The organism is Pseudarthrobacter sp. ATCC 49987 (assembly GCF_009928425.1).
In the GTDB taxonomy this organism is placed as follows: Bacteria; Actinomycetota; Actinomycetes; order Actinomycetales; family Micrococcaceae; genus Arthrobacter.
Window position 1 is genome coordinate 3921121 of record NZ_JAABNS010000001.1, and the last position, 55895, is coordinate 3977015.

At 67.4% G+C, this 55895-nt stretch carries 54 protein-coding genes and 1 pseudogene (1 of these 55 running past the window's edge); 36 read left to right on the top strand and 19 right to left on the bottom strand.

The annotated features are described in order from the left end of the window. Positions 1–172: 172 nt before the first annotated feature. Entirely contained in the window at positions 173–511 is a 339-nt protein-coding gene (locus tag GXK59_RS18195) for a hypothetical protein (protein WP_160668761.1), read from the bottom strand. A gap of 219 nt (positions 512–730) precedes the next feature. Here GXK59_RS18195 and GXK59_RS18200 point away from each other — a divergent pair, with 219 nt between their 5' ends. Both GXK59_RS18200 and GXK59_RS18205 read left to right on the top strand, forming a co-directional pair. Continuing rightward, positions 731–2329, top strand: a complete 1599-nt coding sequence (locus tag GXK59_RS18200) for an AMP-binding protein (protein ID WP_160668762.1) — start codon at positions 731–733, stop codon at positions 2327–2329. 233 nt (positions 2330–2562) lie between these two features. Continuing rightward, positions 2563–2820 carry a YegP family protein gene (locus tag GXK59_RS18205; protein ID WP_160668763.1) on the top strand — a complete coding sequence of 86 codons (258 nt, stop codon included), beginning with the start codon at positions 2563–2565 and terminating at the stop codon, positions 2818–2820. Positions 2821–2951: 131 nt separating this feature from the next. On the opposite strand, the gene GXK59_RS18210 is transcribed toward GXK59_RS18205, so the two are convergent. From GXK59_RS18210 to GXK59_RS18220, 3 genes are all read right to left on the bottom strand, one after another. Next, positions 2952–3383, bottom strand: coding sequence for a universal stress protein (locus tag GXK59_RS18210; protein WP_160668764.1), 432 nt, complete (start codon positions 3381–3383; stop codon positions 2952–2954). A gap of 88 nt (positions 3384–3471) precedes the next feature. Then, positions 3472–4764 carry an aminotransferase-like domain-containing protein gene (locus tag GXK59_RS18215; RefSeq protein ID WP_160668765.1) on the bottom strand — a complete coding sequence of 431 codons (1293 nt, stop codon included), beginning with the start codon at positions 4762–4764 and terminating at the stop codon, positions 3472–3474. Positions 4765–4905: 141 nt separating this feature from the next. Next, positions 4906–5469 (bottom strand): NAD(P)H-dependent oxidoreductase, encoded by a 564-nt coding sequence (locus GXK59_RS18220; RefSeq protein WP_160668766.1) that lies wholly within the window; start codon positions 5467–5469, stop codon positions 4906–4908. A 125-nt stretch (positions 5470–5594) separates the two neighbouring features. Between GXK59_RS18220 and GXK59_RS18225 the strand changes: the two genes are divergently transcribed. The 6 genes from GXK59_RS18225 to GXK59_RS18250 all read left to right on the top strand — a co-directional run bounded on the left by GXK59_RS18225 (position 5595) and on the right by GXK59_RS18250 (position 13739). After that, entirely contained in the window at positions 5595–6191 is a 597-nt protein-coding gene (locus GXK59_RS18225; RefSeq protein WP_202129162.1) for a TetR/AcrR family transcriptional regulator, read from the top strand. A 362-nt stretch (positions 6192–6553) separates the two neighbouring features. Continuing rightward, a complete protein-coding gene (locus GXK59_RS18230; protein WP_160668767.1) occupies positions 6554–7540 on the top strand; it encodes an ABC transporter permease in 987 nt (328 codons plus the stop codon). A gap of 2 nt (positions 7541–7542) precedes the next feature. Beyond that, entirely contained in the window at positions 7543–8508 is a 966-nt protein-coding gene (locus GXK59_RS18235; RefSeq protein WP_160668768.1) for an ABC transporter permease, read from the top strand. Beyond that, on the top strand, positions 8505–10778 hold the full coding sequence (locus GXK59_RS18240) for an ABC transporter ATP-binding protein (protein WP_160668769.1): 2274 nt from the start codon (positions 8505–8507) through the stop codon (positions 10776–10778). The genes GXK59_RS18235 and GXK59_RS18240 overlap by 4 nt, the downstream gene beginning before the upstream one ends. Before the next feature lie 54 nt (positions 10779–10832). After that, entirely contained in the window at positions 10833–12545 is a 1713-nt protein-coding gene (locus GXK59_RS18245; RefSeq protein WP_160668770.1) for an ABC transporter family substrate-binding protein, read from the top strand. Between the two features lie 138 nt (positions 12546–12683). Beyond that, complete coding sequence (locus GXK59_RS18250) at positions 12684–13739, top strand: Gfo/Idh/MocA family protein (protein WP_160668771.1); 1056 nt, start codon at positions 12684–12686, stop codon at positions 13737–13739. A gap of 82 nt (positions 13740–13821) precedes the next feature. Here GXK59_RS18250 and ald read toward each other — a convergent pair whose 3' ends face one another. Continuing rightward, positions 13822–14940 (bottom strand): alanine dehydrogenase, encoded by a 1119-nt coding sequence (ald, locus tag GXK59_RS18255; protein WP_160668772.1) that lies wholly within the window; start codon positions 14938–14940, stop codon positions 13822–13824. Positions 14941–15187: 247 nt separating this feature from the next. Here ald and GXK59_RS18260 point away from each other — a divergent pair, with 247 nt between their 5' ends. Further along, complete coding sequence (locus tag GXK59_RS18260; RefSeq protein ID WP_160668773.1) at positions 15188–16405, top strand: PucR family transcriptional regulator; 1218 nt, start codon at positions 15188–15190, stop codon at positions 16403–16405. A 19-nt stretch (positions 16406–16424) separates the two neighbouring features. On the opposite strand, the gene GXK59_RS18265 is transcribed toward GXK59_RS18260, so the two are convergent. From GXK59_RS18265 to ptsP, 3 genes are all read right to left on the bottom strand, one after another. Then, positions 16425–16709, bottom strand: a complete 285-nt coding sequence (locus tag GXK59_RS18265) for a hypothetical protein (RefSeq protein WP_160668774.1) — start codon at positions 16707–16709, stop codon at positions 16425–16427. A 74-nt stretch (positions 16710–16783) separates the two neighbouring features. Continuing rightward, positions 16784–17206 carry a helix-turn-helix domain-containing protein gene (locus GXK59_RS18270; RefSeq protein WP_160668775.1) on the bottom strand — a complete coding sequence of 141 codons (423 nt, stop codon included), beginning with the start codon at positions 17204–17206 and terminating at the stop codon, positions 16784–16786. Between the two features lie 57 nt (positions 17207–17263). Continuing rightward, positions 17264–18949 carry a phosphoenolpyruvate--protein phosphotransferase gene (gene ptsP, locus GXK59_RS18275; protein ID WP_160668776.1) on the bottom strand — a complete coding sequence of 562 codons (1686 nt, stop codon included), beginning with the start codon at positions 18947–18949 and terminating at the stop codon, positions 17264–17266. A gap of 149 nt (positions 18950–19098) precedes the next feature. Between ptsP and GXK59_RS18280 the strand changes: the two genes are divergently transcribed. From GXK59_RS18280 to GXK59_RS18300, 5 genes are all read left to right on the top strand, one after another. After that, positions 19099–19827: a TetR/AcrR family transcriptional regulator gene (locus GXK59_RS18280; protein WP_160668777.1), complete on the top strand. Its 729-nt coding sequence runs from the start codon at positions 19099–19101 to the stop codon at positions 19825–19827. A 59-nt stretch (positions 19828–19886) separates the two neighbouring features. Further along, positions 19887–21848, top strand: coding sequence for a PTS mannitol transporter subunit IICBA (locus tag GXK59_RS18285; protein ID WP_160668778.1), 1962 nt, complete (start codon positions 19887–19889; stop codon positions 21846–21848). After that, complete coding sequence (locus GXK59_RS18290; protein WP_160668779.1) at positions 21848–22996, top strand: mannitol-1-phosphate 5-dehydrogenase; 1149 nt, start codon at positions 21848–21850, stop codon at positions 22994–22996. Before GXK59_RS18285 ends, GXK59_RS18290 begins: the two co-directional genes overlap by 1 nt. A gap of 196 nt (positions 22997–23192) precedes the next feature. Next, positions 23193–23666, top strand: a complete 474-nt coding sequence (locus tag GXK59_RS18295; protein WP_160668780.1) for a MarR family winged helix-turn-helix transcriptional regulator — start codon at positions 23193–23195, stop codon at positions 23664–23666. Positions 23667–23717: 51 nt separating this feature from the next. Next, entirely contained in the window at positions 23718–24944 is a 1227-nt protein-coding gene (locus GXK59_RS18300; protein ID WP_160668781.1) for an MFS transporter, read from the top strand. 107 nt (positions 24945–25051) lie between these two features. Here the strand turns inward: GXK59_RS18300 and GXK59_RS18305 are convergent, their stop codons facing one another. Beyond that, positions 25052–26503, bottom strand: coding sequence for a sugar porter family MFS transporter (locus GXK59_RS18305; RefSeq protein WP_160668782.1), 1452 nt, complete (start codon positions 26501–26503; stop codon positions 25052–25054). Between the two features lie 299 nt (positions 26504–26802). Here GXK59_RS18305 and GXK59_RS20800 point away from each other — a divergent pair, with 299 nt between their 5' ends. Together GXK59_RS20800 and GXK59_RS20805 are read left to right on the top strand one after the other, a co-directional pair. Continuing rightward, complete coding sequence (locus GXK59_RS20800) at positions 26803–27267, top strand: hypothetical protein (RefSeq protein WP_237393949.1); 465 nt, start codon at positions 26803–26805, stop codon at positions 27265–27267. Continuing rightward, the gene (locus tag GXK59_RS20805) at positions 27268–27735 is read left to right on the top strand and encodes a hypothetical protein (RefSeq protein ID WP_237393950.1); all 468 of its coding nucleotides are present in this window, start codon (positions 27268–27270) and stop codon (positions 27733–27735) included. Positions 27736–27790: 55 nt separating this feature from the next. Here GXK59_RS20805 and rraA read toward each other — a convergent pair whose 3' ends face one another. Next, positions 27791–28267, bottom strand: coding sequence for a ribonuclease E activity regulator RraA (rraA, locus tag GXK59_RS18315; RefSeq protein WP_202129163.1), 477 nt, complete (start codon positions 28265–28267; stop codon positions 27791–27793). Positions 28268–28374: 107 nt separating this feature from the next. Between rraA and GXK59_RS18320 the strand changes: the two genes are divergently transcribed. The 6 genes from GXK59_RS18320 (at position 28375) to GXK59_RS18345 (ending at position 34128) form a co-directional block, all read left to right on the top strand. Then, complete coding sequence (locus GXK59_RS18320) at positions 28375–29718, top strand: MFS transporter (protein WP_160668783.1); 1344 nt, start codon at positions 28375–28377, stop codon at positions 29716–29718. Positions 29719–29880: 162 nt separating this feature from the next. Next, positions 29881–30567 (top strand): helix-turn-helix domain-containing protein, encoded by a 687-nt coding sequence (locus GXK59_RS18325; protein ID WP_160668784.1) that lies wholly within the window; start codon positions 29881–29883, stop codon positions 30565–30567. Positions 30568–30869: 302 nt separating this feature from the next. Next, positions 30870–32081 carry an NAD(P)-dependent malic enzyme gene (locus GXK59_RS18330; RefSeq protein ID WP_202129164.1) on the top strand — a complete coding sequence of 404 codons (1212 nt, stop codon included), beginning with the start codon at positions 30870–30872 and terminating at the stop codon, positions 32079–32081. 98 nt (positions 32082–32179) lie between these two features. Then, a complete protein-coding gene (locus tag GXK59_RS18335) occupies positions 32180–32680 on the top strand; it encodes a DUF456 domain-containing protein (protein WP_160668785.1) in 501 nt (166 codons plus the stop codon). A gap of 38 nt (positions 32681–32718) precedes the next feature. Further along, a complete protein-coding gene (locus GXK59_RS18340) occupies positions 32719–33699 on the top strand; it encodes a hypothetical protein (RefSeq protein WP_160668786.1) in 981 nt (326 codons plus the stop codon). A 72-nt stretch (positions 33700–33771) separates the two neighbouring features. Then, entirely contained in the window at positions 33772–34128 is a 357-nt protein-coding gene (locus tag GXK59_RS18345) for a nuclear transport factor 2 family protein (RefSeq protein WP_237393951.1), read from the top strand. Positions 34129–34175: 47 nt separating this feature from the next. On the opposite strand, the gene GXK59_RS18350 is transcribed toward GXK59_RS18345, so the two are convergent. Beyond that, positions 34176–34826, bottom strand: coding sequence for a LysE family translocator (locus GXK59_RS18350; protein WP_160668787.1), 651 nt, complete (start codon positions 34824–34826; stop codon positions 34176–34178). A 102-nt stretch (positions 34827–34928) separates the two neighbouring features. Here GXK59_RS18350 and GXK59_RS18355 point away from each other — a divergent pair, with 102 nt between their 5' ends. The 3 genes and pseudogenes from GXK59_RS18355 (at position 34929) to GXK59_RS18365 (ending at position 37736) form a co-directional block, all read left to right on the top strand. Beyond that, entirely contained in the window at positions 34929–35384 is a 456-nt protein-coding gene (locus GXK59_RS18355; protein ID WP_160668788.1) for an Lrp/AsnC family transcriptional regulator, read from the top strand. A 95-nt stretch (positions 35385–35479) separates the two neighbouring features. Further along, positions 35480–36616: an IS701 family transposase gene (locus GXK59_RS18360; RefSeq protein WP_160667767.1), complete on the top strand. Its 1137-nt coding sequence runs from the start codon at positions 35480–35482 to the stop codon at positions 36614–36616. Between the two features lie 222 nt (positions 36617–36838). Next, a pseudogene (locus GXK59_RS18365) lies at positions 36839–37736 on the top strand (IS5 family transposase). Between the two features lie 38 nt (positions 37737–37774). On the opposite strand, the gene GXK59_RS18370 reads toward GXK59_RS18365, so the two are convergent. Continuing rightward, positions 37775–38233 carry an Lrp/AsnC family transcriptional regulator gene (locus GXK59_RS18370; protein WP_202129237.1) on the bottom strand — a complete coding sequence of 153 codons (459 nt, stop codon included), beginning with the start codon at positions 38231–38233 and terminating at the stop codon, positions 37775–37777. A 378-nt stretch (positions 38234–38611) separates the two neighbouring features. On the opposite strand from GXK59_RS18370, the gene gluQRS reads away from it, so the two are divergent. Continuing rightward, positions 38612–39508, top strand: a complete 897-nt coding sequence (gene gluQRS / locus GXK59_RS18375) for a tRNA glutamyl-Q(34) synthetase GluQRS (protein ID WP_160668790.1) — start codon at positions 38612–38614, stop codon at positions 39506–39508. Between the two features lie 9 nt (positions 39509–39517). Beyond that, positions 39518–40192: an HD domain-containing protein gene (locus GXK59_RS18380; RefSeq protein WP_160668791.1), complete on the top strand. Its 675-nt coding sequence runs from the start codon at positions 39518–39520 to the stop codon at positions 40190–40192. An 8-nt stretch (positions 40193–40200) separates the two neighbouring features. Here the strand turns inward: GXK59_RS18380 and GXK59_RS18385 are convergent, their stop codons facing one another. From GXK59_RS18385 to GXK59_RS18395, 3 genes are all read right to left on the bottom strand, one after another. Next, positions 40201–41517, bottom strand: a complete 1317-nt coding sequence (locus GXK59_RS18385; RefSeq protein WP_160668792.1) for an ATP-binding protein — start codon at positions 41515–41517, stop codon at positions 40201–40203. A 199-nt stretch (positions 41518–41716) separates the two neighbouring features. Next, positions 41717–42313 carry a DUF305 domain-containing protein gene (locus tag GXK59_RS18390; RefSeq protein ID WP_160668793.1) on the bottom strand — a complete coding sequence of 199 codons (597 nt, stop codon included), beginning with the start codon at positions 42311–42313 and terminating at the stop codon, positions 41717–41719. A 129-nt stretch (positions 42314–42442) separates the two neighbouring features. After that, positions 42443–42901: a hypothetical protein gene (locus GXK59_RS18395; protein ID WP_160668794.1), complete on the bottom strand. Its 459-nt coding sequence runs from the start codon at positions 42899–42901 to the stop codon at positions 42443–42445. A gap of 142 nt (positions 42902–43043) precedes the next feature. Here GXK59_RS18395 and GXK59_RS18400 point away from each other — a divergent pair, with 142 nt between their 5' ends. Together GXK59_RS18400 and GXK59_RS18405 are read left to right on the top strand one after the other, a co-directional pair. Further along, positions 43044–43379, top strand: coding sequence for an ArsR/SmtB family transcription factor (locus GXK59_RS18400; RefSeq protein ID WP_160668795.1), 336 nt, complete (start codon positions 43044–43046; stop codon positions 43377–43379). Beyond that, on the top strand, positions 43376–44449 hold the full coding sequence (locus tag GXK59_RS18405; protein ID WP_160668796.1) for a cation diffusion facilitator family transporter: 1074 nt from the start codon (positions 43376–43378) through the stop codon (positions 44447–44449). Before GXK59_RS18400 ends, GXK59_RS18405 begins: the two co-directional genes overlap by 4 nt. On the opposite strand, the gene GXK59_RS18410 is transcribed toward GXK59_RS18405, so the two are convergent. Both GXK59_RS18410 and GXK59_RS18415 read right to left on the bottom strand, forming a co-directional pair. Beyond that, the gene (locus tag GXK59_RS18410; protein ID WP_160668797.1) at positions 44446–45402 is read right to left on the bottom strand and encodes an L-lactate dehydrogenase; all 957 of its coding nucleotides are present in this window, start codon (positions 45400–45402) and stop codon (positions 44446–44448) included. The genes GXK59_RS18405 and GXK59_RS18410 overlap by 4 nt on opposite strands. 31 nt (positions 45403–45433) lie before the next feature. Continuing rightward, positions 45434–46051, bottom strand: coding sequence for a uracil-DNA glycosylase (locus tag GXK59_RS18415; protein WP_024367265.1), 618 nt, complete (start codon positions 46049–46051; stop codon positions 45434–45436). 326 nt (positions 46052–46377) lie between these two features. Between GXK59_RS18415 and GXK59_RS18420 the strand changes: the two genes are divergently transcribed. Continuing rightward, positions 46378–48174, top strand: coding sequence for a glycoside hydrolase family 3 protein (locus tag GXK59_RS18420; protein ID WP_202129165.1), 1797 nt, complete (start codon positions 46378–46380; stop codon positions 48172–48174). A gap of 44 nt (positions 48175–48218) precedes the next feature. Here the strand turns inward: GXK59_RS18420 and GXK59_RS21065 are convergent, their stop codons facing one another. Continuing rightward, positions 48219–49715: an HNH endonuclease gene (locus tag GXK59_RS21065; protein WP_443094321.1), complete on the bottom strand. Its 1497-nt coding sequence runs from the start codon at positions 49713–49715 to the stop codon at positions 48219–48221. 146 nt (positions 49716–49861) lie between these two features. Here GXK59_RS21065 and GXK59_RS18430 point away from each other — a divergent pair, with 146 nt between their 5' ends. Then, on the top strand, positions 49862–50371 hold the full coding sequence (locus GXK59_RS18430) for a hypothetical protein (RefSeq protein ID WP_160668799.1): 510 nt from the start codon (positions 49862–49864) through the stop codon (positions 50369–50371). 9 nt (positions 50372–50380) lie between these two features. Here GXK59_RS18430 and GXK59_RS18435 read toward each other — a convergent pair whose 3' ends face one another. Then, positions 50381–51868 (bottom strand): amidohydrolase, encoded by a 1488-nt coding sequence (locus tag GXK59_RS18435; protein WP_160668800.1) that lies wholly within the window; start codon positions 51866–51868, stop codon positions 50381–50383. A 358-nt stretch (positions 51869–52226) separates the two neighbouring features. On the opposite strand from GXK59_RS18435, the gene GXK59_RS18440 reads away from it, so the two are divergent. The 5 genes from GXK59_RS18440 to GXK59_RS18460 all read left to right on the top strand — a co-directional run. Beyond that, on the top strand, positions 52227–52529 hold the full coding sequence (locus GXK59_RS18440) for a hypothetical protein (protein ID WP_160668801.1): 303 nt from the start codon (positions 52227–52229) through the stop codon (positions 52527–52529). Then, positions 52526–53581: a zinc-dependent alcohol dehydrogenase family protein gene (locus tag GXK59_RS18445; RefSeq protein WP_160668802.1), complete on the top strand. Its 1056-nt coding sequence runs from the start codon at positions 52526–52528 to the stop codon at positions 53579–53581. The genes GXK59_RS18440 and GXK59_RS18445 overlap by 4 nt, the downstream gene beginning before the upstream one ends. Further along, positions 53578–54024 (top strand): flavodoxin family protein, encoded by a 447-nt coding sequence (locus GXK59_RS18450; protein WP_160668803.1) that lies wholly within the window; start codon positions 53578–53580, stop codon positions 54022–54024. Before GXK59_RS18445 ends, GXK59_RS18450 begins: the two co-directional genes overlap by 4 nt. 36 nt (positions 54025–54060) lie before the next feature. Beyond that, entirely contained in the window at positions 54061–55728 is a 1668-nt protein-coding gene (locus GXK59_RS18455) for a DUF4389 domain-containing protein (protein ID WP_160668804.1), read from the top strand. 110 nt (positions 55729–55838) lie between these two features. Further along, positions 55839–55895, top strand: partial view of an SDR family NAD(P)-dependent oxidoreductase gene (locus GXK59_RS18460; RefSeq protein WP_160668805.1) — the 5' portion only. 723 nt of this gene lie beyond the right edge of the window; only the first 57 of its 780 coding nucleotides appear in the window; the start codon lies at positions 55839–55841; its stop codon lies beyond the right edge, outside the window.

The window sequence follows — 55895 nt, forward strand, 5'->3', positions numbered from 1 at the left end:
TCATGCCGGGCGTCACGGTCCTGGGGACGTTCCCGCCCAGTTGTTAATGCCCGGGCCGCCCTGAGCCCGCGGGATCCCCCGGTTTGCCGGGGCAGAAACGGGCTCCGGCCCCCAGCAACTGGGCTGGAGCGCCGCAACCGGAAAGCCCCGGCGGACGCAGTGCGCTGCGGGACTAGGTGCCCGGGTAAGTGGACAGTAACGCGGTCAGGCCCGGATCTCCGCTGATCCCGGCCAGGGCCACAGTGGCGGCGACCACCACGCCGGCGAAGCCAGAGGTGCACGCGGCCACCACAGCGAAGAACTTCCAGTCGTCGCGGAGGACACTCCGGACGGTCTCGGGCATGCGGAGCCCCGGGGAGATCATGTTGGGTGCGCTGTCCGTGGAGCCGTCGTCCAGGTATGCGATGACCCGGCCGGCCTGGCGGTCCACGCGCATGGTGCTGATGTGGTTGCCGTGCCGGGCCAGGAGAATGTCGTGGCCAACGAGCTGGCGGCGCTGAAGAGCAGGCATTTCATCCCTGAGGTGTGTGAAAAGTTGGATGTCCACGCCAGTGGGGGCAGTTCCAATTTTATCGGCCGCCCACTGCTGCGGCGGGCCGGAATCCGCGTGAGGCTGCCCACTGGGCCTGGTGACGCGGCTCAACCCGGGTCCTGTCCAGGACGGGCTGGCGGCACTAGAGTGGCACCAGCCGCCGCCGGCCAGGCGGACGCGGATCAAAGGAGATGTTGCGTGTTCTCGAGCCCGTTCCCCGATGTGGAAATTCCCGACGTAAGCCTGTACGAGTACCTCTTTGGTGGCCTGGAGGAGGCCGACCTGGACCGGATCGCCCTCGTCGACGGTGTGAGCGGCGCGGAGACGGACTACCGGACACTCGTGGCCCAGATCGATGCCCTGGCCGGAGCCGTCGCGGCCCAGGGCCTGGGCGTCCACGGCGTCGCGGCGATCCTGTGCCCGAACGTCCCGGCCTTCGCCGCCGTCTTCCACGGGCTGCTGCGGGCCGGCGCGACCGTCACCACCGTCAACTCCCTGTACACGGCAGACGAGATCGCCCTCCAGCTGGCCGACGCCGGCGCGCAGTGGATGTTCACCGTCTCCGCCTTGCTCCCCGCCGCCCGGGAAGCCGCCGCCCGGGCCGGAATCCCGGCCGACCGGCTGGTCGTCCTCGACGGCGCCGACGGGCACCCCTCGCTGCGGGACCTGCTGACCACCGGCGCCCCGGCGCCGGAGGTCAGCTTCGATTCCGCCACCCACGTGGCCGTGCTGCCGTACTCCTCCGGGACCACAGGCCGGCCCAAGGGCGTTATGCTCAGCCACCGGAACCTGATCGCGAACGCCGAGCAGTCCCGCGGCCTGCTCAAGGTCACTCCGGAGGACCGCCTGCTGGCGCTGCTGCCGTTCTTCCACATCTACGGGCTGACCGTCCTGCTGAACCTGGCGCTGCGGCAGCGGGCGTGCCTGGTCACGATGCCGAAGTTTGAGCTGGCCGAGTTCCTGCGGATCATCCAGGACGAGAAATGCAGCTACCTGTTCATCGCTCCGCCGGTGGCCGTCGCCCTGTCCAAGCACCCGATGGTTGCCGACTACGATCTCAGTTCCGTGCACACCACACTGTCCGGTGCTGCCCCGCTCGACGGCGAGCTCGGCACCAAGCTCGCCGAACGCCTTGGCTGCCGGGTGCTGCAGGGTTACGGCATGACCGAGATGAGCCCCGTGTCCCACCTGATCCCGGTGGATGCCACCGACGTGCCCGTCAGCTCGGTCGGCTACACCGTCCCGAACATGGACTGCCGCCTGGTGGATCCGGCCACGGGGGAGGAGATTGACGTCCCGCCGGAAGGCGTCAGCGCACCCGGGCACCTGCTGTGCCGCGGACCGAACGTCATGCTCGGCTACCTCAACCGGCCCGGGGAAACGGCGGACACCCTCGACTCCGACGGCTTCCTGCATACCGGGGACATTGCCACCGTACGGGCCGACGGCGTCGTCACGATCGTGGACCGGCTCAAGGAACTGATCAAATACAAGGGCTACCAGATCGCGCCGGCGGAACTTGAGGCGCTGCTTCTCGCCCACCCCGGCATCGCGGATGCCGCGGTGATCGGAACGACCGACGCCGACGGGCAGGAAGTGCCGATGGCCTTTGTGGTGCGCCAGCCCGGGGACGAGGGCGTGCGGCTCGACGAGGCCGCGGTCATGGACTACGTGGCGGCCAAGGTGGCGCCGTTCAAGAAGATCCGCCGGGTCGAGTTCATCGACGCCGTGCCGAAGTCCTCCTCCGGCAAGATCCTGCGCAGGATGCTCAAGACGGCAGGGGCAGCCGCCGGGTAGGCCCGGGAACACGCGGGCCCTGGACCCCGGGAGGGAGGCGTGCAGCAGCCAAATCGATGCAGCGGACGACGATTGTGACGCAGCGAATCCCGTGCGACAGCCCAAGGCGTTACAGTCAGGAGCAGGTCAGGACGCGGCCATAGGAACCTCATCGTGGAGCAACCATGCCAGAGTCTTACCCCGTCGTCTCTTCCGTCGCTAAACGCGCACACGCGATTCGGAGCGTCCCGCCTGTGGCGGCGCCGCCCGGGCCCTCCGCCGTCCAGCCCGGGGAAGTCAGCCGCCCCTCAGGGCCAGGCAAGTTTGAACTCGTCCGTGCCGACGGGGGCGGGTTCCTCATCCGCATTCTTGACGGGACCGGGGCCGTACCAGCGCTCTCCGGCTCCTACCAGGACATCGCGGCGGCGGTGAGAGGTGTCGAGGTCGTGCGGGAATGCGCCGCCACCGCCCATATCTCGGACCAGACGGCCCAGGCGCCACCGCTGCCGTAACGAAGCCGCCACGGCCGACGCCACGGGATGCCATGGCCCGTGGCTGCCGATCACCATTGGGGGTGACCGGATGCCGCCCTCGGTGCCAGGGAACTCCCGCAACTGCCAGCGCAAACGGCCGTGGCACGTGCCTAGTCGGAGGCGTCGGTCTTCGCGATGTAGACGTCGCAGGGTGCGTTGTGGGCCACGGAGTTGGCAACGCTTCCGAGCACGCGGCCCAGCCCCTGCATCCGCCGGTTGCCGACCACGATCAGCTGGGCCCCGGTGCGGGCGGCTTCGTCGATCAGGGCCTCGGCCGGCTTCCCGCGGGCAGCGGCATAGGTAACGTTGACGGCGGGCGTGCGGAGGCTATCGGCGACGCCGCGGGCGACCTTTTCGGCGTCGCCCGCGTCGGAGACGATCCACTTGTCGCTGCCGCTGACGTAGACCTCGGTCCTGTCGCTGTCGAACGCGCTGACCACATGCAGCGTGGCCCCGAGCGAGGCGGCCAGGTCAAGCGCGGTGTGCGCGGCTTTCAGGGCAGTCTCGCTGCCATCGACGCCGACAACAATAATTCCGGTCATGAATGCTCCTTGAGGTCAATGAACGTCTGCGGCCATGCGCCATTGGTTCAGGCTACCGCGCCGGTTCAGGCTACCGCGCCGGTTCAGGCTACCGCGCCGCGATGGCTTCCCGCAGGACCGGGGCCAGCCTGCGGACTCCTTCGCGGATGGACTCCGGCGGAACAGCGCTGAAAGCCAGCCGGATCTTGTTCGACGGTTCATCGGAATGTGTAAATGCCGCGCCCGGAATGAAGACCACCCCTGCATCGATTGCCTTCTTCAACAGCGGGTAGGTGTCCACGCCCTCGGGCAGTGTGACCCAGACGAAGAAGCCACCCTCGGGACGGGTCCAACTCAGGCCCGGCGGCATGTACTCGTCGAGGGCGGCCAGCATCGCATTGCAGCGCTCCTGGTACAGGCCCCGGTAGGTCTCGATTTGGCCGCGCCAGTCGTAGTCCCGGAGGTAGGCGGAGATCAGCATCTGGTTGAGGGTCGGCGGGCAGAGGGTGACAGCCTCCGACGCCAGGTAATAGCGGCGCTGGAGGTGCGCCGGGACGAGGGCCCAGCCGATCCGCAGTCCCGGGGCGAAGATTTTCGAGAAGGACCCCATGTAGATCACGTCGTCCGCGTTGGCGGCCCGCAGCGGGGTGAGCGGCTTGCCGTCAAACCGGAGCAGTCCGTATGGGTTGTCCTCCAGGACCAAAATATTCGCATTGCGACATATATCGACGACCTGCTGCCGCCGTTCCGTCGACAGCGTAATGCCGGAAGGGTTGTTGAAGCTGGGGATTGTGTACAGGAACTTGATGTTCTTCCCTGCTGTCTGCAGGGCCGCAATCTTGGCCGCGAGGAGGTCCGGGATGATGCCGTCCGCGTCCATCGGCACCGTGGCGACCTCGACCTGGTAGGCCTCAAAGGTGTTGAGGGCGCCCACATAGGTGGGGTCCTCGACGAGCACGACGTCGCCGGGGTTGCAGAAAACCTTGGTCGCAACGTCCTGGGCTGACTGGGAACCCGCGGTGATGACGACGTTCTCGGGTCTGGCGTCCAGGATTCCTTCCGCGGCCATGACCTCGCAGATCTGCGTGCGGAGCTCCTCGGTGCCCTGTCCGCCACCGTACTGCAGCGCGGCCATTCCCTGTTCGGCGATGATCTTCGCGGCGGTCTGGCCGAGCCGTTCCAGCGGCAGCGACTGAAGGTACGGGCTTCCGCCGGCCAGCGAGACGAGGCCGGGGCGCATCGAGATGTCGAAGACATCGCGGACGGCCGATTGCTTGATATTTGCTGCGCGCTCCGAGAACAGTTCCTCGTGGCGGTGGGCGGACGTAGCCGCACGTTCGATTGCGTCAATTGCCTCGGCCGGAAGTACCTCTGCGGCGGCATCAAGTGTTTCGTGGGTCACATCACCCAGAATACAACCCGTGTTGTCAGATAGAAAACCTTTGTTTCCAATTCGCCTAGTCGGCGTTCGAAATCGTCTCCGAACGCAGGACACCCCCGGGCGCAGGAGGGCGACCGGGGGTGCTCGGGGTTCAGCCGGAAACTACGCTGCGGCGACCGTGCGGGATTCTTCCAGGGTGGCGAAGACAGCCTTGATCTGCTCCACGACCTCGGCGTCGTCCTTCGGGTGGACCTCCGCGAAGCGGACCATGGAGCCCGGGACGGCCAGCTTGACGTCCTCGAGGACCTGGGCGCCGGCGATGCCGACGGCCTTGCGGGCCTCGTCCTGGGCCCAGACTCCGCCGAACTGGCCGAATGCGGTGCCGACGACGGCGGTCGGCTTGCCCGAGAGGGCGCCGGCGCCGTACGGGCGGGACAGCCAGTCGATGGCGTTCTTCAGTGATGCGGGGACCGTGCCGTTGTGCTCGGGGGTAACCAGGAGCAGGGTGTCGGCGTCGTTCGCGGCGGCACGCAGGGCGGCCGCTGCGGCGGGAACCTGGCCTTCGACGTCGATGTCCTCGTTGTAGAACGGGATGTTGCCGAGGCTCTCGTGGATGAGGACCTCAACCTGCTCCGGGGCGTTCAGCTGGATGGCTTCGGCGAGCTTCTGGTTGGTGGATTCGGCGCGCAGGCTGCCGACCAGGGTGAGAACGGTGTTCTTGGGCATGGGAACTCCTAGGTGTCGCGCCGCGGATGCTCTGCGGCTGGCTGATCATGTGAGGCTGTTGCCGGCCTTCACTGATCAAAACGGACTGCGGTCCGCTTCTATTCCACGTGACTAGAATGTGCGGTGTGAGCCTAATCCCCATCCGCCCGGGCGCGGGGCCCGAACGCCGCGACGCCGCCCGGAACCGCGAGCTGCTCCTCCGGGCTGCCCGCGAGCTCGTCGAGGAGTGCGGGGCGGACGGCCTGACCATGGGCACCCTCGCGCAGCGTGCCGGCGTGGGCAAAGGGACGGTGTTCCGGCGGTTCGGCAGCAGGGCGGGGCTCATGATGGCGCTGCTGAGCGACGCCGAGGCCGAGTTCCAGGGGCGGTTTATGTTCGGCCCGCCGCCGCTGGGCCCCGGCGCTCCGGCGCTGGAGCGGCTCATCGCCTTCGGCGCGGAGCGCATCGCCTGGGTCCTGGAATTCGGCGAGCTGGCCCGGGCCGCGGACGTGTCAGCCTACAACCGGTTCGACGTGCCGGCGGCCGTGCTCTGGCACCGGCATCTGGAGATGCTGCTCCGGGAAGCTGGTGTGACCGCGGACCCCTGGCTGATGGCGACCTCGCTGAGTGCCGTCCTGGAGCCGGAGCGGATCCTGCATGCCGTCCGGGTGCACCAGATTGCCCCAGAGCGCCTCGCGGCGTCCTGGCGGGAGCTCGTCTCGCGCGTTGTGCGCGGGGCCTAGCCCCGGCCGGGCTGCTGGCCGGGCGGCATCAAATCAATTCCCCGGAATTATTCATAACGATCTGATACCTGACTCGCGGAATGCCGGGGGAGGCGACGTCCGGCGGCAGTATCCATGTGATAGTTTCCTCTGGAATGTGACCCGCAACATAGTCCACAAGGACTCGCCGAAAGGCCTGCGGGTGGCCAGATACCCGCTGGCCCAGATCCCGGATCGGCAGCGGTAACCCCCTGCCGGATGGGGACTACGGAAGGATCAAGCTGTGAATCTTGTCAAGAATCCTGCGCGCGGCGGGGCTGTTATGGCTCCCCCGGCAGCGGAGGGCACCGCAACGGCAACGGCAATCCAGAACTAGTCGTCCCATGCTCCGATACCTCGCAAAACGTGCCATCACATATGTCTTCATGATCTTCCTGACCACCACCGCCGGGTACTTCCTGGCCGTGAACACCCTGCAGCCGGCGCTGCTGGAGCAGGAACGGATCCCGCGGCCCACCCCCGAGCAGGTGGCCAACTCCTTCCGGCTGAAGGGTCTGGACCCGGAGCTCAGCGCGTGGGATCGCTACCTTGAGTGGCTCACGGCGATCGTCACCCGCTGGGATTGGGGCCGCAGTCCCAACGGCGCGTTCATCAACGCCGAATTCGGCGACCGGGTTTGGATCTCGACCCGGCTGTTCCTGGCCTCCATCGTCCTGACCTTGATCATCGGCGTCGCCCTGGGTGTGTACACGGCTGCCCGGCAGTACAAAGCCTCGGACCGGGTCATCACGTCCTACAGCTACCTCGTGTACATCGTGCCCGCGCCGATCGCCTACTTCCTGGTGCAGCTCGGTGCCATCAACGTCAACGAGACGGTGGGCGAACGCATCTTCTTCGTCACAGGCATCTCCACCCCGGGGATGGAGGGCGGCGGCTGGGCACAATTCGTCGACATGCTGGCCCACTACGCGGTGCCGACCTTCGCGATCACGATCGTCGGGTGGGGCACGTACCAGATCGCCCAGCGGCAATATCTCCTGGACAACGTCAACGCCGACTTCGTCCGGACGGCGCGGGCCAAGGGGCTGACCCGCAACCAGGCCATCAGCCGGCACGCCCTGCGGGTGTCCTTCATCCCCGTGGCGCAAAGCATCGCGTTCACCATCCCGGCCATTTTCGCCGGCGGCTTCTTCGCCGAAAAAATCTTCGCCTGGCATGGCGTCGGCTCCTGGAGCATCGACGCCATCGCCCTGCAGGACGTCAACGCCGCGACGGCGACCCTCGCCTACGGCTCCGTGATCTTCGCCATCGGCGCGATCCTCGCGGACTTCGCCACCACGCTGGTCGACCCGAGAGTGCGGGTGCAGTAAGCATGACAAACCTCAACACCGTCGACCCGGCCGCCGTCGCCGGCGAGGCGAAGATCGAACGCAACGACGTCGTCATCGCGAAGTCCTCGATCATCCTCCGCCGCTTCCTGCGCAACAAGACGGCCGTCGTCGGCCTGGTCGTCTTCCTGGCGCTGACCCTGTTCTCCTTTGTGGGCGGCTTCTTCACCAGCTGGGACAAGGAGACGATCGACCCGTTCAACATCGGCATGCCGCCGTCGGCCGAGCACCTGCTGGGCACCTCCCAGGCCGGCATCGACCTCTACGCCCTGACCGTGGAGGGCACCCGGATCTCGATCCTGATCGGCCTCGTCGTCGGCCTCGTCTCGGTGCTGATCGCCGCCGTGTACGGCTGCACCATGGCCTACTTCGGCGGGAAGGTGGACAAGGTCATGCTGTTCATCCTCGAAGCCCTGATCATGATGCCGGCCCTCCTGGTTGTCGCCGTGGCCACGAGCGGCGGCGGCAACGGCCTGCAGAAGTCCCTGCCCAGCTGGCTCCTGCTGATCATCGTCCTGCTGGTCTTCAGCTGGATGGGCACCGCACGGCTCATCCGCTCGCTCTCGATGTCCCTCATGACGCGCGACTTCGTCAAGGCGGCCCAGTACATGGGCATCCCGCCGCGGCGCATCGTCTGGCGGCACCTGGTCCCCAACATCGGCTCGCTTCTGGTCCTGGACATCACCCGCGGCATCACCGGCGCGATCCTGGCCGAGGTTGCGTTCTCCTTTATCGGCATCGGCATCAAGGTCCCGGACGTCAGTCTGGGTGTGCTGATCGGCCAGGCCACCTCGCAGGTCTCCACGTTCCCGTGGATGTTCTGGGTCCCGCTGACCGTCATGTTCCTGCTGACCGGGTCGCTCGCCATGATGAACGACGGCCTGCGCGACGCATTCGATCCCAGCTCCAGCTCCGTCGGCAGCGCCAAGAAGAAGAAGAAGACCCCATGAGCCACGAAATGACTGCCAGCCCCGGATCCGCCGGCCTCTCCGCCGCCGAGCGCCTGCACGTCGCCGGGCTGCACGCGCCAGGTGATGCCCCGGCGGACGCCGTGCTCTCCGTGCGGGACCTGAACGTCCGCTTCAATACCGAGAACGGGGTGGTGCACGCCGTCCGCGGCATCGACTTCGACCTCCGGGCCGGCAAGACGCTGGGCATCGTGGGCGAGTCCGGCTCCGGCAAGTCCGTCACCTCCATGGCCATCATGGGCCTGCTGCCCCCGACGGCGGAGATCACCGGTTCGGTCCGGCTCCTGGGCAAGGAACTGCTGGGACTCAGCGACAAGGCCATGTGCCGGTACCGCGGCAACGACATCGCGATGGTCTTCCAGGACCCGCTGTCGTCCCTGACGCCGGTCTACACGGTCGGCAACCAGATTATCGAGGCGCTTACGGTCCACAACCCGACCATGAGCAAGCAGGCCAAGGAGGCGCGCGCCGTCGAGCTTCTCGGCATGGTGGGCATCCCCAGCCCGAAGGACCGGCTCAAGGCCTTCCCGCATGAGTTCTCCGGCGGCATGCGCCAGCGCGTGATGATCGCCATCGCGATCGCCAACAACCCGCGCGTGCTGATCGCCGATGAGCCGACGACGGCGCTCGACGTCACCATCCAGGCGCAGGTCCTCGAGGTCCTCCACACCGCGCAAGAGGAAACCGGCGCCGCCGTCGTGATGATCACCCACGACCTTGGGGTCGTCGCGGGGATGGCCGACGACATCATGGTGATGTATGCCGGCAAGCTGGTGGAGACCGGCAGCGTCGACGACATCTACTACAACCCGCGGATGCCGTACACGATGGGCCTGCTGGGTGCGGTGCCGCGCGTTGACGTCGCCGAAAAGTCCTCGCTGGTGCCGATCGAGGGCATCCCGCCGAACCTCATCCACGCCCCCGACGGGTGCTCCTTCGCGCCGCGCTGCCCGCTGGCCAGCGCGGCCTGCCTGCAGGGCGAACCGGAGCTGTGGCCCGTGGCCGGGGACAATCCGGAGGGCGGCCTGCCGCACCAGGCCGCCTGCATCAAGACTGATTCCCTGGGCCTGGAGGTGGACGTCCGCGAGGTCTTCCGGGCTCCGGCCGTTCCGGTGTCGCGCTTTGACGCGATCCCGCGCGAAGAGCGCCGGACCGTGCTGGAGCTCCGGGACGTCAAGAAGCACTTCCCGCTGATGAAGGGTGCCCTGCTCAAACGCCGGATCGGCACGGTCAAGGCGGTCGACGGGCTGAACTTCGACATCCGCGAGGGCGAGTGCTTCTCCATCGTCGGCGAGTCAGGCTGCGGCAAGACCACCACCCTGCTGGAAATCATGGAGTTCCACAAGGACCAGGACGGCGAGGTGGTCATCGGCGGCCTCAGCAACAAGGAAGCCTCCGATGCCAGAACCGAGAGCGCCATGCGCAAGGAACTCCAGATGGTGTTCCAGGATCCCACGGGCGCCCTCGACCCGCGCTTCACCGTCTTTGAGGTATTGTCCGAGCCGCTCGAGAATGCGGGCATGGCCAAGCCCCGGATCCGGGAGCGGATCATGGAGCTGATGGAACTCGTGGGCCTCCAGCCGGACCACGTCAACCGCTTCCCCAACCAGTTCTCCGGCGGCCAGCGCCAGCGCATCGGCATTGCCCGCGCCCTCGCCGTGAACCCCAAACTGGTGGTCCTGGACGAGCCGGTGTCCGCCCTCGACGTGTCCGTCCAGGCCGGCGTTATCAACCTGCTGGACCAGCTCCGCGCGGAGCTCGGGCTGAGCTACCTCATGGTGGCCCACGACCTCTCCGTGGTGCGGCACATCTCCAACCGCGTGGCCGTGATGTACCTCGGGAAGATCGTGGAAATCGGGGACGTGGACAGCGTCTTCGACAACCCGTGCCACCCCTACACCCGGGCACTGCTGTCCGCGATTCCGGTCCCGGACCCTGTCCTGGAACGCACCCGGGAACGCATCATCCTGCAGGGGGATCTGCCCTCGCCGCTTGAGGCTCCGAAGGGCTGCAACTTTGCCACCCGCTGCCCGGTCTTCGCGGCTCTGCCGCCTGCGAGGCAGGAGAAATGCCTGACCCAGGAACCCGTGCTGGCAACCGTCACGGCGTCACCGGACACCGTGCGTGCCGGAGCCCCGGGCGCTACCGGCCGCCGGGCCGCCCCCGCGGCCCCCACAGACCAGCAATTCGCCTGCTTCTACCCGGACGGCGAACTGGACGCGGACATGCTCGTTGTCCACGAAGCCACCTGACCTACCAGTCACACGCATCACAACTTGCACCAAAAATGGAATGAAGGGGAACACATGAAGAATCTGACCAAGATCGGCGGCGTTACCGCCGTCGTTGCAGCGCTTGCGCTGACCGCTTGTGGCGGTGGCGGCGGCGCCGCAAAGGGTCCTGAGGCCGCCAAGGGCCAGGACGCGGGAAGTGATCTGGCCAAGCTGGTCAGCATCAACGCGAAGGACGCCAAGGACCTGCAGCCGGGCGGCACCGTCACCCTGCCGCTGGGCAACATCGGTCCGGACTTCAACGGTTTCTCCAACAACGGCAACAGCGCGGACAACACTGCCCTGCACCGCCCGATCGACGAGGCCGGCACGTGGGGCTGCTGGAATTTCGACTTCGACGGCACCGCCACGCCGAACAAGAATTTCTGCGAGGACGTCAAGAGCGAGGTCAAGGACGGCAAGCAGACCATCACCATCAAGGTGAACGAGAAGGCCAGCTACAACGACGGCACCCCGATCGACGTCAAGACCTTTGAGAACACCTGGAACATGCTCAAGGGCGAGAACAAGGACATCGACATCGTCAGCTCCGGCGCGTACGAGTTCGTTGACTCCGTCAAGGCCGGCTCCAGCGCCAAGGAGGTCGTTGTCACCACCACCCAGCCGGTCTTCCCGCTGGATGCACTCTTCACCGGCTTCGTCCACCCGGCCGTGAACACCCCGGCGATCTTCAACGAAGGCTTCACCGGCGACATGCACCCGGAGTGGATGGCCGGACCGTTCAAGCTGGACCAGTACGACAGCGCCGCCAAGACGGTCACCCTCGCCCAGAACGACAAGTGGTGGGGCGCCAAGCCGGTCCTGGAAAAAGTGGTCTTCCGCCAGCTTGAGAGCAGCGCCGCGATTGCCGCCTTCAAGAACGGTGAAATCGATGGTGTTTCCGCAAACACCATCACCCCGTACAAGCAGCTGGACGGCACCAAGGACTCCGAGATCCGCCGCGGCCAGCGCCTCTTCGCCGGTGGCCTGAACCTCAACGCCCAGAAGGCTCCGATGAGCGACGTCGCCATCCGCAAGGCGATCTTCACCGCCGTCGACCGCGAGGCACTGCGCAAGGTCCGCTTCAACGGCCTGAACTGGGAAGAAACCAGCTCCGGATCGATGATGCTGCTGCCGTTCTCCAAGTACTACCAGGACAACTACCCCGTGAAGGAAACCGGCGCCGAAGCCGCCAAGAAGGTCCTCGCCGACGCCGGCTACAAGGCCAACGCCGCTGGCGTCATGGAGAAGGACGGCGTCCCCGCCGCCTTCAAGATCAGCAACTTCGGTGACGACCCCACCACCCTGGCCTTCGCGCAGACCCTGCAGAGCCAGCTCAAGGCCGGCGGCATGGATGTTGGCATCGACCAGCGCGCTTCTGCCGATTTCGGCAAGGTCCTGGGCAGCCGCGACTTCTTTATGAGCGTCTCCGGCTACACCGTGGGCGCCGACGCGACGGACGCCGTCAAGCAGTTCTACGATTCCAAGACGAATGAGAACGAACTGGGCGACGCTGAACTGGACGCCGAGATCAAGAAGCTCTCCACCATTGCCGACAACGCCGAGCGCAACAAGGCGGCTATGGAAGTTGAAAAGAAGCACATGGAAAAGTACTTCTCCATGGGTGTTGTGATGAACGGTCCGCAGATCTCCTTCGTGCGCACCGGCCTGGCCAACTACGGCCCGTCCCTGTTCAAGAGCCTGTCCCAGGTTCCGGACTGGACCACCCTCGGCTGGGAAAAGAAGTAACCCCAACTCCCCTTCAGACGCTCCCTCACCTTTGGCAGCTTTTCGGGCGACGCTCCCTCACCTTTCGAGGGGGCGTCGCCTGAATTATTGCGAAATCTGAGGGAGCGTCGGGTGAGTGGGCGGGGGTACCGTGGAGCCATGACAACCGATTCCCCCCGGCCCATCCGCGCGGCCGTCGCCGGCTTCGGCCTCTCGGGCAGCGTCTTCCATGCCCCGCTGCTGGCGGCCGACCCCGCGTTTTCCGTCGCGGTGATCTCCACTTCCGACGCCGGCAGGCAGTCCGCCGCAGCCGCCCGGTACCCCGGCGCCCGGATCGTCGACACCCCGGCGGACATTCTGGGGCTCGCCGGCGAACTGGACCTGCTGGTCCTTGGCACTCCGCCGGCCACCCACTACCCGCTCGCGAAGGCCGCGCTGGAAGCCGGGCTCGACGTCGTCGTCGACAAGCCGTTTGCCGTGCGCAGCGCAGAAGGCGAGGAACTCATCCAGCTCGCCGCCGGGCTGGGCCGCGTGCTTACCGTCTTCCAGAACCGGCGCTGGGACGGTGACTACCTGACCGTCCGCGGCCTGCTGGAGCGCGGCGTCCTCGGCACCGTGACGCGGTTCGAATCCCGCTTCGAACGCTGGTCCCCGGACGTCGTCAAAGCCTGGAAGGCGGCCGCGACGGCGGACGACGGCGGCGGGGTCCTGTTTGACCTTGGCACCCACCTGCTGGACCAGGCCGTGCAGCTGTTTGGCCCCGCCGCGGTCACCCACGCGGAACTGGAGGCGCGGCGGCCCGGGGAGAAGGCCGACGACGACGTCTTCCTCGCCCTGCGTCACGAGTCCGGGGTGACCAGCCACCTGTGGATGAACATGCTTTGCGCCCAGCAGGGGCCGCGCTTCCGGCTCTTGGGCACCGGGGGCGGTTTCACCAAACACGGCGTGGACCCGCAGGAGCCGTTCATCGTGGCCGGCGGCAGCCCGCTGGACCCCGACTACGGGGTTGAGGACCGCGACTGGGCCGGGCTGCTGGGCCGGGACGGCCACCTGGACCGGCTGCCCACCGAACGCGGCGCCTACCCGGACTTCTACCGGATCCTGGCGGACAAGATCAACGACGGCGGGGCCGCCTCGGCGCTGCCCGTCCCGGTGGATCCGGCAGGCCCGGTGGAGGTACTGCGGCTGATCGAGCAGGCCCGCGCCCTGGCCTAAACGCAATCGACTGCTCCGAAACCGCCGTTTTGGGGGTCCAAAAGGGCGGCAACGGAGCAGTCGATGCGGCTACCAGAGGGTGTTACGCGGAGACGAGCTCGTGCCAGTCGGCGACGAGCGGAAGGTTGTGCGCCTCGGAGACCGAGCGGTGCGCAACCTTGCCGCCGGCGATGTTGAGCCCTGCGGCGAGGGCGGCGTCGCGCTCAAACGCTGCCTTGACGCCCAGGTTGGCCAGCGAGACGGCGTAGCGCAGGGTGACGTTGGTCAGCGCGTACGTGGAGGTGTTCGGCACGGCGCCCGGCATGTTGGCCACGCAGTAGAAGATCGTGTTGTGGACCTTGTACGTCGGTTCCTGGTGCGTGGTGGGGTGCGTGTCCTCGAAGCAGCCGCCCTGGTCCACCGCGATGTCGACCAGCACGGAGCCGGGCTTCATCCGCGAGACGAGCTCGTTCGTGACCAGCTTGGGGGCCTTGGCGCCCGGGATCAGCACGGAGCCGATGACGAGGTCGGCGTCGACCACGGACTTCTCGATCTCGTAGGCGTTGGAGGCCACCGTCTTCAGGCGGCCCTGGTACTGGGCATCCAGTTCGCGCAGCCGGTTGATGTTGATGTCCAGGATGGTGACGTCGGCGCCGAGGCCCAGGGCCATGGCGGCGGCGTTGGTGCCGGCAACACCGGCACCCAGGACAACCACCTTGGCCGGGCGGACACCCGGTACGCCGCCCAGCAGCACGCCCTTGCCGCCGGCCGGAGCCATCAGCGAGGTGGCGCCCACCTGGACGGACAGGCGGCCGGCAACCTCGGACATCGGGGCCAGCAGCGGCAGGCTGCGGCCCTCCTGGACGGTCTCGTAGGCGATGGCGGTGACGCCGGTGTTGATGAGTTCCTGCGTCAGCTCCGGCTCGGCCGCGAGGTGCAGGTAGGTGAAGAGGATCAGGCCCTTGCGGAAGCGGTGGTATTCGGCCTTGACCGGTTCCTTGACCTTCATGACCATATCGGCGCGGGCCCAGACGTCATCGGCGTCGGCGACGATCTCGGCGCCGGCGATGGCGTATTCCTCGTCCGTGATGCCCGAGCCCAGGCCCGCGCCGCGCTCCACCAGGACCGAGTGGCCGTGGGTGCGGAATTCGTGGACGCCGGCAGCCGTGATGGCGACGCGGAATTCATTGTTCTTGATCTCTTTGGGGACACCGATGATCATTTGTGGGCTCCAGTGCTGGTGGCCTTGTGGGCCGGGGTGAATGCGGGGAAGTCGTACTTCCAGAATAAATCCGGCTGTGAGGCAGGCGACAGGAGCCGCCGCGAGGTAATGCCAGTGGCCCGCGGAAACCCGGGCTTTTTCAAATAGCGGGCTGGACATTTGTCGAACCGGCGAGCGTCAGGTGTCGCCTGCTGTCCGCTGGCGGCCGCGTTCGCCGCGGCGCCCCGCCGCGCAGTAGTCTGGCAGGATGCAGCAGGATGTCGAACAGCTCGTGGAGCAGGTTGCCCTAAGACTGAGCCGCGGCCTCTCACTGGAGGATCTCGACGGTCAGCTGCTCGCCTACAGCTCCAACCAGTCTCACGCGGACCGGGTCCGGGTGAACTTCCTGCTCAGCAAGCGCGTCGCGCTGGACGTCAGCGCCTGGCAGCTCTCGCACGGGATCGCGACGGCGGTCCGCCCCGTCGTCGTGCCCGCCAATGAGGAGCTCGGGATGCTGGGCCGCGTCTGCGTTCCCCTGTTGGTGCGGGGTTTCCGGGTGGGGTACCTCTGGGTCCAGCTGGAAGCCGGCGAGCCGAACGCGACGTCGGTCCTCGCCCACCTGCCCGAAGTGGCCCGCGAGTTGGAGCAGCTTTCGGCCCTGCTGCTGGACTCCAATACGGCCGAATCTGAATTCCGTCGACGCCGCGAACAGGAATTCCTGGCCGCGTGCCAGGGCGAGTCCAACGCCGTCGCGGCCGTGGCCGGCTGGAAGGAAGTGCAGGGGCGCGGCCCCTGGCAGCTCGTGACGGTCCTCGACGCCGATGGCTGGGCGGAAGGCTCGGATCCGATCGCCTCTACGCTGATCCACCGCTCCGCGGCGCTGCAGGCCACCATCGGGGTGGATGCCGCGCTGTTCAGTGCCGGCACGGAGACCCACGCCGTCGTCTTGTTCAAGGAATCGACCGGGCGGGCGGACCACGCCCAGGTGCTGGTCCACTATCAGCTGGAGCTGGCCAAACGGTCCGGCCGGCCGGTCCACCGGATCATCCTCGGAACCTCGGAAGGCTTTGCGAGGCCGCGGGAACTCGCGGATGCGTACCGCCAGTCGCGGCAGGCCGCGCAGGCGGCGGCGGTGGATCCCCAGCTGGGGGAACTCGTGGACTGCCGGGCGACGGGGATCTACGAGCTGCTGGCCTCGGCCGGCGGCGGGGCGGGGGCGTGGGCGGACGCCGGCTCGGTCTATTTCCGCCTCCTGGAGGACCATGACCGGAACCAGGAGCTGTTGCCGGTGCTGGAGCTTTTTTACGACAATGACGGCTCAGTCCAGGAAGTGGCGGACAAACTGCACCTGCACCGGAGCAGTATCTACAACCGGCTGGGCCGGATCCGGCAGCTGCTGGGCGTCGATCCGCTGAAGGGGATCGTGCGGCTGGAACTCCACGCGGCGCTCAAGGCGCGGCGCTGGGCGGCCCGCCCCAGGATCTGACCCGGGGAGACTGCTGAACTCAGGTGCCGCGGCCGTCGCGTTCGGGCTGTTCGGGCTCCAGTGCGGGGCCGGGGTCGGCGCCTGCATCATCACGGTCCGCGGCGCGGGCTGCTTCCCTCGCTCCTTCACTCGCTCTCCTGCGGAGCGAAATCCGGCTGTCGATCCACATCGACACGGCCACAAACGCAACACAGCTGGCCATAAACGCAGCGGTGTTATTCAGCCCCATGGCGTTTCCGAGGATGCCGGTGAGCACCATGGCGGCAATGCCGGCCACGATGTGCCACCCTCTGAACTTACCCACAATTCAAGCGTAACCCCGGCCGTCTCCACGTTTCCGCGCAGCTCCGGGATCGTTGTTTGATCCTTATCACGCCGTCACGAAGCATCCGCGGCACCGTCATCCCCGTGGTCCGGAGCGCCGTCGGCGGTATTGTTCTTCTTCTGTTTTTCCAGCCAGGCCATGATATCGGCGAGCCGGATCCGCCGGTGCGTGCCCCGGTATTCCACCGGGATTTCGCCGCGGTCCGTCATGTTCCGCAGATAGGTGTGCGAGATGCCGGCCAGCTCGGCGGCCCGGGACGTGGTCAGCATTTCCTCGACGCTGCTGACCGTCACCGCATCGCCCCGGCTGAACCGCGCCAGCAGGTCAACGACGGCGTCCCGTGCCTGGGCTGGCAGCCGGTGGACGGTGCCGTCGACAAACACCGTGATGTCGTCGCTGCCGTCGAGGGCGTACCGGAGTTTCTGCGCGTCCTCAGCCGGAAGGGCGGCCGTCACCCGGGGAGCAATCAGTGTCATGGTGTGCATCCTAGTGCCCCGGCATCGGCCTCACACTGCGGCTGCCCTGCTGCAGCACTACAGTCCGAGCTCCTCGAGGACCGGCAGCTTCTCCCGGACCCAGGCACGGGCCTCGGTGGCGCTCGGCGCGGAGAGCGCCAGTTTGGCCAGCTCCTGCGCCTCGGCCAGGGTGACGGTCTTCAGCACGGCGGCCACGGCGGCCAGGGACCGGGCTGTCATGGACAGGGTCGAGACGCCCAGTCCGGTCAGGACGACGGCGAGGGCCGGGTCCGCGGCGGCCTCGCCGCAGACGCCGACCGGTTTGCTGTGGCCCTCCGCGACGGAACCTTCCACGGTCAGGCCGACGAGCCGGAGCACGGCAGGCTGCCACGGGGTATTGAGGGCTGCGAGCGGGCCAAGCTGGCGGTCAGCGGCCATGGCGTACTGGGTGAGGTCGTTGGTGCCCAGGCTCGCGAAAGCCACCTCCCGGAGGATGGCCTCGGCGGTGAGCGCCGCGGACGGGACTTCCACCATGACCCCGGGGGTCTTGATCCCTGCCTCGGTGCACAGGGTGGCGAAGCGGGCGGCCTCCTCCGCGGTGGAAATCATCGGCGCCATGACCCATACGTCCGCCTCGGATTCCTGTTCGGCGCGGGCGATGGCCTGCAGCTGGCGTTCCAGCACGCCCGGTGTGGTGAAATCCGTGCGGTACCCGCGGACGCCGAGGGCGGGGTTTGGTTCGGTGGCGTCGGTGAGGAAGGGCAGCGGCTTGTCCGCGCCGGCGTCGAGCGTCCGGAGCACCACCTTCTTGCCGGGGAATGCATCGAAGACGCCCTTGTACGCGGCGGCCTGTTCGTCCACGGTGGGCTCGGTGTCGCGCTCCAGGAAGCAGAATTCGGTCCGGAACAGCCCCACGCCCTGCGCGTTCAGCTTCGCGGCGGCCAGGGCGTCCTTGGCCCCGCCGACGTTGGCGAGCAGCGGCACGAGGTGGCCGTCCGCCGTCGCGCCCGTTCCATCGAAGTCCGCCAGCAGCGACGCGGTGGCGGCCCAGTGCTCTGCGGCGGCCCGCTGGGAGTCATCCGGGTCCACGGTGATCAGGCCGGCGGCGCCGTCGACGTAGACCTCGGTGCCGTCCGGGAGCTGGTCGACGCCGGTAGCCGCGACGACGGCGGGCAGGCCCAGGGAGCGGGCGATGATCGCCGTATGGGACTGCGGGCCGCCGCCGGCCGTGAGCAGGGCCAGGATCTTCTCCGGATCAAGGGTGGCGGTGTCCGCCGGGGCCAGGTCCTCGGCGATCAGGATGAACGGGGTGGGGGAGGACGGGATGCCCGGGGCCGGGACGCCGCGCAGTTCGGCCACGATCCGGGCCCGGACGTCCAGGACGTCGGTGGCGCGCTCGGCCATGTAGCCGCCCAGGTTGTGCAGCATTTCCGAGACGGAGGCGCCGGCTTCCCAGATGGCCCGCTGGCCGGAGGTGCCGCGGCCGATCAGCTTGGCGGCCGACTTCAGGAGCATCGTGTCCGTCGCCATAAGGGCGGTGGCTTCCAGGACTGCCTTCCCGTCGCCACTGACGGTTTCGGCCCGGGCCTTCAGCTCATCGTGGACGGCTTTCGCGGCCGTCTTCAGGGCCGCACTGGCTTCCTCAGCCGTGACGCCGGCCGGCAGCTGCTCCCCGGCGGGCGGTTCGCTGACGGGTTTGGGCATCTGGCGGATGGTTCCGATGATGCGGCCGGGGCTGACGCCTACTCCTGGGAAGTTCTGCACTGAAGGTCCTCATTCTCTGCCGTGGGCCAGTAAGCCGGTGAACCGGGCGGGCCTGCCGACAGCTGCGTCAGCAGGCGGGCCCCGGTACCTGAAAAAATTGTATGTGATGCACTTCATATAGCGTTGCTATAGATGCTAGGGTAGCGGTTATGAGTTTAGATGGCCAGTTTCCGCCAAAGACGCGGCTGCTGCGTGCAGCCGCTGAGTTGCTGGCCAACTCCGCCGGCGGGGCGGTTTCCACCCGCCAGATCACCCAGCTGGCCGGAGTTACGGCGCCGACCCTCTATCACCACTTCGGTGACAAGGAGGGTCTGTTCGACGCCGTCGTCGCGGCAGGTTTTGAAGAGTACGTGGCGGGCGAACGCGACTTCGCACCGTCCGGACAGCCGCTGGAAGATATCCGGCGGATGTGGGACAACCATGTGCAGTTCGGGCTCAAGCAGCCGGAACTGTACCTGGTCATGTTTGGCAATATCCGCCCGGAAAGCCGCCCGGCCGTCGTCGCTGACGCCGAGGGCCTGATGGAGGAAATGCTGAACAAGGCCGCCGTCGCCGGCCAACTCAACGTCCCTCCGCGGGAAGCGGCCAGGAGTATCCTGGCTGCCAACGTCGGTGTGACGCTCATGCTGATCACGGAAAAGGCGCCCGAGCGCAACCTCGAGCTGTCCACCATGACCCGCGACGCCATGATCTTTGCGGTGTCCTCGGACCAGGCCAAGAACAGCGGCCCTGAAGAGTCCGGGAAATCGTCAGTGGTTGTGGCGGCGATCGCCCTGAACGCGGCACTGCAGGCATCGCACTCAGACCAGCTCTCCAGCTCGGAACTCAAGCTCTTCCTCGAATGGCTCCACCGGATCTCCACCAGCTCCACCAGCTAGCTTTCGCGAAATCATCGGACCATCCTGCGGTGCAGCAGGAATGACGGTTAGGAAATCACATGGCAACAGAGACAGTTGCGAAACCCCGCACCAGCGTGCGTGTTGGCGTCCAGAAGTTCGGGACTTTCCTGTCCGGAATGATCATGCCCAACATCGGTGCCTTCATCGCCTGGGGCATCATTACGGCGCTGTTCATCCCGGCGGGCTTCCTGCCGAATGAGGAGCTCGCCAAACTTGTCGGGCCCATGATCACGTACCTGTTGCCGCTCCTGATCGGCTACACCGGCGGCCGGATGGTCTACGGCGTGCGCGGCGGCGTCGTGGGTGCCGTGGCCACCACGGGCGTCATCGTCGGCACCGACATCCCCATGTTCATCGGCGCCATGATGCTCGGCCCCCTCACGGCCTGGCTCATGAAGAAGGTCGACAAGATCTGGGAAGGCCGGGTCAAGCCGGGGTTCGAAATGCTGATCGACAACTTCTCGGCCGGCATCCTTTCCGCCGGCATGGCGGTGGTGGGCATGCTGGTGATCGGCCCGGTAGTGAAGGCCTTCAGTGACGGTGCCAGCCGCGTGGTCGAATTCCTGGTTATCAACGGACTGCTGCCCTTTACCAGCATCTTTATTGAGCCCGCAAAGGTCCTGTTCCTGAACAACGCCGTCAACCACGGCATCCTCACCCCGCTCGGCACACAACAGGCGCTCGAGCAGGGCAAGTCCATCCTCTTCCTCCTCGAAGCCAACCCCGGTCCGGGCTTCGGAATCCTGCTCGCCTACTCGATCTTCGGCACCGGCCTGGCCAAGGCGTCCGCGCCGGGCGCAGCGGTGATCCAGTTCGTCGGCGGCATCCATGAGATCTACTTCCCGTTCGTGCTCATGAAGCCGATCATGATCCTCGCCGCAATCGGCGGCGGCATGACCGGGATCTTCACCCTCGTGGTCACCGGCGCCGGGCTCCGCTCGCCGGCAGCCCCGGGCAGCATTATCGCCGTCTACGCGGCAACCGCACGCGACAGCTATGTCGGTGTGACCCTTTCCGTACTGTTCGCCACCACCGTGTCGTTCCTCATCGCCTCGGTGATCCTGAAGACCAGCAAGACCCCCGTGGGCGCCAGCGAGGAAGAGGCCCTCGGCGCTGCCACCGTCCGGATGGAGGAAATGAAGGGCAAGAAGAGCTCGGTGTCCTCCATGCTCGCGGGTTCCGGTGCTGCCGCCGGCGGCGGCGTCGCAGTCCTCGCCGGACCGGTCAAGAACATCGTTTTCGCCTGCGACGCCGGTATGGGCTCCAGCGCAATGGGCGCCTCGGTGTTGCGGAACAAGATCAAGGCGGCCGGCTTCCCGGAGGTCAAGGTCACCAATTCCGCGATAGCGAACCTCAGCGACACGTACGACGTCGTCATCACGCACCAGGACCTGACCGAGCGCGCCAAGCCCGTCACCGCCAGCGCCGTGCACGTGTCCGTGGACAACTTCATGAACAGCCCGCGCTACGACGAGATCGTTGAGCTGGTCCGTACCAGCAACATGGAGGGCGGGCCCGCTGCTGCCGCCGTCGTCGAAACGCTGGAAGCTCCCGAGGAAACCGGCCCCGCCGGTATCCTGGTGGCGGAAAGCGTTGTCCTCAACGGCACGGCCACCAGCCGCGACGCCGCCATCGACGAGGCCGGCCGGCTCCTGCTGGACCGCGGCGCCGTCGACGCCGGATACCTGGACGCCATGCACGAACGCGAGGAGTCCGTGTCCACCTACATGGGCAGCTTCCTCGCCATCCCGCACGGCACCAACGCCGCCAAGGACCACATCATGAAATCCGCGGTCTCCGTGGTCCGCTACCCCGACGGCATCGACTGGAACGGCAAGGAAGTGAAGTTCGTGGTCGGCGTCGCAGGCATCAACAACGAACACCTGCACATCCTGTCCTCCATCGCCAAGGTCTTCACCAACAAGGCGCAGGTGGCACAGCTTGAGGCGGCCACCACGGTCGAGGAAGTCCTGGACCTGTTCGGAAAGGTCAATTCATAGTGAAGGCCGTCCATTTCGGGGCAGGAAACATCGGGCGCGGATTCGTCGGGCTGCTGCTGCACGAAGCGGGGTACGAGGTGGTGTTCGCGGATGTCGCGGACGCCCTGATCACCCAGCTGGCAGCCGCAGACAGCTACCAGGTCCACGAGGTGGGGGAGCACCCCACCGTCCGGACCGTGGAGAACTTCCGCGCGCTGAACTCCAGCAGCCAGGAAGCGGACGTCATCGCGGAGATCACGACGGCGGACGTGGTCACCACCGCGGTGGGGCCGCACATCCTCAAATTCGTGGCTCCGGTGATCGCCAAGGGGATCGCCGCCCGGGCTGCCGGGCTCGCCCCGCTGCAGGTGATGGCGTGCGAGAACGCCATCAATGCCACGGACATCCTGAAGTCCGAGGTGGCGGCCCAATGGGACGCTGCCGCGGGGTCCCTTGAGGACAAAGCGGTCTTCGCGAACACGGCCGTGGACCGGATCGTGCCGAACCAGGAGGCGGGGCAAGGCCTGGACGTCACGGTGGAGAACTTCTACGAATGGGTCATCGACAGGACCCCGTTCGCGGGCAATCCGCCGGTGATTCCGGGCGCGACCTTCGTGGATGAGCTGGAGCCGTACATCGAGCGGAAACTGTTCACCGTGAACACCGGGCACGCCGCCGCAGCGTACTTCGGCTTCGAGGCCGGCCTGGAGAAGATTTCCGAGGCCATGGCCGACCAGGACGTCGCCGCGGATGTCCGCGCCGTCCTGGATGAAACCAAAGAGCTACTGGTAGCAAAGCATGGATTCAACCGCGACGAGCAGGAGGCCTACGTCCAGAAGATCCTGGGCCGCTTCTCCAACCCGCACCTGCCGGACACCGTGAACCGGGTGGGCCGGGCGCCGCTGCGCAAGCTCAGCCGGCACGAACGCTTTATCGGTCCGGCCGCGGAGCTGGCCGAACGCGGGATTGTCCCGGAGGCCCTGCTGGGCGCGATCGCCGCCGCCCTGCGCTTCAACGACCCGGCCGATGCCGAAGCGGTGGAGCTCGGGCAGATCCTGGCATCCTCGACTGCGGAGGAGGCCACAGCAAAGATCACGGGCCTGGCCCCGGACCACCCGCTGTTCCCGGCCGTCGCCGCCCTGGTCGAGGAGGCCAGGACTGCCGCCTAGTCCGTTTAATCGCCGAAGCCTAGCCGCCGACGCCGGAGCTCGCCCGAGTTCCGGCGTCGGCGTGTTTAAGCCCCCGTCGAGGTGACAGTTGACGCCCATGCGCCGCGAGATCACGGGCGCCAACTGTCACCTCGACGGTGGAACAGGCAACCGCCCTCTTGACCATTAGGCAGCCTAACAGTTAGGCTACCTAACTATGAACGTCAGTGAACCGGCCGACCCGGGCCTCGTCGCCCTCGCCCAGGACTTCCGCGAGGCCCTCCGCCACAGCATCTACCTCGTCCGCCGCCTGGACGCCGACGGCGAACTCAGCGCCGCCCAGCTGAGCACCCTCAAAATGCTGATGGAGGGCGGACCCACTTCCCGTGAGCCCAGCGGCGTGCGGGTCGGCGACATTGCCCGGAACCTCGGCGTCAAGGTGCCCAGTGCCACCGAGCAGATCATCAAGCTCGAGCGCGCCGGCCTCGCCCGCCGGGAACCGGACCCCCACGACGCCCGCGCCGTCCGTGTGGCCCTCACGGAAGCCGGCCTCGCCGCCGTAGATGCCGCCAACGAGCGCCGCAATGCCGTCATGGCCGGCATCCTCTCGTCCCTTTCGGGCGTCGACCGTGCCGCCCTCGCGGCCGCCCTCCCGGTCATCGGCAAGATCAACGCGACGCTTCAGGCCTGATACCCAACCGAAAATCCCACAACTTAGATCCCATGAATTAGGAGTGCAACTATGCACGGCCAGCCCGCCGACACCCTGCCGGCAGCGGAAAAGACCCTCGAGGCTGAGAAGGCCTCACTACTCAAACAGCCCAAGGCGGTGTGGGCGACTGCTCTCGCAGCGGTGTTCGCCTTCATGGGCATCGGCCTGGTGGACCCCATCCTGCCGGCGATCGCCAAGAACCTGGACGCCTCGCCGAGCCAGGTCTCACTGCTTTTCACGAGCTACTTCCTGGTCACCGCCGTCGCCATGCTGATCACAGGCTACGTCTCGTCCCGGATCGGCGGGAAACGGACCCTGCTGATCGGACTGGCGGTAATAGTCGTGTTTGCCTCGCTCTCCGGCACCTCGGGCAGCGTGGCCGAGCTCATCGGCTTCCGGGCCGGCTGGGGGCTCGGCAATGCCCTCTTTGTGGCCACGGCGCTGGCCGTGATTGTCGGCGTCGCGAGCGGCGGCGCCGGCACGGCGATCATCCTCTACGAGGCCGCCCTCGGCCTGGGCATCTCCCTCGGCCCGCTCCTGGGCGCACTCCTGGGCGGCTGGCAGTGGCGCGCGCCGTTCTTCGGCACCGCCGTGCTGATGGCCTCGGCGTTCATCGCGCTGATCACCCTGCTGCCCAAGACCCCGCTGCCTGAGCGGAAGGTCCGGCTCCGGGATCCCCTCCTCGCGCTGGGGCACAAGGGACTCAGGACGACGGCGGCCAGCGGCCTGTTCTACAACTACGGCTTCTTCACCGTCCTCGCCTTCACGCCCTTTATCCTGGGCATGGACGCCTACGGGATCGGCGGAGTGTTCTTTGGCTGGGGCGTCGCCGTCGCCGTCTTCTCCGTGTTTGCCGCCCCCGTGCTGCAGAACCGCTTCGGGGCCGTCCGGGTCCTCACCGGCACCCTGACCCTGCTGATGCTGGACCTGGCGGGCCTGGGACTGGCCGCCGGGCACTCGGTGCCCGCCGTCGTCGTGCTGGTGGTGATTTCCGGGGCGCTCCTGGGCATCAACAACACCATCTACACGGAGCTGGCCATGGGTGTTTCGGATTCGCCGCGGCCCGTGGCCTCTGCCGGGTACAACTTTGTGCGTTGGATGGGCGGCGCCCTGGCTCCGTTTGCCGCCGCGCAGCTGGGCGAGCACTTCGGCCCGCAGGTGCCCTTCTTTGCGGGCGCGCTGGCCATGGTGGCGGCCATTGCCGTGGTCCTCGGCGGACGACGCTACCTGACCGCGCACGAGCCCCACATGGTCTAGCTGACGCGCCGGGTGCCCAACCCGCCGAGGTGACAGTTAATGCCCATGTTCCCGCGGAACATGGGCATTAGCTGTCACCTCGGCAGGCGGAAGGAGGGCAGTGCGGCTCAGGCCGTCGCGGAAGCCTTCGCGGAACCCTTCGGGACGAAAAGGGTCTCGGCGTGCTCCAGGGACATGCCGTTGGTCTCCGGCACCTTGAACTTCACGAAGAAGAACGACGCCGCCGCGAACGTGGCGTACATGGCGTAGGTCAGGGGCAGCGAAGCCGCCGCCATGACCGGGAAGCTCAGGGTGATGGCGAAGTTGGCGATCCACTGGGCGGCCGCGGCCAGGCCCAGGGCGCGGGCGCGGATCCGGGACGGGAAGATCTCACCGAGCAGCACCCAGACCAGCGGGCCCCAGGAGGCGCCGAAGCTGATCACGAAGACGTTGGCGGCAACCAGGGCGGCCGGACCCCACGCGCCGGGCAGCGAAATCGCGTCCCCCGTTCCCGTGGCTGAGGCGAAGGCCAGGGCCATGGTGCCCAGCGATGCGGCCATGCCGATGGAACCCGCGAGCATGATGGGACGTCGGCCGATCCGGTCCACCAGCGCGATCGCCACGAGGGTCACGAGGATGTTCGTGATCGCGGTGGCCACGGAGATCGTCAGGGAGTCCTTCTCCTGGAAGCCGACGGCCTTCCACAGGGTGGTGGAGTAGTAGAAGATCACGTTGATGCCGACGAACTGCTGCAGCACCGACAGGATGATGCCGATCCACACCACGGGCTGCAGGCCGAAGGCCTTGCCGCGCAGGGAGCCCTTCTGGCCCGCGAGCTTGTCTTCCTCGATGGCCTTCTTGATGTCGCGCAGGTGGCGGTCCGTGTCCTCGTTCGGGGCGATGGACTGGAAGATCTTGAGGGCCTCCTCGTCCTTGCCCCGGACGACCAGGAACCGCGGCGACTCGGGCAGGGTGTAGGCAATCCAGCCGTAAACGACGGCGGGCACGGCAGCCGCGAGGAACATCCAGCGCCAGGCTTCAATACCGAACCAGAGGGCCTCGCCCGCTCCGCCGGCGAAGTTCGCGAACAGGGCGTCCGAGAGCAGGGCGGCGAAGATACCAGTGGTGATGGCAAGCTGCTGGAGCGAGGCCAGCCGGCCCCGGACGTGGCGCGGTGAGATCTCGGAGATGTAGGCCGGAGCGATGACGGAGGCCAGGCCGATGCCCAGGCCGCCGACCAGGCGCCAGAAGATGAGGTCCCACACGCTGAAGGCGAAGCCGGTCCCGATCGCACTGACCAGGAACAGCAGGGCGCCGAGCTTCATGGCGGGGATCCGGCCGTAGCGGTCGGCGATCTTGCCGGCCAGGTAGGCGCCGGCCGCGCAGCCGAGGAGGGCCACAGCCACGGCGAAACCGGTTACGGCCTCGCTGAGCGCGAACTCGTCCTTGATTGCGTCGACGGCGCCGTTGACCACCGAGGAGTCGAAACCGAAGAGGAAGCCGCCCACGGCGCCCGCCACGGCCAGCCAGATGACCCGCTGGGGGATCCTGGCTGCGGTCTGGTCTTGGGTGGTTGTCATCTGGCTCCCTCGGCATTTCGCGTTCCGCGGCCGGCGCCGCAAGCTACCAAGTCTTACACCGGAGCCGGAGCGGTGCACGTCACAGGGCCAAAAATGAGAGAAAACATACAGTTTGGCGGGGCGCGGCAAGCGGGCACCGCCGTCGTGCCGTCCAACTGAGACTTCGCGCCCATGTCCGGTTCCGCCATGGGCGCGAAATCTCACCCCGGCGGCCCGACGTCCAGGAGTTGTGGGGGACGTGTGGCTGCGGGGTGTGGATAACTTAAGCGGGCGGCGCCGGATCCGATCATGATGAGGGAATGCGCCGACTTGAGCTCCCAACATTCCTGGCGGACGGCTCGTTCTCCGTCCTTGCTGCGGACGCCGCGGGGATCCCGCGGAAGCGGACCCGTGCCCAGGACCTGATCACGGTGTCCCGCGGTGTCCGCGTCCCGGCCGGCAGCGGCGCACACGGCGGGGCAGCGCTGAGGGCCTACTGCCAGCTCGACGACTGCACCGTACTCTGCCACTTCACCGCGGCGAGGCTGTGGCGCGTTGGCCTTCCCCTGTGGGCGGACTGCGATTGGCGGATCCACCTTGCCCGGCCGCGGGGCGGCAGCATCCCGAAGCGGGCAAACGTGGCGGGCCACCGACTCGCTCTGGCGCCCGGGGACGTGGTGATGTTCGCCGGCGTCCGGGTTACCTCGCCCGAGCGCACCTTCCTTGACCTGGCTGCGGCTCTGCCGCTGGACGATCTGGTGGCTGCCGGGGATGCCCTGGTGTGAGTGCACGGTCCGGAGTTCCCGTCGCCCCGGACCGCCGTGTCGAGCATCGAGGCGCTGGACAGGATGCTGCTCCAACACCCCGGCGCCCGGAACATCCGGACCGCGCGGGAAGCCCTTGGGTACGTGCGCGTGGGTGCGGATTCCCTGCCGGAAACACACCTGCGGCTCGCCCTGGTCCGCGGCGGCCTTCCGGAACCCGAGCTCAACCACGTGGTCTGGGGCCCGGCCGGCGCCCCGGAATTATGGCCGGACGCGGCCTATCCGGCCCACCGGATCTCGCTGCAGTACGACGGCGCCCACCATGACGGACCAGGCCAGCATCTGCGCGACATCCGGCGGGCACGGACCACGGAACGGCTGGGCTGGGTCGAGGTGAGGATCTCGAAGGACGACCTGGCGGGTGATCGCCCCGCGGCCATCGGCAGGGTCCGGCGGGCCCTCCAGTCCCGGGGATGGACGCCGAGGTGAGGTTAAGCGCCCATGCTGTTTAGCGTCATGGGCGCCAAGTCTCACCCCGGCGTGGTCAGCGCTCTACCAGGATCCCGTCCGGATCACACCAGATCATGGCGCCGGGCCGGAGGACGACGCCGTCGATCTCCAGTGCCACGTCGCTCTCACCGGCACCTGCTTTGGCGCTTTTGCGCGGGTTGCTGCCGAGCGCCTTCACCCCGAGCGGCAGTCCGGCGATCGCCGTCCGGTCGCGGATGGCGCCGTTGATCACGACGCCGGCCCAGCCGTTCGCGACCGCGCTGGCCGCGATCAGGTCCCCCATCAGGGCCGTGCGCAGCGAGCCGCCGCCGTCCACCACCAGGACGGCCCCGTCGCCGGGTGTGGCGAGCGTGGACTTGACCAGGGCGTTGTCCTCGAAGCAGCGGATGGTACGGACCAGGCCGCTGAAGTGCGTCCGGCCGCCGAGCGACTGGAACTGCAGGGCCACGGAGTCGAGCTCCTCACCCCGGACGTCGTAGAGATCGGCGGTATTTACGGCGGATGCGGCCATCGGTTCTCCTGAGCTGGAAATAGGGGGCGGATCGTGGTCCCCACGATAGTCTGGCTGCACACCGATCTTCAGCGTGCGTCGTCAGTTTCCGGGGGGAACCGAATTACATGAGCCTGTCCGATCCTCCCGGCGCTGCTCCGGACCCAGCCCGTGACCCCGCCGCGGCACCCTCGACGGCAGAACGCCCGACGACGGAACGCCCGACGGCGGTGGCGCTCGCCGAGCCCGACCGGGCGGTCCGGCCCGTCTGGATCGCCGGGGTTGTCCTCGTCAACCTCGGCATCAACGCGGCATTCTTCGCCCCGCTCCAGGTGCTCCTCGGCCAGCAGGCGGCAGCATTCAGCGAGGCCGACAAGGAGGCCATCCTCGCCCTCGTGACCGGGGCGGGCGCGGCGGTCTCACTGGTCGCCAACCCGCTGTTTGGCGCGTTCAGCGACCGCACCTCCTCACCCCTGGGCCGGCGTGTGCCCTGGGTCCTCTTCGGCGCCGTCCTCGGCGCCGCGGCCCTGATTGCCCTCGCCGGGGCGCCGAACGTTGCCATCATGACGCTGCTCTGGTGCCTCGTGCAGGCCGGCTGCAACGGCGCCTATGCCGCCATCACCGCGGCCATCCCGGACCGCGTGCCCGTGGCGCAGCGCGGCACGGTGGGCGGCCTGGCCGCCATGGGACAGACGGTCGGCATCCTCATCGGCGCCGTGATCGCGGCAGTGGTGACGGGGAACTTCGCCGTCGGCTATGTGGTCTGCGCCGTCGCGCTGCTCGCCGGCGTCGTGCTGTATTTCTTCAGGAACGACGACGCCCGGCTCCCCGCGGAGGCGCGGCCGCCGTTCCGCCTGGCCGGCTTCGTCAAGGGTTTCTGGATTTCCCCGGCGCTCCACCCGGACTTCGCCTGGGCCTGGCTGACCAGGCTCCTGGTGAACATCGGCAACCACATGGTCACCCTTTACCTGCTCTTCTTCCTCACGGATGCGGTCCGCCTTCAGGAGACGCAGGGCATGGCGCCCGAGTTCGGCGTGCTGATCCTGACCGGACTCTATGCGGTGATGGTGATCATCAGCAGTGTGATCGGCGGCCGGCTGAGCGACCGGATGGGGAGACGGAAGCCGCTCGTGATCATGTCCTCGGTCATCATCGCGGTGGCCTCGCTGATCCTGGCATTCGCGCCGAACTGGATCGGGGCGCTGCTGGGCGCTTCGGTGCTGGGCATCGGCTTCGGCTGCTACCTTGCGGTCGATTTCGCCCTCATTACCCAGGTGCTCCCGGCGGCTCTGAGCCGCGGCAGGGACCTGGGTGTCCTGAACATCGCCAATTCCCTGCCGCAGGTGCTCGCCCCGCTTATCGCGTTCCCCTTCGTGACGCTGTGGGGTGGATACGTTTCGCTGTACGTGGCGGCCGCGGTGATTGGGCTGCTGGGTGCCGTGTTCGTGGTCAAAATCAAGGGCGTCGACTAGCCCAGAAGGTGCCGCCGTCGTGGCTCCGTCCGGGCCGCTCCGGCCGTGGATGTGACTGGCTTTCGGCCCGGGGGCGTGGCGTATAGTGGACGGGAATTGCCGCGGCAGTGCTGTGGGGGATCCCTCCCGGCTGCCGAGAAAACCGACCCCGGAACGCTGCTGATGCCTGAACTTCACTCAGAACTTCCACCGATGGCCCCGCCGCCCAGCCTGCCCAGGCAACGGCTCCGCTACACCCGGATCCTCGACGTCGCCGCCGGGTTCGTGCGCAAGGGACTGGATTCCGTGGTTCTCTCGGAGGTCGCTGCCCGGGCTGATGTTCCGCTCGGCACCCTGTACCGATACTTTCCGTCCGCCACCCAGCTGGTGCTGGCGCTGTACCGTAAGCAGCTCACGGAACTGTACGCCGCCAACTCCCCTGCGGCGCCAGCGGCCGGCACCGCCGCTGCATCGACAAGCACCGCCGCTGCCCCGGCGAAGAAGTCTGCGGGACGCTCCGCGAAGCCACCCGCAGCGGACGCCTCGGGCGATGTACCGGCCCACGCGCTCGTCGGCGTCGTGATGGAAATCTTCCACATGCGCCTTATGCAGCCTGCCGTGGAGCAGTGCCTCAACAAAGTCGTGTACACCAAGGACACGGACACCACGAAGCTGCTCCGCGAGATCGACGCCACGGCCGAGAAGGCCGTCACCGCCGTCAGCGGCGACGCCGCCATCTCCCGGGTGCTGCTGCTGACCGTCACTGGACTGGTCCAGTCGGTCCGCTGCCGCCGGCTTTCCCTCTTTGAAGCCGAGGAAGACCTCAAGAAAGCCTGCTTCCTGCTGACATGCGGCCGCCCAGCGGCGTAACTGGTCTAGACCAATCTGACTTTTTACTGGCCGGTAGCGGACCTTTTGAGTGATGCGGGTCACAAAAAAGCTTGGATAAACGTTTCACCATTCGCGGGAGTGTGTCCGTCGACACTTCATGGCCCGCCGGCTTTGTTTACCATTGCAGAACCGGAGCGGCCCCGCCGCTTACAGTACCCGGAGCACCGCCGCCGGCCCACCAACCTCGGGCCGCTGCCGACGTTCCCCAGACCATCTTGAGCATCCCTGTGCTTGAGCTTCCATGAGCCGTATGCCCACGGTGAGCCCCAGGAGACAACGAAGTGTCCATTGAGACGACTATCCCCACCGACGCTACTTCCCCCGCAGAGCCCGTAGAGGTGCTGAGCGACGAGGAAATTTTCGCATCCCACCAGGGCGGCAAGCTTTCAATTTCCAGCACTGTCCCGCTCGCCAGCAAGCGCGACCTTTCCATCGCGTACACGCCCGGCGTCGCCCAGGTCAGCCGCGCCATCGCCGCCAACCCGGAGCTCGCCAAGACCCTCACGTGGGCCCAGCGCCTCGTTGTCGTCGTCAGCGACGGCACGGCCGTGCTCGGCCTGGGCGACATCGGGGCCAGCGCCTCGCTGCCCGTGATGGAGGGCAAGTCCGCCCTGTTCAAGGCCTTCGGCGAACTCGACTCCATCCCGTTGGTGCTCAACACCACCAACGTCGACGAGATCGTGGAGACCCTCGTCCGCCTTCGTCCGAGCTTCGGCGCCGTCAACCTTGAGGACGTCTCAGCGCCGCGCTGCTTCGAACTCGAGGAGAAGCTCATCGAAGCCCTCGACTGCCCCGTTATGCACGATGACCAGCACGGCACCGCCGTCGTCGTGCTCGCCGCCCTGACCGGCGCCGCCAAGGTGACCGGTCGTGGACTCGAGAAACTGCGCGTTGTCGTCTCGGGCGCCGGCGCTGCCGGGATTGCCGTCGCGCAGATGCTGCTCTCCGCCGGGATTACCGACGTTGTGCTGCTGGACTCCCGCGGGGTCATCAACAGCAAACGTGCGGACATCGCTGCCCACCCCGAGGGCAAGAAGGCGCAGCTGGCCAGGAGCGGGAACCCGCGCGATGTCTCCGGCGGCCCCGCCGAGGCATTGCTCGACGCCGACGTTTTCATTGGCGTCTCCTCCTCCAGGCTGGACGAGGACCACCTCAAGCTCATGAGCAAGGACGCGATCGTGTTCGCCCTCTCCAACCCGGACCCCGAAGTCCTGCCGGAGGTTGCACGCAAGTACGCGGCCGTCGTCGCCACGGGCCGCAGCGACTTCCCGAACCAGATCAACAACGTCCTGGCCTTCCCCGGCATCTTCCGCGGAGCCCTCGACGCCGGCGCCCGCCGGATCACGCCGGCCATGAAGCTGGCCGCAGCCCGCGCCATCGCCGCACTGGCCGAGGAGGACCTTTCCGCCGACTACATCGTCCCCAGTCCGCTGGACCCGCGGGTGGCACCGGCGGTTTCCGCCGCCGTCGCCGCGGCGGTTGAAGCCGAGTAGACACAGCTGAACAGAAGACGACGGCGCCGCAGCCCTGGGGATGCGGCGCCGTCGTCGTCGGGTGCTCCGGGCACCGGCTCGAACCATAGACTGGAGCGATGAACCCCGAGACTGTCGTGACGATCCTGTGCGGCCTCGCCATCCTGGTGGGCGTGGCCGGCACCGTCATCCCCGTGCTTCCCGGCAGCATCCTGATCGGACTGAGCCTGCTCGCGTGGGCCATCTGGGGCGGCGCCGGAACCATCGGCTGGGTGGTGTTCGGGATCGGCCTGGTCTTTGTCCTGGCCGGGATGGCCGCCAGCGCGGTCCTGACCGGGCGGAAACTCAAACAACACAGCATTCCCGGCCGCTCGGTGGTGGCCGGGCTGGTCCTCGGGGTGGTGGGGATGTTCATCATCCCCGTCGTGGGCCTGTTTGTCGGTTTCGCCGCCGGCCTGCTGCTGAGCGAGTTGCAGCGCACGCGCGTGTTCGGCACTGCCGTGGCATCCAGCTGGGCGGCATTGAAGGCCACCGGCCTGGGAATGATCGTGGAGTTCGGACTCGCCTGCCTGGCCGGCAGCACCTGGGTGATCGGACTCTGGATTTCGGCCGCGGCCTAGTCTGCCCGCGGCCGCCCCGGGCGGACTAGCATGGAGTCATGAGCGCCGGACCAGGGGAAACCGCCCCCCGACCAGCCCTATACCGCGACCACCGCGACCTGACGCCGTTCCGGACGCCGGTGATCCGGACGCCTGTCCGCGGACTCGCCAACGGCGTCGCCGGTGCCGTGGCGGGGCGGACCCGTGGTTCACTTCCCGTGGAAGGCGGCGCACCCCGGCTCGGCAAAGTGGGTGGCAGGGCACCGGGCAAAGCGGCGAAGACCGTGCATGCCGCCATCTTCGCCAGCTCCGACCCGGACCGGCTGATCGCCCTGGCGCACGCCAACCCCGGGTGGGCCGGGCTGTGCTACCTGATGGCCGGACTGCAGAGCTATGCCCAGGGCGGCCACCTCCGCTCCTCCGAACTGCTCCAGCGCGGCCTGCTGATCAGGAACGACGACGACGCGAACAGCTATGCGTCCGTCTATCTGGCCCGTGTCATCACCCGGGTGGCCGTGGCAGAGCGGGTCGAGGTTCCCGTCTTGTTCAGCGAGGAGGCTGCGTTCCTGGCGTTGTCCCATTCGCTGCGCGAGACAGGCCAGGGCGAGGCCGCACTCGCGGCGCTGACGGGACTGCCGCCGTCGTTGCCCATGGCCCTGGCGAGCTGCTCTCTGGCCGCGTCGCTGGGACGGCATCTGGACGTGGTGGCGGACACGGACGGGCTGCTCAACGGGGACGATCTCTCGGCGGCGCTGCTCCTGGTGCGGGCACGGTCGCTCCGGAAACTTGGCGACGACCGGGAAGCGCGGGCAGCCCTGCAGGAGGTCCTGCGCCGGCGCAAGACCGATTTCACGCTCCGCAGCGATGCCCTGACGGACCGGGCGCTCCTTCTCCTGGACAACGGGCGGAAGGTGCTGAACCGGTTTGAGTGGCAGCACCGCCAGCCCACTGAACTGGAGACGGTCAGGACGCTCCGCAAGGACGCCGAACTGCATGAGCTCTGGGACCGGGAATACGGCCTCGCCGACGACGGCGACTGAACCAGGGAGACGGGTCCCGTTCCGGATCGACGACCCTTGCGGACTCGCGGAAGCAGGGAGTAAAACCGAGGAATGAGAGATGCGGCAGCGCGCTGGATGCAGCACTACATCGCAGCCTGGAGGTCGAACGAGCCGGAGGACATCAAGGCGCTTTTCACGGAGGACGCCGTGTACGCCACCCGCCCGGATGATCCCGAGGCGTGGACCGGGCGCGAGCAGATCGTGGAGCGATGGATCGCCGGCCGTGATGAGCCGGGGGACTGGACCTTCGAATGGAAGCTCCTCGGCGTCGACGGCGGCAGGGCCTTCGTGCAGGGCCGCACTGACTACCGCGAGGACAGCCGCAGCTACGACAACCTCTGGATCATCCAGCTCACGGGGGACGGCCGCGCCACGGCGTTCACCGAGTGGTACATGCCGCGCACGTGACCGGGCGGCCGGAGGCCGCGCGCAGCCCCAGCCTCAGCCTTGGGTCCTCAGCCGCGAGGCATGACGTGGCCCAGGAGCGGTACCAGTTGCTCGGACAGCAGTACGGCGCCCAGTGCCACCATGATGATGCCGCTCGCGAGCGTCACTCTCCGTGCCGCTCCCGGCCGGGAGTGCAGCAGTTTGCGTGACAGCAATGCAACGCACGTGTAGACCACGGCAACCAGGAGGACAAACGTCATGCCGAGAAGGCCCGACTGCACCGGCACCGGCAGCGACGCCTCCGGGCTGACAAACTGCGGCACCAGGGCAACATAGAACAACAGTCCTTTCGGGTTGATGCCGCTGGTTCCCATGCCCTGCAGGAAGGTCCGGAACTGGTTCGCCGGAGCCCGCACTTCTGCGGTGCCGAAGCTCGCCCCGCGCCAGGACCGGATGGTCGAGAGTCCGAGCCAGAGAAGATAGCCGGCGCCGGCCACGGTCAGCCATCCCAATACGCCGGGAATCCCGGTGAGCAGCGCTGCCAGGCCAGCCACCAGGAACACCGTGTGCAGCACATAGCCGCCGCAGAGTCCCGCCACGGCAGGCACAAAGCTGCGCTGCTTCAGGCCTGCGGCGATGGAATAGGCCCAGTCCACTCCAGGCGTGCAGGCAAGGGCGCCGGCAACCACCAAAAAGGCAATGAAAAGCTGGGGGTTCATGGCGGTCTCCTGACGCTGGGTACAGGAAAAGTCTAGGAAAAAATGCGCCCAAAGTGTTCCCTGTTTTCGCGGAAAAACACTGGTTGCGGGTAAGATTATTGCGTGGTTGACCATTTGGACAGAAGTATTTTGCGCTACCTCAAAGAGGATGGCCGCATGACGGCGACAGCGCTCGCGGCCAAGGTGGGGTTGACCGTGGCGCCCTGCCACCGGCGGCTCCGCGACCTGGAGGCGTCCGGCGTCATCCGCGGCTACCGGGCGGAGATCGATCCGGCCGCCGTGGGGCTCGGGTTCGAGGCGATAGTGTTCGTCACGCTGCGGCAGGTGGACCGCGCCACGATGGAGATCTTCGAGAACCGGGTGGCGGACAACCCGAATATCGTGGAGGCCCAGCGGTTGTTCGGCTCGCCCGATTACCTGCTCAAGGTCATCGCCGAGGACCTGCCCGCCTACCAGCGCTTCTATGACAGCGAGCTGACCTCGCTGCCGGGGGTCGAGCGCCTGACGTCGACACTGGTCATGAAGAACCTGAAGACCAATACCGGGCCGCCCGTCTAGTACTACAGTCGCGTTTAATTTTGGCCGTATCGGCGGTTTAACCGGACTTTCCGCTCGCGGCCTGTTAATCGTTGGTGGTGAGTGATGATATTTGTGTGGCGGACGTAGAAGAGTGGGCCGATGGTCTGGAAGAAATCGGCGATCTGATTGGGCGGCGGTTTGTCCGGTCGGAACCGCGGCGGAACGCTGTGGGGTATGTGCGAGGGCTGCTTTCGGATGAGGAACGCAAGAATTCCTGGACGCTGTCCGAACGCGCCGGGCACGGCACCCCGGATGGCATGCAACGCCTGCTCTCGACCACCGACTGGGACCCGGATGCCGTGCGGGATGACCTGTTCACCTACGTCAACCGCCACCTGGGCGATCCCGACGGGATCCTGATCATTGACGAGACTGGATTCCTCAAGAAGGGCGCCGCCTCAGCCGGGGTCGCACGCCAGTATTCGGGCACCGCCGGGCGCGTGGAGAACTGCCAGATCGGGGTGTTCCTGACGTACTCCGCCCCGGCCGGGCGCACCCTGCTGGACCGGGAACTCTACCTGCCCAAAGCCTGGGCCGATGACCGGGAAAGATGCACCCGGGCCGGGATCCCCAAAACCCGGGAATTCGCCACGAAACCGGCACTGGCAGCGGACATGATCGACCGCGCCCTGGATGCCGGGATCCTTGCCCGCTGGGCCACCGGGGACGCGGTCTATGGGCAGCACACGGGGCTGCGCCGCCGTCTGGAAGCCAGGGGGTTGCACTACGTGCTGGCGGTTCCCATGAACCAGAACGTCATCGCCCCCACAGTCGGGATCGGCGAGCAATGGCGCGCGGATAAACTCATCGCCTCGCTGCGCACCAATGCCTGGCGGACCAGGACCGCCGGCGCCGGGACCAAGGGCGACCGCCGGTATTCCTGGGCACGAACCCGCATCAACGGACCCGCCGAAACAGGGGAACACTGGCTACTGGCCCGCCGCTCCCTGAAAGACCCCTCCGATCTGGCTTACTACATCTGCCATGGCCCGAACCGCGTCTCGCTGGCCGAGCTGGTGCGGATCGCCGGCGCCCGCTGGGCCATCGAGGAAACCTTCCAAACTTCCAAAGGAGAAACCGGACTGGACCACTACCAAGTGCGCCAATACACCGGCTGGTACCGCCACATCACCCTCTCCATGTTCGCCCAGGCCTTCCTGACCGTGGTCCGCTCCAAAAAAGGGGCCCTGCCGCCGAAACCGCGGAACTGATCCGGCTCTCACTGCCTGAAATCAGGCGCCTGCTGGTCCGAATGGTCTGGCACCGGACCACCGCCCCCGAACAAGTCCTGGAACACTCAACCTGGCGACGAAAACACCAACACCGCGCACGACATAGTCATTACAAAGCCCGCGGACACACCCCATAAACGCGACTGTAGTACTAGGGCGTGTCTCCCAATTGGTGCTTGTCAGCTTTGGCATGCTGGAATCATGTCGCGTACTGCCGTCCTGACCGATGCCCAATGGGAGCGGATTGAACCGTTGATGCCCAGTTCCGACGGGAGCCGTGGGCGGCCGTTCCAGGACCACCGTCTGATCGTCGAAGGCATCATCTACCGTTTCCGGGCGGGAATTCCCTGGCGGGACCTGCCGGAGACCTTCGGCCCGTGGCAGACCGTCTGGAAACGCCACCGCCGCTTCAGCGGCGACGGCACCTGGGACAAGATTCACTCCCGGATCCTGGCGGAGGCCGACGCGGCCGGGATGATCGATTGGGAGGTCTCCGTGGACTCCACGGTCAACCGGGCCCACCAGCACGCCACGAACCTCACCCGCCACACAGGGGGACCTGTCGAATTACATGAATCTGTTGGAGGAACCGCCTGATCACGGGATCGGCCGGTCCCGCGGCGGGCTGACAACGAAAATCCATCACCTCTGCGACGGCAAGATGCGCCCGCTGGTCATGTTGCTCGGTCCCGGGCAGGGCGGGGACTCCCCAATGTTCCCGCACCTGCTGGACTCCCTCAGCGTTCCCCGGCTGGGTCCGGGCAGGGCCCGTTCCCGCCCGGACCGTGCCCTGGCGGACAAGGCCTACTCCTCCAATGCCAACAGGGAACTTCTGCGCCGGCGCGGCATCCAGGCGGTAATCCCGGAACGCTCCGATCAGGAAGCGAACCGCAAACGCCGCGGCAGCAAAGGCGGCAGACCAGTAGGGCTGGACAAGGAAGCCTACAAACGGCGAAACGTCGTCGAACGGTCCTTGAACATCTTCAAACAATGGCGCGGCCTCGCCACCCGCTACGACAAGCTCGCCCTGACCTACCGCGGCGGAGTCGTCCTCCGCGCCATCACCATCTGGCTCAAGGAATTAAGAGACATGCCCTAGGCCACACGGGTGCTGTTCCGGGACTGCCGGGCGGGGACTCAGACGCCCAGCAGCCCTGTGGTCCGGTACGGGATGACTTCGCGCAGGAACATGCTGGTGGACGTTCGCACGATTCCCGGGCAAAGCCGGATCTCTTCGGAGACGCGGTACAAATCGTCCGGGCTTGTGGCCACCACCCGGATCAGCAGGTCGGTCTCCCCGGCCGGCGCGTGGCATTCGAGGACTTCGGGGATGTTCCGGAGCGCCGCAATTGCCTCATTCAGATGGCTCTGGTCCAGTTCCGCGCTCACCGACGCCGCCACGCCCCGGCCCAGCGCCGAGGGCAGCACGCGGCTGCTGTTGGGCCGGAGTGCGCCCGACGCCGTCATCCGCTCCAGGCGCGACTGCACGGTGCCGCGGGCCAGGCCCAGTTTCTGGGCCAGCACCATGATCGGCAGCCGGGGATCCTCGTCAAGGGCGAGGAGGATCCGACGGTCCGTCCCGTCGAGTTCCTGCAAAGTGACCACTTCCCGTTCATCCTCGTGGCTTGCATTGGTCAATCTGACTACTCGAGAGCAAGCTCGTTGCACCAACTGTAGGACTTCTGTTGAAATAGTGACAACAAAGGGACGAGGCCACCGCCGGACCCCAAAGGCTACAAGTACCCCGGCACACCACCCGGACCTTGGATGAGGATTCCCGCAAGGAACCCGCCAGCTGATTGACTCTTGTTCACACCATCGTCATTCCGCACGAAAACTCTGTAATCGCAGTGCCATGGCCCGGAGGAACTCCCCGGGCCCGGCACGGCAAGAGCCCCTGAGCCACCGACGTCGGTTTTCCGAAGTCATCGGTAGCTGAGGGGCTCTTGTGTTCGCTGCGCATAGGCTGAAGCCATGACCTCTGCCGGCCGCTTCGCCCCCAGCCCCTCCGGCGAACTGCATGTCGGCAACCTCCGCACGGCCATCCTGGCCTGGCTCTTCGCCCGGTCCACGGGCCGGCGGTTCCTGATGCGCGTCGAGGACCTTGACAGGGCACGGGCCGGCGCCGAGGCTGAGCAGCTCCGCGACCTGGCTGCAATCGGTATCACGTGGGACGGCGGCGTCGTCCGCCAGACCGACCGCGGGGCCCACTATGCGGCCGCGATCGCCAGGCTTGCCGCGGCGGACCTGACCTATGAGTGCTTCTGCACCCGCCGGGAGATCCAGGAAGCGCCGTCCGCGCCGCATGCCCCGCAAGGCGCCTATCCCGGCACCTGCCGGAACCTCACTGCCGCCGAGCGCGAGGCGAAGCGCGCCACCCGGCCGGCAGCGGTCCGGCTCCGGTCAACGGTTACGGAGGCGACCGTGCAGGACCTGCTGCGCGGCAGCTACACGGGCGTGGTGGATGACTTTGTATTGCGGCGCAATGACGGCGTCGTCGCGTACAACCTCGCCGTGGTGGTCGATGACGCCGAACAGGGCATTGACCAGGTGGTCCGCGGCGACGACCTGCTGCCGTCCACGCCCCGGCAGGCCTATCTCGCCCTGCTGCTGAATATGCCTGTCCCGGAATATGCGCATGTTCCGCTTGTGCTGAACGCCGCCGGCGCCCGGCTGGCCAAGCGCGACGGCGCCGTCACACTCGCGGACCTCGCGGCCGAAGGCGTGCCCCCGGAGGACGTGCGGGACGTGCTGCTGGTATCCCTCGGGCTGCCGACCGGACCGCTGGAGCACGCCCTCGCCGTGTTCGACCCCGCCGCGCTGCCGAAGCAGCCGTGGGTGTGGCCCGGGCTGGGCGGCGCCGGCGCGTAGGCTGGAATCATGTCAGAACCAGAATTCACGGAAGCACGCGCCCCTCAACCGAGTTTCACCGTGGAGACGGCGAAGATCCTTGCCGAGGTCGCCCACAACCGGCAGAAAGACAAGCTCAAGCGCCCGTACCGCGAGCACGTAATCGCCGTCGGGGATGCGCTGGCGGATTTCGACGACGACATCCGGATTGCCGGCTACCTGCATGACATCGCCGAGGACACACCCATGACGCGGCAGGCCCTGCTGGACATGGGTGTCTCCGAGCGTGCGGTGGACATCATCGAGCGCGTCACGAAGCGACTGCACGAGAACCCGGACGACTACCAGGCCGGCATCCGCTACATCGCGGAAGACCACGACGCCACCCTCGTGAAAATTGCGGACAACGCGCACAACTCATTGCCAGAACGGGTCAGGGCGCTGGCCGAGAAGTGGCCGGACAAGCCGCCGGTCACCCGCTACGATGAGGCCCGCCCGGTGCTCTATGCCGCGGTTCCGGTGGAGGAAACCCGGAAGATCCTGGCCCGGATTAATCCGTGGCTCTTGGACGAGCTCGACGATCTGCTCGATGAGGCGGACGACACCGACTATGAAAACCTCTCCTATGACGACGCCACGGAAGCGGAGCCGGCAATGGTCGAGTCGGCCGGGCCCGCCGATACCGGGGAGCAGCGGAACCCGTAGCCCTTTGGCTACACCCGGCCTAAGGCATCGATGTCCTCGAGGAACTGCTGGTGGACTTCTTCGCTGACCGTGGTGCGGGTATCCGCGATCGCATCGAGGTAGTCCTGCGTCGCGGGGCCCTTCCGTACCGCCTCGCGGACTGAGGCGTTGCCGCTGGAAGCCAGCCCGCCGTCGTCGTACACGGCCTTCTCCAGGGCGCGCTGGGACGCGCTTCGGGCCGCATACTCGATGTCCGCGGGGGAGAAGCCCTCGGTGCGGTCCACCAGGAGCTCCACGTCCACGTCGTCCACCACCGTGGCGGGAATGAAGCGCTGCCACATGGCCTCGCGGGCCTGCCGGTCGGGCAGGCCGATGGGAATGACATAGTCGAATCGGCCGTGGCGCAGGAACGCGGTGTCCAGGGCGCGGATGAAGTTGGTGGCGCAGACCAGCAGGCGTCCCGGCTGTTCGCGGAAGGCCGGGATGATCTTGAGGAGTTCGTTGGTGACGCCCTGCAGCGGCGACGGGGGTTCGCCGGAGCGCTGGGAGGCGATCTCCTCCACCTCATCGATGAAGACGACGGCGTGCTCCAGCTCGGCGATCTCCAGGAAGGTCTCGCGCAGGGCACCTGCGAGGCCCTTGGGGTCGGAGGCCAGACGGGAGGGGAAGACCTCCACAAAGGGCCACTCGAGGCGGGAAGCAATCGCCTTCGCGAAGGTCGTCTTGCCGGTGCCGGGAGGGCCGAAGAGCACGACGGCGCGCGGGGGCACCACACCGTATTCGTCGGCGAGGTCGGCCTCGGCCAAGGGCAGCACCAGGCGGCGTTCCAGCAGTTCCTTCTCGTTCCGCATGCCGGCGACGTTTTCCCAGAGGTCGCGGGCCAGGATGCGGCCGCCGAGCTGGCTGAGCGGTTCGAGTTCCTGGCGCTGCACCGGGATCTTCCGCTCGAAATACCGCAGGTTCTTCTTCAGCACGAAGCCCCGGCCCAGGAACGCTTCCACCCGGGTCTCGGATTCCGGCATGAGCGCGGAGAGCTTGTTCAGCCCGTGCGGCGCCATCCGGTTCTCGACGGCGGCCAGCAGCGAGGTGCCGATCCCGCGGCCGCGGAATTCGGGGAGGGTGGCCAGGAAAACGATCCAGCCCTGGTCGTGGGCGGCGCGGCCGACGGCGGCCCCCACCACCTGGTCGCCCTGCACCGCGACCACGGCATGGTCCTTTTCGCAGGAGGCCAGCACCTCGGAGAGCGCGTAGACCGGCTCGACATTGGTGGCCTTGAGGGACTCCCAGAGGTGCAGGATGCCGTCGAGATCGGCGGAATGGAAATCCCTGATTCGCCAGTTGGTCATGTGGTGTCTCCCTGGTGGTTCGTCGCTGAGCCAGTGTGAGTCTGTCTGCTGAGCATATGCGAACGGCTCCCGGGAGAAGTTGCGGGGACGTTGCGTTACGCCCCCGCGACCAGCCGCGCCCCCTGCCGAGGTGAGACGTCGCGCCCATGATTCCGCCGGACGATGGGCGCGAAACCTCACCTCGGGGTCCACGGACCGGTTAGAGGCCCGCGAGCAGGTCCTTCATTTCCTGGATCTCGCCCGTTTCGGAGGCCGCAATGTCCTTGCCGAGCTGAACAGCGTCGGCATTCTTGCCGCTGCGGACCTCGGCGTTGGCCATCTCGACGGCGCCTTCGTGGTGCGCAATCATCTGGCTGAGGAACAGCCGGGCGGCCTCGGTGCCTTGGGCGGCGTCGAGCCTTGTGAGGTCGTCGCCGCTCATCATGCCGGTCATGGAGTGTCCGCCGGGCGCCTGCGTGGGTTCGCTCCAGCCCTTGAGCCAGCCAGTCATCTTTTCGATCTCGGGCGCCTGGGCTGCTTTGATCTTCGTTGCCAGCGCGGTGACCCGGGTGTCGATGCCCTGCTTTTTCAGGATCATGTCGCTCATCTCGACGGCCTGTGCGTGGTGCGGAATCATGGCCTGGGCAAACATCGTGTCCGAGCCGTTGTGGTCGGCCACCGCGGCCGGGCTGGCCGGCATGGTGCTGTGGTCCGCGCCGGGCATACTGCTGGCACTGGACCCGGACCCGGTGGAGCAGCCTGCCAGGGCGATGACGGCGGCGACGGCGGTGGCGGAAAGCGTGAGGGTCTTCTTCATGGAGAATCTGTCCTTCGGGGATCCGGCCCTGGAGCCGGAGGTCTGGGGGCGCGCGGTGGCCGTTGGCGTGGCGGGCGCGCGCCGTGGGGCATGGGTCGGCGCCGGTGTGTTCACGGCACATGCCCATTCTTACGTGCGGCTGATGGACAGGTCCCGGGGTGAGGGCGTCCCGGGCAGATAGGCGTAGTCCGGCTGCCGGTCTGCGCGGGATGCCGCCCAGGATTGCATCGCCAGCAGCGTGGATCCGGGCTGTGGGGCGCTCAGAGAAGCACCCGCAGGGGACGGAGTGCAGTCAACGTGAGCTGCCGGCTCCTCGGCGCAGCCGCCCTGGCAGACGCACGACGGGGGCGTAGTAGCTGCGGCGTTGTGGCTGGGGTGTTGGCCGTGGGTCGGCGCTGACGCCGGAGCCGCGGGGTGATCTACCGCGGCGTGTCCGGCACTGCCCGAAACCGGCGCGTGGGAGTGCGTCCCATGGGAACCGGTGAGGATGTGCATGCCCAGGCAGCCCGCGATGACAGCCAGAATTCCGGCCAGCAGTGCGGCCCGGTGCAGGGAGGAAGCGGGACCTGCCGGGTTGGCAGTGGTCATCGTGGTCCTCCTCTCCGGCGTGCTGTGTGTGGGTTTCACGGTACCGGTGTTCAACGACGGCGACGGGCAGTGTGTTCCAGCCTTCCGCGGTCCGCGTCCGTTAGCAGTTGGCCGGCCGGCACAAGTATGACACTATCTGCGTATGAATGCAGATATGCAGGTTGAGGTCGACAGTCCCCACGTGGAGCTGGCCGTCGAGGTGTTCTCCATGCTGGCCGATGCCACGCGTGTCCGGCTGATCCTGGCACTGGGGGAGGGTGAGCTGCCCGTCAACGTCCTGGCTGAGCGCGTGGGGAAGCCGGCTGCAGCTGTCTCCCAGCACCTGGCCAAGATGCGGCTGGGCGGCATGGTCGCCACCCGGCAGGAGGGCACGAAGGTCTTTTATCGGCTGCAGAATGATCACGCCCGCCAATTGGTGATGGATGCGATCCACCAGGCCGAGCACGCGCTCGGCACTGCCCAGCGGCACAGCGCATGAACCGCCCGTCGGACGCCGTGGACGAACACAGCCACGGCGAAGGCCATGAGCACCCGCACGAGCACGAGCACCCGCACGACCACAACCACAGCCACGGTCCGCACGGACACACCCACGCCACCGGGCTGAAGGGCTGGCTCCAGTCGGTCTTCGTCCCGCACTCGCACGACGCCGCGGACTCCATCGACGAGGCGCTCGAATCCAGCTCCCAGGGCATCCGTGCGGTCAAGGTCTCCCTGCTCGGGCTCGCCGCCACCTCGCTCTTCCAGCTCGTGATCGTACTGATCAGCGGCTCCGTGGCGCTGCTGGCGGACACGGTGCACAACTTCTCCGACGCCCTGACAGCGGTCCCGCTGTGGATCGCGTTCCTGCTGGGCCGCCGCAAGGCCACCCGGACGTACACCTACGGGTTCGGCCGGGCCGAGGACCTCGCCGGGCTGTTCATCGTGGCGATGATCGCGCTCTCCGCGGTGGTGGCGGCCGTCGAATCCATCCGCCGCTTCTTTGAACCCCAGCCCGTTCACAACCTCGGCTGGGTGCTCGCCGCAGGGCTGGTGGGCTTCGCCGGCAACGAACTCGTCGCCATCTACCGGATCCGTGTCGGCCGGCGGATCGGTTCCGCCGCCCTGGTGGCCGACGGTATCCACGCCCGGACGGACGGTTTCACCTCGCTGGCGGTCGTCGCGGGCGTCATCGGCGTCTGGCTCGGCTTCCCGCTCGCGGACCCCATCGTGGGCCTGCTGATTTCGGCCGCCATCGTGGTCCTCCTGTGGGGCACCGTGCGTGACGTCGGACGGCGGCTGATGGACGGCGTCGATCCTGAACTGACGCAGCAGGTCGAGGCCGTCATTGATCAACATTCCAGGGCCGGTGGGACCGCCCGGCTGCGCTGGTCCGGCCACCGGCTGCACGTCGAGGTCACGGTGCCGATCGCGCCGGACGTTCACATGGTGGAGCTCGCCTCGGTGACGTCCAACATGGAACGCGGGCTCCGGCACGTCCTGCCGCACCTGGGCTCAGTGACAGTGGTGCCCGTTTTCGCTACGGCAAGCGCGCCTCAGATCCCCTAGATCCCCAGCGTCGCCAAACTCTGCTGCAGGGTCTCCGCCGAGTGGTGCAGCGAGGCGAGTTCGCCGTCGTCCATGGGGGTATCCAGCACCGAATGGACCCCCACGTGGCCCACGATGCTGGGCAGCGACAGCGCCACTCCGGTGATTCCGTACTGGCCGTCCAGCACGGTCGACACCGGCAGGACGGCGTTCTCCGCGCGCAGCAGGGCCTCCACGATGCGCGCGCCGGACAGCCCGATCGCGTAGTTCGTGGCGCCCTTCCCGGCGATCACCTTGTAGGCGGCCTGCGTCACTTCCCGCGCGGTCTCGGCGAGGTAGTCGGACGTGAAGACGCGTTCGCCGTCGACCTCCCAGTTGCGGATCGGGACCGGGCCGATTGTGGCACCGGACCAGATGGGGAATTCGGTGTCGCCGTGCTCGCCCACCATGCTGGCGTGGACGCTGGTGAGGGAGACGCCTGCCTTGCGCGCCAGCAGCCAGCGCAGCCGGGACGTGTCGAGCACCGTGCCGGAGGAGAAAATGCGCGACGACGGCAGGCCGGAGATCTTCTGCGCCGCGACGGTCAGGACATCGCAGGGATTGGTCACCAGCACGTAGACGGCGTCCGGGGAGTGCGCGAGCAGCTGCGGCATGAGCTGTTCGAGGATGCGGACATTGGTGCCGGCCAGGTCCAGCCGCGTTTGACCCGGCGCCTGTTTCGCCCCGGCGGTGATGACGACGACGTCGGCCCCTTCCGTCGCGGAGATATCCCCGCCGCCGGTGACGGTTGCCGCTGCGGCGGCGAACTGGGTGCCGTGGGCCAGGTCCAGCACCTCTGCCTCGGCCTTGGTGGCGTTGACGTCGAAGAGGGCGACGTTGCTGGCCGAGCCGCGGATCAGCGCCGCGTAGGCGAGGGAGGTGCCGACACTGCCGGCGCCGACAATTGCGAGTTTTGATCCGGGATTCTGTGACATGGGGGTGCCTCTTTCCGGTCAGGCGACACTTCTAGAGGTGCTGGATGCCTGCCCGCTGCATGGCGTCCTTGTAGACCTCGACGTTCTTGCTCAGGAGTTCCTCCTGCTTGGCCGCCGAAACGGCGAAGGCGCGGCCGCCGAGTGCGGTTGCCTTGTAGATCTTGACGCCGCGGTTCTTCAGGGAGGAGTGGTAGGTCTTCTCGAAGAGTGTCAGGAAGGCATGGGCGTCGGCGCCGTGGGCGATGACGGCGGAGACCCGCCTGTTGATCTTGAGGAACTGGCGGAAGGGCCGCAGGCCGTCCGTCTTCTCCTGGACGTTCAGCGCGGAGGGGAGCTCGGGATCGCGGACCCAGGGGTAGGCGTTCCACGGCATCACGTAGCGGGGGTCGAGCTCGACGGCCTCGTAGATGGAGGTGGCACGGCGGGCGGCCTCGTCATCGTTGAAGTGGGAGACGAAGCCCGACTCGGTGCCCTTGCCCGGGGCGATGTGGAGGCTGACGATCCGGCACTCGTCCTCGTCATGGACGGGGTCGATGTAGGGGACGACCGACCCCGGCTTCTTTTCCATCAGTTCGTCGCAAAGCTGCGTTACGGCGGCGATGTTCGGTTCCTGTAGCAGGGTCTTCTTTTCGTCCCAGTCAATCGTCACGATTTCTCCCTCAGCGCTCGGCGTCCAGAATCAGGCGTCTGGTTCCACTCTACGCTTTTGGGCGCTGGGGCGTTCTTTGGGTCGGATTGCGGCCAGAGGCGTTCGGCCCCTAGTCACGGCCCGGCCACCGGGCGTACGATTAAATTGCCTGCAGGTAGCCATCTGATTAAGCCGGGTCGTTCAGGACATGAAAATGTCCGAGCCATCTCATAGCGAGATCGCGAAGGTACCTGCAGGCCTCGCATTTAAGGCGAAGACGCCCCGAGCCCGGGCCGCATGTCCGTTTCCTCTGCGCCCGCCGGGATGACCCCGAAAGCAGGCAACGCGTGAATTCAGCAGCGATGAAGCGGGCCCGGGACGTTGAGGCGCAGCTGACGGACGAGGAGCACTTCTCGCTACTGATCAGTGTCATGGGCACCAACGAGGTGCTCAAGGACAAGGATCCGCGCATCCCTGACGGCGTCCCGATGAGCGCCGGCTACACTCCGGGGATCCCGCGGCTGGGCATCCCCGCCCTGCTGATGAGCGACGCGAGCCTGGGCGTGACCAACCCGGGCTACCGCGAGGGGATACCGCCACAGCGCTTCCGGCCTCCATCGCGCTCGGCGCCAGCTTTAACCCGGAACTCGCCCGCAGATCCGGACAGCTGGTGGGTCGGGAAGCCCGGAGCAAAGGCCTTAACGTCCAGCTCGCCGGCGGACTTAATCTCCACCGCGACCCGCGCAACGGCCGGAACTTCGAGTACCTGTCCGAGGGACTTCGCCCTGGGGGGCCTGGACCAGGAATCCGGCGCGCAGATCGACGTGATGATGTGGGGACAGGAGAGCTTCACCGCCCCGCTGCGCGCGGCCTACGCGGCGGGTGACTTCCCCAAGGAACGCCTCTCCGAGATGGCGCAGCGCATCCTCTTCGCCATCTTCGACGTCGGCATCGACCGCTGGGAGGGAACGCCCGACGTCGACCTCGCCGCCCACGCCGACATCGCCCTCGAGACGGCGCGGCAGGGGATCGTCCTCCTGAAGAACGACGGCATGCTGCCGCTGGCGGCGCCGTCCAGTGCCGGCGCGCCCTTCAGGATTGCCGTTATCGGGGGACATGCCCAGCTTGGGGTACCGGCCGGCTGCGGCTCCAGCGCCGTCACGCCGCCCGGCGGCTACGCCGAAATCCATTCCATCGGCGGCCCCGGCATCATGGGCAGCATGCGGAACCTGTACCTGCGGCCCTCCTCGCCGCTGGCGGAACTGCAGAAGCTGCTGCCCGACGCCGAGATCGAATACGACCCCGGGATGAGCCCGGGCGAGGCGGCGCTGCTGGCCCGCCGTTCCGACGTCGCCATCGTGTTCGGCATCCGGGTGGAGGGCGAAGGCTACGACAACGCGGACCTTTCCCTGCCCTGGGGGCAGGACGCCGTGATCGAGGCCGTCGCGGAGGCCAACCCGAACGCCGTCGTCGTCCTCGAGACCGGCAACCCTGTCGCGATGCCGTGGCTCCCGAAGGTCAGAGCCGTCCTGGCGGCCTGGTATCCCGGCCAGTGCGGGGGCCAGGCGATCGCCGAAATCCTCGCCGGCGTCACCAACCCCTCCGGGAAACTCCCGCTGACCTTCCCGACAGGCCTGGACCAGACACCGCGGCCGGAACTCCCGGGCCTCGGCACACCGTGGGGAACCCCGACGACGGTCAACTACCACGAGGGATCCGACGTCGGCTACCGCTGGTTCGCGAAAACCGGGCAGGAACCCCTGTTCCCCTTCGGCCACGGACTCAGCTACACCCGGTTCGGTCGTGGAGACCTGACGGTGCAGGACCGGGGCGGGGTGCGGGCCGAATTCACTGTCACCAATGTGGGGCCGCGCCGCGGGGCGGACGTGCCCCAGCTCTACGTCCTTGAGGATCCGGCAGGACCCCGGATGCGGCTGCTCGGATTCGAACGGGTGGACCTCGAGCCCGGCGAATCACGGACCGTCTCGCTGGCCGTTGATTCGCGGCTGCTGGCGTCCTATAACACCGCCCGCGGGCAGTGGCATACCGCCGGTGGCAGCTACCGGCTGGCGCTCGGGCACTCGGCAGGGGACTGCACCCTGGAAGCTGACGTGTCCCTGACGGAGGCCTGGTTCGGCCGGTAGCTCTTGGCTGGCCAGGGGCCGATTTCGCAGGATGCAGGTTGGATTCAGACCGCGGCGATGCCGTAGACGACGGTTTTTCGGCTCCTGGTCTGCGCCCGTCTGAGGGTCTTGGTGTGGTGCCGGCGTTTGCGGCGGCGGTTGGTATCCGCGGGCGGCGCGGCTGCGTCGGGCATCACCTGGGCCGTTAGCTGGTCGCCGTTCAAACCGCTTCCCGGCGGCGAGGTACCCGGGAGTGGCGGTGCGGTGGAGTGGTAGTTGTGGCCGGTGGGGGTTTGGATTTCGAGGGTGTGTCTGGGTCCTGGCCGGGGCCTGACGGTCCAACCTGGGGTTTCTTTGACGTGGTTGCAGGCTTCGCAGAGCCCGGCGCCGTTGGCTTGAGTAGTAAGGCCGCCGTGGTGCCAGGGAATGATGTGGTCCAGGTGCCGGATGGGGGCGTCGCAGAACGGTGTTCGGCAGGTGTTGTCCCGGACCTGGATGAGGCGGCGGAGCCCGGGCGGGAAGATCCGGGCGCGGGAGTCCATCGCGACCAGCTCCCCGGGACCGGGAGCGGTATAGAGCCGGCGGAGCCAGACCTTCAGGTCATGACTCGTGGCGGTGTCAGCGTCAGTGTCGCTGTCTTTGCCTCCGTCGCTGTCGGCCTCCGTGGGGTTCCCGGCGCGTGTGCCGGGCCCCCTCCTATTACCGGAGCCTGCGAGCATTTGCCGGGCCCAGCCGGCGGGGACGATGCCGTAGCCGGGGAGTCGGGCGGGTTCGCTGTCGCCCCGGAGGAGGGTGCGGTCGGTCATGACGAGCTGGATCTCGACGCCGGTGATTCCTCCAGGGGTGCCGGTGGTGCGTTCGACGAGGGTGTCGGCCATGAGCTGCCCGCGCGTCCTGGGGTCCCCGGCGTTGCGGAGGGTGTCGGCGTGCCGGGTGAGCGCCGCATGGACGGCGACCCCGGCGGCGACCGGGAGCAGGGCGGTGAGGTAGCACATGGTGTCCGGGGCCGGGCGGAGGCTGACGTGCCGTTCGGTCGCGGCGTGGCTGGCCCGCTGCGTGACGGTGCGCGGGTCCCGCCGGTACGCGGCCGCCCCGGCCGCGGCGATGATCTTCCGGTCTCCGGCCCCGTCGAAGGTACCGGTGTCGGGCGCGAGTTCCTCGTCGACGGCGGCCCGCTCCTCCGCGGTCAGGCAGGCCGTTTCCCTGACCAGCAAAGTGGCGCGCCATTCGTTCAGCTGCCCGGATTCCAGCGCCGCCATTGTGTGGGGCATCTCGGTGACCAGAGCCTTGGCCAGGCCCAGCAGCCGGCCGCCCTTGGCCGGTGATTCGCGCCGGGCGAGGGCGATCTGCGCGCCGACCCCGGTGCCGAGCTCGGCCGCGGGCATCCCGGCGTCGGACTGTCCTCGGCGCTGGAGCAAATCCAACGTGACGGCGAAGCGGGCCTGCGACGCGGCCGCGGCGGACTTCGCGTCCTCGAGTTCACGGATTTGGTTGATCAATCCGGCGCTGTCCCGGGCGGGCCGAACAGCGGCCAGCGCCCGGGCCACCTCTGCGACCGTCATATCTGTTGCCGCTATTGGAGCCATGCCGGGCTCCTGCTCGCCGTTCATGAATCCAAACTATCGAGCACCTCAGACATTTAGGGCGGCCCCGGAACCCGCGTATCCGTAAGCTTTGAAGGAACGCCCGCGCCCGATCCAAGGAACCTATGCCGCTCAACAGACAGTCACTGAAACAGGACGGGTTCACCGGGTTCCGCCCGCTCGGGGACCTGGACATCAACCGGATCCCGCAGAAACCCGGTATCTTCGCGGTGCTGCGGCCCGAGGGCTTCCGGCCGCAGTTCCTGGCGAAGAGCACGGCCGGCGTCTTCAAGAAGAAGGACCCCACGCTGAAGGCCGAAGTGCTCGCCGCCGAATGGGTCGTCGGCGCCGACGTCCTCTATATGGGCAAGGCCGGCCCCGGCAGCAAAGGCAACCGCGGGCTGCGCCGGCAGATCCAGGAATTCGTCGACTTCGGCAACGGCAAACCGCCCGGCCACTGGGACGGCCGGCTGATCTGGCAGCTCGCCGCGGCCGGCTCTTTGATCGTCGCGTGGAAGGAGCTGCCCGTTGAGCAGCTGAACGAGGCCGAAGCTGGATACCACGCCGCGTTCGTGGACGAGTACGGCCGGCTGCCGTTCGCCAACCTGGTCCAGGCGCGGGTCAAGGGCAGCTGATTCAGCCGGTCAGGCCCCGCCGTGCGTAAACCGCCCCGCCACGAGCGTTGCGGCCACCGGCATCGCCGCGAAGACAGCGTCGGATACCGCCAGGGGATCGCCGTCGAGCACCGCGAAATCCGCCGGATCCCCCACCCGGATCCGGGCACGTCCGCGAGTTGACGCTGCCAGGGCCTCCTGCCGGGTGAGGGCCTGCTCCGGGTGCCAGGGTTCCCGCCCGTCCTGCCGCGACCGGGTGGTGGCAGCCGACATCGCGGTCCATGGCTCCAGCGGCGCCACAGGCGCATCGGAGCCCAGCGCCAGCGTGGCACCGCCGGCCAGCAGTGACCGCAGCGGGAACGCCCGGTCCGTGCGCCCGGCCCAGTTGGAATCGGCAGCATCGCGGTCATCCAGGGCATGGGCGGGCTGGACGCTCGCCGTGAGGCCCAGCTCGCCGAAGCGGGCGAAGTCCTGGCCGCGGATAAACTGGGCATGCTCAATCCGCCCGGCGATCCCGGCGGCGGCGAAGGCATTCAGCGCGACCTCGTTGGCGCCGTCGCCGATCGCGTGCACCGCCGGGACAAGGCCGGACTCCCTGGCGCGGACCAGTAGTTCCAGCAGCTCCGTCTCGCTCACAGTGAGCAGTCCGCGGCCGCCGTGCGGATACGGATCCACACAGTATGCCGTGCGGGTGTTCAGCGAGCCGTCGATCAGCACTTTGAGCGGGCCCACCCGCAACAGCCCCGCCCCGCCGTCGAGCTCCTGCCCGGTCCGCATCCCCTCCGCTATGGCCCGCGCCAGATCCTGCGGATAGACGCCGGCCTCCACCCGGAAGGAATCGAACCCGCCCGCCACGCGGCGCAGCCAGACGTCCCGGTTCCAGGTCATTTCGAAGTCGACGATCCCCACGATCCCGCGCGCGGCCGCTGCCTTCCCGGAGTCCCGCACCCAGGCATCCACCACGGCGTCCGGCAGTTTCCCCAGCTCACGGGTCAGTTCGAAGGCCGGCTCCTCGCGCAGCAGCCCGGACGCGTCCACCGCCACGCCGTAACGGGAAGCCGCCGCACTGTTGAGCCAGACGCAGTGCAGGTCGTGGCTCAGCAGCGCCGTCGGCACACCACGGGTAGCGCCGTCGAGCAGCTCCAGGCGGGGGACATCCGCCCAGACAGCGTCCCGGAATCCGACGCCCACCACCGTCAGGCCGCCGTCGTCAGGGCCGGTCAGATAAGAACGCACGACGTCGGCCGCCGCACGCGCCGAGGCCGCGCCGGAGAGATCGATCCGGTTGGCGGCCAGGGCCCACTGCGTCATGTGGACATGTTCATCCCACAGCCCCGGGATGACGTACCGGCCGTCCAGGTCCACCACCCGGGATGCGGAGGCACGGGTCATGCCTGCGGGACTGATCCGCGAAACCACGCCGTTGGCCACGTGGACGTCGTACAGCTCCGCCCCGCCGGGGAGCCGGACCGAGGCGAGGACGAGATCATGCACGGCATCTTCAGGAGTCTCAGGCATAGGAAACAGGTTAGGGGCTGCAAAGCGCCGGAGGCGGGACTTTCGCCCCTTGCACCCCAAACACGCACCCACCATTCTGGATTTGGGGCGGTTCCTGCACGGCCATTGGGGAATGAACTGCTTGCTTGTCAGTTGTACGGTCTCGCTCGAACCTTGGGGAAGGAAAAGGCATTCCGCTCTTTCCCGCGCCTGCGGGACCGGGGCGGAAGACCGCAGCCAACATGACTGTCACCAGCGATTTTTGCACTTATGAGTCCGCTTACGGGTTGCGCGGGAGCTCTGATGCCCCGTGACCCACAGGCAACACGGCAGCCGTGCCGCCTCCTACCACGCACACCCCTCCCACGGGGATCCCCGCATGAGGGTTCTCATCCGGATCGACGCCATGGAAGAGTCGGCCCGGGTCAACGTTCGGGGCGTCGTCACACCGGCAAACATCCGGGCCCTCTATGTCGTCTGCCGCCGCGTGACGGCCAAACTTCCTGGCTACGAAATCGTGGTGGACCTTGCCCACGCCCGCGTGAGCGCTGAGGCCATTGAAGAACTCCACGAGCACGCCCGCAGGTCAGTCGTGTCATCCGGCATCGACGCCTCGGTAACACCGTGCCGCCTGCGCATAGTGGATCCGCCGACCATCCTCAGAATCAAGGAGAACGCATGAAAGCCCTCGTCTACGGTGGTCCCGGAGAGAAGTCCTGGACGGACGTCCCCGATCCCAAGATCCAGAATCCCAGCGACGTGATCGTCAAAGTGGACACCACCACGATCTGCGGCACGGACCTCCATATCCTCAAGGGAGACGTTCCTGCCGTGACCAAGGGCCGGATCCTGGGCCACGAAGGCGTTGGAACCATCACCGAAGTCGGCTCCTCGGTCACCAGCCTTAAGGTGGGTGACCGCGTCATCATTTCCTGCATCAAGTCCTGCGGCCACTGCGCCAACTGCAAGACCGGCCTCTACTCGCACTGCATGGGCGAGGAAGGGGCATCCGGCATCGGCTGGGTGTTCGGCCACCTGATCGACGGCACCCAGGCCGAATACGTCCGTGTCCCCTACGCCGAAAACTCCCTCCATCTTCTCCCTGCGGGCGTCACCGACGAACAGGCCGTGATGCTCTCCGACATCCTCCCCACCGGCTTCGAGATCGGGGTGCAGTACGGCCGCGTCAAGCCGGGCGACACGGTCGCCGTCGTCGGCGCCGGCCCGGTCGGGCTCGCCGCCATCGCCACTGCTGGTCTCTACGGAGCCGCCACCATCATCGCCGTCGACCTTGACCCGAACCGGCTGGAAAAGTCCCGCGAGTTCGGCGCCACCGACGTCGTCCTCTCCGGCGACGCCGACTGGAAGGAGCAGGTGCTCGCGCTGACCGACGGGCAGGGTGTGGACGTGGCGATCGAGGCGGTCGGCATCCCCGCTACCTTCAGCATGTGCACGGACATCGTGCGCCCTGGCGGCAACGTGGCCAATGTCGGCGTGCACGGCAAGTCGGTGGAGCTGCATGTGGAAAACCTCTGGATCCAGAACATCAACATCAGCATGGGCCTGGTCAATGCCAACACCACCCCGATGCTGCTCAAACTCGTTGCCCAGAACAAGGTGCCGGCGGGGAAGTTCGCCACCCACCACTTCCGTTTCGACCAGTTCCTGGAGGCTTACGACACCTTCGCCCGGGCCGCGGAAACCAAGGCGCTCAAGGTCGTGATCACGGCATGAAGGCCCTGGTTGTCTACGATTCGGCGTACGGCAACACCAGATCGGTAGCCGAGGCGATCGCCGGCTCGCTAAGCGGGCTGCAGGCGAGCTCCGTCCCTGTCGCCGACTTCAAGCCCGAGGCGCTCGCGGCGGGGGACCTCCTGGTGGTCGGCAGCCCCATCAACGGATGGCGCCCGACGCCGAAGATCACCGCGCTGCTCGCTGCCCTGGGAGACGGTTCCCTCAAGGGTGTCAAAGCCGCGGCGTTCGACACCCGGGTCCGGATGTTCATCCATGGGGATGCCGCCAAGAAGATCACCCATGCCCTGAAGGCAGGCGGGGCAGACATCATCGCCGAACCCATGCCCTTCTTCGTGTTGGGCAGCGAGGGTCCGCTGCGCGAGGGCGAAATCGAGAAAGCCGAGGGCTGGGCACGAACCCTACTCACCTCACTCACGAGTTGAGTCTGCTGATCTGAGTCATCTGAAAGGACGGCGGCCATGCGACCAGGCCGGATAGTCATGCTGGTGCTGGGAACGCTCAGCGCCCTCCTCGGGCTGGGTCTGCTGGCAGGCGCCGGCGCCGCGGGCTTCGCCAACTACCTGCAGCGCGACAACGGGTACTTCACGACGCCGTCGGAACGGTACGTCACGAACTCCTACGCACTGACAACACCCCGCCTCGACATCATGACCGAGGGCGGTGTGCCGGACACCGTCCCGGTTGGCGTCGTTGGAAGTCTCATGCTGAGCGGTTCGGCGGTTTCCGGCAAGGAAATCTTCATCGGCGTGGGTCCGCGGAGCGCAGTCGCGGCCTATCTGGACGGCGTCAGCCATTCGGAGATCACCGAGGTGGGGTTCAACCCGTTCCGGGTGGAGTACCGGGATGTGGCCGGAGCCAGGGTTCCGGCGAAGCCCGCTGACCAGAGCTTTTGGGCCGCGTCCGCCACGGGCGCGGGGGAGCAGCAGCTCGAATGGGACCTGCGCTCCGGCAGCTGGGCCGTGGTGATCATGAACGCCGACGGCAGCGCCCCTGTGGCCGTGGACATGAAGGCCGGAGCCCGCTCCAACCTGCTGTGGCCCGTCTTCGTCGGGCTGCTGGTCGGCGGGATCGTGTTCCTGCTCATCGGTATTCCCCTGATTGTGTTCGGCGCCGCCGGACTGGGCCGCGGCAGGAGCGGACCGCCCCAGCCCGGGCAGCCGCAACCCCCGCCCGGGCAGGGCCGGCCCATGACGGGGGCGGCCGCCCCCCAGCTCTACGCGGCGGGAGCGGTGCCGGGTGCGGTGCCGGGCGTCCTGCCGGGTTCCGGCGTCGCTTATCCGGCCCGGCTCAGCGGCTACCTGGACCCGAACCTGTCCCGCTGGAAGTGGCTGGTCAAGTGGTTCCTGGCGATCCCGCACTTCATCGTGCTCTTCTTCCTCTGGTTTGCCTTCGGCGTGGTCACCATCGTGGCGTGGTTCGCGATCCTGTTCACCGGGCGCTACCCGCGCTCGCTGTTCAACTTCAACGTCGGGGTGCTCCGCTGGAGCTGGCGCGTGGCCTTCTACTCCTACGGGGCGCTCGGCACGGACATCTATCCGCCCTTCACCCTGGAGCGCACCGACTACCCGGCTGACTTCGACGTCGACTATCCCGAGAAACTGTCCCGCGGCCTGGTGCTCGTGAAGTCCTGGCTGCTGGCCATCCCACACCTGCTGATCGTCGCGCTGCTGACCGGCACGGCCCAGACCTGGGTGTACCGCGACGGCCATTGGGTGCAGGTCGGCGCCGGCGTCTCGCTGCTCGGGCTGCTGGTCCTCATCGCCGGGGTCGTCCTGCTGTTCACCGGCGTGTACTCGAGGGGGCTCTTCGACTTCCTGATGGGCCTGAACCGCTGGGTCTACCGCGTTGGCGCCTACGTTTCCCTGATGCGCGACGAATACCCGCCGTTCCACCTGGACATGGGGCCGCGGGATCCGGGGGACGCCCCCGTTTTTCTCCCTGCGGTGCCTCCTGCCGGGCCAGGATACGCACCGGTTCCTCCCGGCGGGTCCAGCGGGGTGACAAATCCTGCCCCGCCCGGGCCGGCCGAGGGCCAGGCAGGCTTCTACGGCATCGGCGGGCCTGCGGCCTCAAGCGCGGACAGTCCGGAAGCCCCCGCCGGCCCGGACAACCCGCCGCGCGCCTAGCCCGCCGCGGACCCCCCCGCCTCCCGGACTGACCGATTCCTCTTGCCAGCGGACCCCGGCAAGAACATAGTGGAGGGAATTTACCACTCCACCGCGGGAGGCAGGCGACCATGCTGAACAACGAGGTGCCGGGAGGCGGGCTGCTGCAGGGCAAGACCGCGCTGGTC

What these genes read in the sequence shown, in the direction of transcription:
- GXK59_RS18220 (WP_160668766.1), bottom strand. Translation starts at nt 5,469, where the DNA reads ATGCCCAAGAACACCGTTCTCACCCTGGTCGGCAGCCTGCGCGCCGAA.
- GXK59_RS18385 (WP_160668792.1), bottom strand. Translation starts at nt 41,517, where the DNA reads ATGACCAACTGGCGAATCAGGGATTTCCATTCCGCCGATCTCGACGGC.
- GXK59_RS18455 (WP_160668804.1), top strand. Translation starts at nt 54,061, where the DNA reads ATGCGACCAGGCCGGATAGTCATGCTGGTGCTGGGAACGCTCAGCGCC.
- GXK59_RS18440 (WP_160668801.1), top strand. Translation starts at nt 52,227, where the DNA reads ATGAGGGTTCTCATCCGGATCGACGCCATGGAAGAGTCGGCCCGGGTC.
- GXK59_RS18250 (WP_160668771.1), top strand. Translation starts at nt 12,684, where the DNA reads ATGACAACCGATTCCCCCCGGCCCATCCGCGCGGCCGTCGCCGGCTTC.
- GXK59_RS18245 (WP_160668770.1), top strand. Translation starts at nt 10,833, where the DNA reads ATGAAGAATCTGACCAAGATCGGCGGCGTTACCGCCGTCGTTGCAGCG.
- ald (WP_160668772.1), bottom strand. Translation starts at nt 14,940, where the DNA reads ATGATCATCGGTGTCCCCAAAGAGATCAAGAACAATGAATTCCGCGTC.
- GXK59_RS21065 (WP_443094321.1), bottom strand. Translation starts at nt 49,715, where the DNA reads ATGACGGTCGCAGAGGTGGCCCGGGCGCTGGCCGCTGTTCGGCCCGCC.
- GXK59_RS18305 (WP_160668782.1), bottom strand. Translation starts at nt 26,503, where the DNA reads ATGACAACCACCCAAGACCAGACCGCAGCCAGGATCCCCCAGCGGGTC.
- GXK59_RS18280 (WP_160668777.1), top strand. Translation starts at nt 19,099, where the DNA reads ATGAGTTTAGATGGCCAGTTTCCGCCAAAGACGCGGCTGCTGCGTGCA.
- GXK59_RS18405 (WP_160668796.1), top strand. Translation starts at nt 43,376, where the DNA reads ATGAACCGCCCGTCGGACGCCGTGGACGAACACAGCCACGGCGAAGGC.
- GXK59_RS18390 (WP_160668793.1), bottom strand. Translation starts at nt 42,313, where the DNA reads ATGAAGAAGACCCTCACGCTTTCCGCCACCGCCGTCGCCGCCGTCATC.
- GXK59_RS18435 (WP_160668800.1), bottom strand. Translation starts at nt 51,868, where the DNA reads ATGCCTGAGACTCCTGAAGATGCCGTGCATGATCTCGTCCTCGCCTCG.
- GXK59_RS18340 (WP_160668786.1), top strand. Translation starts at nt 32,719, where the DNA reads ATGAGCGCCGGACCAGGGGAAACCGCCCCCCGACCAGCCCTATACCGC.
- GXK59_RS18320 (WP_160668783.1), top strand. Translation starts at nt 28,375, where the DNA reads ATGAGCCTGTCCGATCCTCCCGGCGCTGCTCCGGACCCAGCCCGTGAC.
- GXK59_RS18450 (WP_160668803.1), top strand. Translation starts at nt 53,578, where the DNA reads ATGAAGGCCCTGGTTGTCTACGATTCGGCGTACGGCAACACCAGATCG.
- GXK59_RS18410 (WP_160668797.1), bottom strand. Translation starts at nt 45,402, where the DNA reads ATGTCACAGAATCCCGGATCAAAACTCGCAATTGTCGGCGCCGGCAGT.
- GXK59_RS18295 (WP_160668780.1), top strand. Translation starts at nt 23,193, where the DNA reads ATGAACGTCAGTGAACCGGCCGACCCGGGCCTCGTCGCCCTCGCCCAG.
- GXK59_RS18395 (WP_160668794.1), bottom strand. Translation starts at nt 42,901, where the DNA reads ATGACCACTGCCAACCCGGCAGGTCCCGCTTCCTCCCTGCACCGGGCC.
- GXK59_RS18285 (WP_160668778.1), top strand. Translation starts at nt 19,887, where the DNA reads ATGGCAACAGAGACAGTTGCGAAACCCCGCACCAGCGTGCGTGTTGGC.
- GXK59_RS20800 (WP_237393949.1), top strand. Translation starts at nt 26,803, where the DNA reads ATGCGCCGACTTGAGCTCCCAACATTCCTGGCGGACGGCTCGTTCTCC.
- GXK59_RS18300 (WP_160668781.1), top strand. Translation starts at nt 23,718, where the DNA reads ATGCACGGCCAGCCCGCCGACACCCTGCCGGCAGCGGAAAAGACCCTC.
- GXK59_RS18235 (WP_160668768.1), top strand. Translation starts at nt 7,543, where the DNA reads ATGACAAACCTCAACACCGTCGACCCGGCCGCCGTCGCCGGCGAGGCG.
- gluQRS (WP_160668790.1), top strand. Translation starts at nt 38,612, where the DNA reads ATGACCTCTGCCGGCCGCTTCGCCCCCAGCCCCTCCGGCGAACTGCAT.
- GXK59_RS18325 (WP_160668784.1), top strand. Translation starts at nt 29,881, where the DNA reads ATGCCTGAACTTCACTCAGAACTTCCACCGATGGCCCCGCCGCCCAGC.
- GXK59_RS18195 (WP_160668761.1), bottom strand. Translation starts at nt 511, where the DNA reads ATGCCTGCTCTTCAGCGCCGCCAGCTCGTTGGCCACGACATTCTCCTG.
- GXK59_RS18210 (WP_160668764.1), bottom strand. Translation starts at nt 3,383, where the DNA reads ATGACCGGAATTATTGTTGTCGGCGTCGATGGCAGCGAGACTGCCCTG.
- GXK59_RS18380 (WP_160668791.1), top strand. Translation starts at nt 39,518, where the DNA reads ATGTCAGAACCAGAATTCACGGAAGCACGCGCCCCTCAACCGAGTTTC.
- GXK59_RS18445 (WP_160668802.1), top strand. Translation starts at nt 52,526, where the DNA reads ATGAAAGCCCTCGTCTACGGTGGTCCCGGAGAGAAGTCCTGGACGGAC.
- GXK59_RS18350 (WP_160668787.1), bottom strand. Translation starts at nt 34,826, where the DNA reads ATGAACCCCCAGCTTTTCATTGCCTTTTTGGTGGTTGCCGGCGCCCTT.
- GXK59_RS18400 (WP_160668795.1), top strand. Translation starts at nt 43,044, where the DNA reads ATGAATGCAGATATGCAGGTTGAGGTCGACAGTCCCCACGTGGAGCTG.
- GXK59_RS18260 (WP_160668773.1), top strand. Translation starts at nt 15,188, where the DNA reads ATGCAGCAGGATGTCGAACAGCTCGTGGAGCAGGTTGCCCTAAGACTG.
- GXK59_RS18335 (WP_160668785.1), top strand. Translation starts at nt 32,180, where the DNA reads ATGAACCCCGAGACTGTCGTGACGATCCTGTGCGGCCTCGCCATCCTG.
- GXK59_RS18230 (WP_160668767.1), top strand. Translation starts at nt 6,554, where the DNA reads ATGCTCCGATACCTCGCAAAACGTGCCATCACATATGTCTTCATGATC.
- GXK59_RS18345 (WP_237393951.1), top strand. Translation starts at nt 33,772, where the DNA reads ATGAGAGATGCGGCAGCGCGCTGGATGCAGCACTACATCGCAGCCTGG.
- GXK59_RS18430 (WP_160668799.1), top strand. Translation starts at nt 49,862, where the DNA reads ATGCCGCTCAACAGACAGTCACTGAAACAGGACGGGTTCACCGGGTTC.
- GXK59_RS18270 (WP_160668775.1), bottom strand. Translation starts at nt 17,206, where the DNA reads ATGACACTGATTGCTCCCCGGGTGACGGCCGCCCTTCCGGCTGAGGAC.
- GXK59_RS18240 (WP_160668769.1), top strand. Translation starts at nt 8,505, where the DNA reads ATGAGCCACGAAATGACTGCCAGCCCCGGATCCGCCGGCCTCTCCGCC.
- rraA (WP_202129163.1), bottom strand. Translation starts at nt 28,267, where the DNA reads ATGGCCGCATCCGCCGTAAATACCGCCGATCTCTACGACGTCCGGGGT.